Annotated in this window: 51 protein-coding genes, 1 other RNA gene and 1 pseudogene (2 of these 53 only partly in view); 27 read left to right on the plus strand and 26 right to left on the minus strand. The window is 68.8% G+C overall.

Annotation, left to right across the window (positions count from 1 at the left end):
• The 14 genes from PCQ86_RS17115 to dapF form a co-directional block, all read right to left on the minus strand.
• Positions 1-1381, minus strand: the 5' portion of a protein-coding gene (locus PCQ86_RS17115; RefSeq protein ID WP_270174291.1) for a UDP-N-acetylmuramoyl-L-alanyl-D-glutamate--2,6-diaminopimelate ligase. 125 nt of this gene lie to the left of the window's left edge; only the first 1381 of its 1506 coding nucleotides appear in the window; it begins with the start codon at positions 1379-1381; its stop codon lies off the left edge, out of view.
• A complete protein-coding gene (locus PCQ86_RS17120) occupies positions 1378-3126 on the minus strand; it encodes a peptidoglycan D,D-transpeptidase FtsI family protein (protein ID WP_103737184.1) in 1749 nt (582 codons plus the stop codon). Before PCQ86_RS17120 ends, PCQ86_RS17115 begins: the two co-directional genes overlap by 4 nt.
• Positions 3123-3425 carry a cell division protein FtsL gene (ftsL, locus tag PCQ86_RS17125; RefSeq protein ID WP_123676125.1) on the minus strand — a complete coding sequence of 101 codons (303 nt, stop codon included), beginning with the start codon at positions 3423-3425 and terminating at the stop codon, positions 3123-3125. The genes PCQ86_RS17120 and ftsL overlap by 4 nt, the downstream gene beginning before the upstream one ends.
• Positions 3426-3534: 109 nt before the next feature.
• Entirely contained in the window at positions 3535-4461 is a 927-nt protein-coding gene (rsmH, locus tag PCQ86_RS17130; RefSeq protein WP_270174292.1) for a 16S rRNA (cytosine(1402)-N(4))-methyltransferase RsmH, read from the minus strand.
• A gap of 9 nt (positions 4462-4470) precedes the next feature.
• A complete protein-coding gene (gene mraZ, locus PCQ86_RS17135; protein ID WP_011806773.1) occupies positions 4471-4899 on the minus strand; it encodes a division/cell wall cluster transcriptional repressor MraZ in 429 nt (142 codons plus the stop codon).
• A 264-nt stretch (positions 4900-5163) separates the two neighbouring features.
• Complete coding sequence (gene hslU, locus PCQ86_RS17140) at positions 5164-6504, minus strand: ATP-dependent protease ATPase subunit HslU (protein WP_088888335.1); 1341 nt, start codon at positions 6502-6504, stop codon at positions 5164-5166.
• Positions 6505-6599: 95 nt separating this feature from the next.
• The gene (hslV, locus tag PCQ86_RS17145; protein WP_015914271.1) at positions 6600-7145 is read right to left on the minus strand and encodes an ATP-dependent protease subunit HslV; all 546 of its coding nucleotides are present in this window, start codon (positions 7143-7145) and stop codon (positions 6600-6602) included.
• 93 nt (positions 7146-7238) lie between these two features.
• On the minus strand, positions 7239-9050 hold the full coding sequence (locus PCQ86_RS17150; protein WP_270174293.1) for an STAS domain-containing protein: 1812 nt from the start codon (positions 9048-9050) through the stop codon (positions 7239-7241).
• 53 nt (positions 9051-9103) lie between these two features.
• Positions 9104-9949 (minus strand): RNA polymerase-binding protein DksA, encoded by an 846-nt coding sequence (dksA, locus tag PCQ86_RS17155; RefSeq protein WP_333489994.1) that lies wholly within the window; start codon positions 9947-9949, stop codon positions 9104-9106.
• 23 nt (positions 9950-9972) lie between these two features.
• The gene (locus PCQ86_RS17160; protein ID WP_123676121.1) at positions 9973-11091 is read right to left on the minus strand and encodes a CobW family GTP-binding protein; all 1119 of its coding nucleotides are present in this window, start codon (positions 11089-11091) and stop codon (positions 9973-9975) included.
• 107 nt (positions 11092-11198) lie between these two features.
• Positions 11199-12386 (minus strand): class I SAM-dependent rRNA methyltransferase, encoded by a 1188-nt coding sequence (locus PCQ86_RS17165; RefSeq protein WP_270174294.1) that lies wholly within the window; start codon positions 12384-12386, stop codon positions 11199-11201.
• Positions 12387-12476: 90 nt separating this feature from the next.
• The gene (locus PCQ86_RS17170) at positions 12477-13448 is read right to left on the minus strand and encodes a tyrosine-type recombinase/integrase (protein ID WP_270174295.1); all 972 of its coding nucleotides are present in this window, start codon (positions 13446-13448) and stop codon (positions 12477-12479) included.
• A 99-nt stretch (positions 13449-13547) separates the two neighbouring features.
• Positions 13548-14240, minus strand: a complete 693-nt coding sequence (locus PCQ86_RS17175) for a DUF484 family protein (RefSeq protein ID WP_088888329.1) — start codon at positions 14238-14240, stop codon at positions 13548-13550.
• Complete coding sequence (dapF, locus tag PCQ86_RS17180) at positions 14237-15115, minus strand: diaminopimelate epimerase (protein ID WP_088888328.1); 879 nt, start codon at positions 15113-15115, stop codon at positions 14237-14239. The genes PCQ86_RS17175 and dapF overlap by 4 nt, the downstream gene beginning before the upstream one ends.
• Positions 15116-15309: 194 nt before the next feature.
• Between dapF and PCQ86_RS17185 the strand changes: the two genes are divergently transcribed.
• The 5 genes from PCQ86_RS17185 to PCQ86_RS17205 all read left to right on the plus strand — a co-directional run bounded on the left by PCQ86_RS17185 (position 15310) and on the right by PCQ86_RS17205 (position 20301).
• A complete protein-coding gene (locus PCQ86_RS17185; protein WP_015914278.1) occupies positions 15310-15507 on the plus strand; it encodes a hypothetical protein in 198 nt (65 codons plus the stop codon).
• An 83-nt stretch (positions 15508-15590) separates the two neighbouring features.
• Complete coding sequence (locus tag PCQ86_RS17190; RefSeq protein WP_011806784.1) at positions 15591-15791, plus strand: hypothetical protein; 201 nt, start codon at positions 15591-15593, stop codon at positions 15789-15791.
• A gap of 34 nt (positions 15792-15825) precedes the next feature.
• Positions 15826-17532, plus strand: coding sequence for an MBL fold metallo-hydrolase (locus PCQ86_RS17195; RefSeq protein ID WP_220637985.1), 1707 nt, complete (start codon positions 15826-15828; stop codon positions 17530-17532).
• Entirely contained in the window at positions 17525-18325 is an 801-nt protein-coding gene (locus PCQ86_RS17200) for an rRNA pseudouridine synthase (RefSeq protein WP_270174296.1), read from the plus strand. The genes PCQ86_RS17195 and PCQ86_RS17200 overlap by 8 nt, the downstream gene beginning before the upstream one ends.
• A gap of 182 nt (positions 18326-18507) precedes the next feature.
• Positions 18508-20301 (plus strand): lysoplasmalogenase family protein, encoded by a 1794-nt coding sequence (locus tag PCQ86_RS17205; RefSeq protein ID WP_270174297.1) that lies wholly within the window; start codon positions 18508-18510, stop codon positions 20299-20301.
• Positions 20302-20305: 4 nt separating this feature from the next.
• On the opposite strand, the gene ruvB is transcribed toward PCQ86_RS17205, so the two are convergent.
• The gene (gene ruvB, locus PCQ86_RS17210) at positions 20306-21376 is read right to left on the minus strand and encodes a Holliday junction branch migration DNA helicase RuvB (RefSeq protein WP_011806788.1); all 1071 of its coding nucleotides are present in this window, start codon (positions 21374-21376) and stop codon (positions 20306-20308) included.
• Between the two features lie 222 nt (positions 21377-21598).
• Between ruvB and PCQ86_RS17215 the strand changes: the two genes are divergently transcribed.
• Genes PCQ86_RS17215 through PCQ86_RS17230 form a run of 4 tightly spaced genes read left to right on the plus strand, consistent with a single transcriptional unit; the run spans position 21599 to position 27620 of the window.
• Positions 21599-22237 (plus strand): DUF2760 domain-containing protein, encoded by a 639-nt coding sequence (locus tag PCQ86_RS17215; protein WP_270174298.1) that lies wholly within the window; start codon positions 21599-21601, stop codon positions 22235-22237.
• Between the two features lie 8 nt (positions 22238-22245).
• Positions 22246-24156 carry an Hsp70 family protein gene (locus PCQ86_RS17220; RefSeq protein WP_270174299.1) on the plus strand — a complete coding sequence of 637 codons (1911 nt, stop codon included), beginning with the start codon at positions 22246-22248 and terminating at the stop codon, positions 24154-24156.
• A 10-nt stretch (positions 24157-24166) separates the two neighbouring features.
• A complete protein-coding gene (locus tag PCQ86_RS17225) occupies positions 24167-24760 on the plus strand; it encodes an NAD(P)H-dependent oxidoreductase (RefSeq protein ID WP_270174300.1) in 594 nt (197 codons plus the stop codon).
• A gap of 4 nt (positions 24761-24764) precedes the next feature.
• The gene (locus PCQ86_RS17230; RefSeq protein ID WP_270174301.1) at positions 24765-27620 is read left to right on the plus strand and encodes an Hsp70 family protein; all 2856 of its coding nucleotides are present in this window, start codon (positions 24765-24767) and stop codon (positions 27618-27620) included.
• On the opposite strand, the gene PCQ86_RS17235 is transcribed toward PCQ86_RS17230, so the two are convergent.
• Together PCQ86_RS17235 and ruvA are read right to left on the minus strand one after the other, a co-directional pair.
• A complete protein-coding gene (locus PCQ86_RS17235; RefSeq protein ID WP_270174302.1) occupies positions 27617-29083 on the minus strand; it encodes a trypsin-like serine peptidase in 1467 nt (488 codons plus the stop codon). The two genes, PCQ86_RS17230 and PCQ86_RS17235, sit on opposite strands and share 4 nt — an antisense overlap.
• Before the next feature lie 22 nt (positions 29084-29105).
• Positions 29106-29678, minus strand: coding sequence for a Holliday junction branch migration protein RuvA (gene ruvA / locus PCQ86_RS17240; protein WP_270174303.1), 573 nt, complete (start codon positions 29676-29678; stop codon positions 29106-29108).
• A gap of 56 nt (positions 29679-29734) precedes the next feature.
• On the opposite strand from ruvA, the gene PCQ86_RS17245 reads away from it, so the two are divergent.
• The 3 genes from PCQ86_RS17245 to PCQ86_RS17255 all read left to right on the plus strand — a co-directional run bounded on the left by PCQ86_RS17245 (position 29735) and on the right by PCQ86_RS17255 (position 32147).
• Positions 29735-30688 (plus strand): PhoH family protein, encoded by a 954-nt coding sequence (locus PCQ86_RS17245; protein ID WP_041838940.1) that lies wholly within the window; start codon positions 29735-29737, stop codon positions 30686-30688.
• Positions 30689-30753: 65 nt separating this feature from the next.
• Positions 30754-31212: an rRNA maturation RNase YbeY gene (ybeY, locus tag PCQ86_RS17250; RefSeq protein ID WP_270174304.1), complete on the plus strand. Its 459-nt coding sequence runs from the start codon at positions 30754-30756 to the stop codon at positions 31210-31212.
• A gap of 158 nt (positions 31213-31370) precedes the next feature.
• A complete protein-coding gene (locus tag PCQ86_RS17255) occupies positions 31371-32147 on the plus strand; it encodes a sulfite exporter TauE/SafE family protein (protein WP_270174305.1) in 777 nt (258 codons plus the stop codon).
• Between the two features lie 26 nt (positions 32148-32173).
• On the opposite strand, the gene dbpA is transcribed toward PCQ86_RS17255, so the two are convergent.
• The 3 genes from dbpA to PCQ86_RS17270 are packed head-to-tail and all read right to left on the minus strand — an operon-like array spanning position 32174 to position 35010.
• A complete protein-coding gene (gene dbpA, locus PCQ86_RS17260) occupies positions 32174-33583 on the minus strand; it encodes an ATP-dependent RNA helicase DbpA (protein WP_270174306.1) in 1410 nt (469 codons plus the stop codon).
• A gap of 9 nt (positions 33584-33592) precedes the next feature.
• The gene (gene dtd / locus PCQ86_RS17265; RefSeq protein ID WP_012655523.1) at positions 33593-34054 is read right to left on the minus strand and encodes a D-aminoacyl-tRNA deacylase; all 462 of its coding nucleotides are present in this window, start codon (positions 34052-34054) and stop codon (positions 33593-33595) included.
• Positions 34051-35010 (minus strand): cation diffusion facilitator family transporter, encoded by a 960-nt coding sequence (locus PCQ86_RS17270; RefSeq protein ID WP_012655522.1) that lies wholly within the window; start codon positions 35008-35010, stop codon positions 34051-34053. The genes dtd and PCQ86_RS17270 overlap by 4 nt, the downstream gene beginning before the upstream one ends.
• A 125-nt stretch (positions 35011-35135) precedes the next feature.
• On the opposite strand from PCQ86_RS17270, the gene PCQ86_RS17275 reads away from it, so the two are divergent.
• Positions 35136-37226 (plus strand): putative bifunctional diguanylate cyclase/phosphodiesterase, encoded by a 2091-nt coding sequence (locus PCQ86_RS17275; RefSeq protein ID WP_270174307.1) that lies wholly within the window; start codon positions 35136-35138, stop codon positions 37224-37226.
• A gap of 61 nt (positions 37227-37287) precedes the next feature.
• Positions 37288-38769 (plus strand): AMP nucleosidase, encoded by a 1482-nt coding sequence (locus PCQ86_RS17280; RefSeq protein WP_270174308.1) that lies wholly within the window; start codon positions 37288-37290, stop codon positions 38767-38769.
• 72 nt (positions 38770-38841) lie between these two features.
• Here the strand turns inward: PCQ86_RS17280 and PCQ86_RS17285 are convergent, their stop codons facing one another.
• Positions 38842-40092, minus strand: a complete 1251-nt coding sequence (locus tag PCQ86_RS17285) for an MgtC/SapB family protein (RefSeq protein ID WP_255580477.1) — start codon at positions 40090-40092, stop codon at positions 38842-38844.
• 178 nt (positions 40093-40270) lie between these two features.
• On the opposite strand from PCQ86_RS17285, the gene PCQ86_RS17290 reads away from it, so the two are divergent.
• The 4 genes and pseudogenes from PCQ86_RS17290 to PCQ86_RS17305 all read left to right on the plus strand — a co-directional run bounded on the left by PCQ86_RS17290 (position 40271) and on the right by PCQ86_RS17305 (position 43869).
• Positions 40271-41212, plus strand: coding sequence for an ATP-binding cassette domain-containing protein (locus PCQ86_RS17290; RefSeq protein WP_270174309.1), 942 nt, complete (start codon positions 40271-40273; stop codon positions 41210-41212).
• A gap of 1 nt (position 41213) precedes the next feature.
• The gene (locus tag PCQ86_RS17295) at positions 41214-42023 is read left to right on the plus strand and encodes an ABC transporter permease (protein WP_012655518.1); all 810 of its coding nucleotides are present in this window, start codon (positions 41214-41216) and stop codon (positions 42021-42023) included.
• Positions 42024-42034: 11 nt separating this feature from the next.
• A complete protein-coding gene (locus PCQ86_RS17300; protein WP_270174310.1) occupies positions 42035-42526 on the plus strand; it encodes a hypothetical protein in 492 nt (163 codons plus the stop codon).
• A pseudogene (locus PCQ86_RS17305) lies at positions 42523-43869 on the plus strand (GAF domain-containing protein). The gene PCQ86_RS17300 and the pseudogene PCQ86_RS17305 overlap by 4 nt, the downstream one beginning before the upstream one ends.
• A 20-nt stretch (positions 43870-43889) precedes the next feature.
• Here the strand turns inward: PCQ86_RS17305 and PCQ86_RS17310 are convergent.
• The 3 genes from PCQ86_RS17310 to PCQ86_RS17320 form a co-directional block, all read right to left on the minus strand.
• Positions 43890-44321, minus strand: coding sequence for a hypothetical protein (locus tag PCQ86_RS17310; protein ID WP_270174311.1), 432 nt, complete (start codon positions 44319-44321; stop codon positions 43890-43892).
• Complete coding sequence (locus PCQ86_RS17315) at positions 44318-45037, minus strand: hypothetical protein (protein ID WP_270174312.1); 720 nt, start codon at positions 45035-45037, stop codon at positions 44318-44320. The genes PCQ86_RS17310 and PCQ86_RS17315 overlap by 4 nt, the downstream gene beginning before the upstream one ends.
• Positions 45038-45211: 174 nt before the next feature.
• Positions 45212-46807, minus strand: a complete 1596-nt coding sequence (locus PCQ86_RS17320) for a GMC family oxidoreductase (RefSeq protein ID WP_196994949.1) — start codon at positions 46805-46807, stop codon at positions 45212-45214.
• A 112-nt stretch (positions 46808-46919) separates the two neighbouring features.
• Between PCQ86_RS17320 and PCQ86_RS17325 the strand changes: the two genes are divergently transcribed.
• From PCQ86_RS17325 to PCQ86_RS17340, 4 genes are all read left to right on the plus strand, one after another.
• Entirely contained in the window at positions 46920-47768 is an 849-nt protein-coding gene (locus PCQ86_RS17325) for a 3-hydroxybutyryl-CoA dehydrogenase (RefSeq protein ID WP_011806810.1), read from the plus strand.
• Between the two features lie 20 nt (positions 47769-47788).
• Positions 47789-48589, plus strand: a complete 801-nt coding sequence (locus PCQ86_RS17330) for an HpcH/HpaI aldolase family protein (RefSeq protein WP_172208586.1) — start codon at positions 47789-47791, stop codon at positions 48587-48589.
• Positions 48590-48787: 198 nt separating this feature from the next.
• A complete protein-coding gene (locus tag PCQ86_RS17335) occupies positions 48788-50047 on the plus strand; it encodes a YjgN family protein (RefSeq protein WP_047349375.1) in 1260 nt (419 codons plus the stop codon).
• A gap of 58 nt (positions 50048-50105) precedes the next feature.
• The gene (locus tag PCQ86_RS17340) at positions 50106-51230 is read left to right on the plus strand and encodes a M48 family metallopeptidase (protein WP_270174313.1); all 1125 of its coding nucleotides are present in this window, start codon (positions 50106-50108) and stop codon (positions 51228-51230) included.
• Positions 51231-51295: 65 nt separating this feature from the next.
• Here PCQ86_RS17340 and rnpB read toward each other — a convergent pair.
• Positions 51296-51637, minus strand: an RNA gene (gene rnpB, locus PCQ86_RS17345) — RNase P RNA component class A.
• 49 nt (positions 51638-51686) lie between these two features.
• Positions 51687-51857, minus strand: a complete 171-nt coding sequence (locus PCQ86_RS17350; protein ID WP_015914283.1) for a hypothetical protein — start codon at positions 51855-51857, stop codon at positions 51687-51689.
• A gap of 243 nt (positions 51858-52100) precedes the next feature.
• Here PCQ86_RS17350 and cysK point away from each other — a divergent pair, with 243 nt between their 5' ends.
• From cysK to PCQ86_RS17375, 5 genes are all read left to right on the plus strand, one after another.
• The gene (cysK, locus tag PCQ86_RS17355; RefSeq protein WP_270174314.1) at positions 52101-53018 is read left to right on the plus strand and encodes a cysteine synthase A; all 918 of its coding nucleotides are present in this window, start codon (positions 52101-52103) and stop codon (positions 53016-53018) included.
• A gap of 204 nt (positions 53019-53222) precedes the next feature.
• Positions 53223-53993 carry an endonuclease/exonuclease/phosphatase family protein gene (locus PCQ86_RS17360; RefSeq protein ID WP_047349377.1) on the plus strand — a complete coding sequence of 257 codons (771 nt, stop codon included), beginning with the start codon at positions 53223-53225 and terminating at the stop codon, positions 53991-53993.
• Entirely contained in the window at positions 53993-55210 is a 1218-nt protein-coding gene (gene clsB, locus PCQ86_RS17365; protein ID WP_172208592.1) for a cardiolipin synthase ClsB, read from the plus strand. The genes PCQ86_RS17360 and clsB overlap by 1 nt, the downstream gene beginning before the upstream one ends.
• A 13-nt stretch (positions 55211-55223) precedes the next feature.
• Positions 55224-56291 (plus strand): lysylphosphatidylglycerol synthase transmembrane domain-containing protein, encoded by a 1068-nt coding sequence (locus PCQ86_RS17370; protein ID WP_270174315.1) that lies wholly within the window; start codon positions 55224-55226, stop codon positions 56289-56291.
• 86 nt (positions 56292-56377) lie between these two features.
• Positions 56378-56482, plus strand: partial view of an NAD(P)/FAD-dependent oxidoreductase gene (locus PCQ86_RS17375; protein ID WP_270174316.1) — the 5' portion only. 1677 nt of this gene lie beyond the right edge of the window; only the first 105 of its 1782 coding nucleotides appear in the window; it begins with the start codon at positions 56378-56380; its stop codon lies off the right edge, out of view.

Here is a 56482-nt window from a genome sequence, read left to right on the forward strand (position 1 = left end):
TGGCGCCGGCATCGGCCAGCGCTTGCGCGATGGCCGCGGCGCGGTCGACCTCGGCACGCACGCTGGTGCCTGCAATCGTGCCCAGCAGGATCTGATGGATGATGGATTGCGGCTCCTCACCCCGCGGGTTATCGCTGGTGACGATGACCTCGTCGGCCTCGCGCTGTGCCACGGCTCCCATCAGCGGACGCTTGCCGGCGTCGCGGTTGCCACCGCAGCCGAACACGCACCACAGCCGCCCTCCGCGCTGCGCCGCCACGGGCTTGAGCGCGGCCAGCGCCTGGTGCAGCGCATCGGGCGTGTGGGCATAGTCCACAGCCACCAGCGGCTGGCCAGCGGCCGCCAACTGCTCCATGCGCCCGGGCACGGGCCGCAGGCGCGCACAGGCCTGGAGCGCCTGCGCCAGGGGCACCCCCAGCGCACGCATGCCTGCAATCACGCCCAGCAGGTTGGACACGTTGTACAGGCCGATGACCTGGGTTTGCAGCACCTCGGTATGCGCGCCTTCGGCCACCGTGAAGGCCAGGCCGGCACCCGTGTGCACGATGTGCTTGGCCTGCAGGCGGGCGGGGCCCTGCAGAGAGACGCTCCACAGATCCAGGTCGCTGCCCTGCAGCTCGGCGTGCAGAGCGGCGCCCTGCGGGTCGTCCACATTCACCACAGATGCGCGCAGCCCCGGCCAGTCGAACAGTGCGCGCTTGGCCTGCCAGTAGGCGGCCATGCCCGGGTGGTAGTCCAGGTGGTCCTGCGTGAAGTTGGTGAACAGCGCCACGTGAATGCGTGTGCCGTCCAGGCGGTGCTCGGCCAGGCCGATAGACGATGCCTCGATGGCGCAGGCGCGATGGCCCGCTTCCGCAAACTGCGCGAAGGCGCGCTGCAGGCGCACCGGGTCGGGGGTCGTCATGCCCGTGGTCTGCAACGCTGGCGGCACGCCCATACCCAAAGTACCCACCAGCGCGCATCCAGCAAGCGCTGGCAGCTCTTTTTTTGATAGCTGATTGAGCGCATCCGCCAGCCACCAGGCCGTGCTGGTCTTGCCGTTGGTGCCGGTCACGGCCAACACCTGCAGGCGCTGGGTAGGGTGGCCGAACCACTCGGAGGCAATCATGCCGGTCGCGGCCTTGAGGCCGCGCAGCGCCGCGATGTGGTCTCCCGCGAGGGCGAAGGGCTCCACGCCCTCGCACTCCACCAAGCAGGCGGCAGCGCCGCGCGCCACGGCGTCGCCCACGTGGGCGCGCCCGTCCGTGGCCGCGCCGGGCCAGGCGATGAACCCATCGCCTGGCTGGATCAGGCGGCTGTCCGTCTGCAGCGTACCCGTGACGCGCTGGCGCAGCCAGTCCACGGCCTCATGCAGGGTGGTGAGCGTGTGCAGTGCGTTCACAGCGATTCCTCCACACCGTTGGAGACGATGAGCGGCTTGACGGCCATGTCGGGCGCCACGCCCATCATGCGCAGGGTCTGCTGCACCACTTCACTGAACACCGGCGCCGCGACCGCACCGCCGTAGATCACGCCGTTGCTGGGTTCGTCGACCATCACGGCCACGATGATGCGCGGGTGGTCGATGGGCGCAAGCCCGGTGAACCAGGCGCGGTACTTGCCCGAGGCGTAGCTCTTGCCCACCTGCTTGCGCGCCGTGCCGGACTTGCCGCCCACGGAATAGCCCACCGTCTGCGCCTTCTGGCCCGTGCCGCCGGGCCCCGCGGCCATCTGCAGCATCTTGCGCACCTGGTTGGCGGTGCGTTCGGAGAACACGGGCACGCCCACGGGCGCTTCGTGGGTCTTCAGCATGGTGGCGGGAATCACCTTGCCGCCGTTGGAAAACACGGTATAGGAGCGCGCCATCTGGAACAGGCTGGCCGACAGCCCGTAGCCGTAGGACATGGTGGCCTGCTCGATAGGACGCCAGCTTTTGTAGGGGCGCAGCCGCCCGCTCGCCACCCCCGGAAAGGCGATCTGCGGCTTTTGCCCGAAGCCGACGGCAGAGAAGGTTTCCCACATTTCCTGCGCCGGCAGCTGCATCGCGATCTTCGTGGTACCCACGTTGCTGGACTTCTGGATCACGCCCTCCACGGTCAACAGCCCGTAGTTGTGCGTGTCGCTGATCGTCGAGCCGGTGATGGTCAAGCGGCCTGGCGTGGTGTCCACGCTGGTTTCGGGCTTGAAGCGGCCGCTCTCCAGCGCCAGCCCCACCGTGATGGGCTTGATGGTGGAGCCGGGTTCGAACACGTCGGTGAGCGCGCGGTTGCGCAGTTGCTCGCCCGTCAGGTTCTGGCGCTTGTCGGGCACATAGCTGGGGTAGTTGGCCAAGGCCAGCACCTCGCCCGTGCGCGCATCCAGCACCACCACGCTGCCGGCCTTGGCCTTGTGCGCCTGCACGGTGTCGCGCAACTTCTGGTAGGCGAAGAACTGCACCTTGCTGTCGATGGACAGCTGCATGTCCTTGCCATCCACGGGCGGCACTTCGGCGCCTACGCCCTCCACCACGCGGCCCAGGCGATCCTTGATCACGCGGCGCGACCCCGGCTTGCCCGCCAGATCCTTGTCGAAGGCCAGCTCCATGCCTTCCTGGCCGTGGTCTTCCACGTTCGTGAAGCCCACCACGTGCGCGGCGGCTTCGCCCTCGGGATACTGGCGCTTGTATTCCTTGCGCAGGTAGATGCCCTTCAGCCCCAGGGCGGTGACCTGCTGGCCCACGTCCCAGTCGAGCTGGCGCTTGATCCAGACGAAGGTCTTGTCCTCGTCGGCCAGCTTGCCCTGCAGCGTGGACAGCGGCATGTCCATGAGACGCGCCAGGTCCTTGAGCTTGGCGCGCACCTCGGGTTTGGCCATTTCCACATCTTCAGGGATGGCCCAGATGCTGGCCGCCGGAACGCTGGAAGCGAGGATGAGGCCATTGCGGTCGAGGATGCGGCCCCGGTTGGCCGGCAGCTCCAGCGTGCGCGCAAAGCGCACCTCGCCCTGGCGCTGAAAGAAGTCGTTGCCAATCACCTGCACGTAGGCGGCGCGCCCCGCCAGGCCCACGAAACCCAGCGCCACCAGGGCGACGATGAACTTGCTGCGCCAGACAGGTGTCTTGCTGGCCAGCAGAGGGCTGGAGGTGTAGTTGACGCTGCGGCTGCTCACGGCGCGCGCCCCTCGCCGGCTGGCACGGCGACGTTACCGCCGTCGGTCACGTATTCGGTAATGGCCGGCGTGGCGGTACGCATCTGCAGCCGGTCGCGCGCCAGGCGCTCCACGCGCAGCGGCGTGGCCTGCGCGCGCTTGTCCACCTGCAGGCGCTGGTGCTCGGTTTCCAGGCGGCGCGACTCAGCCACCGCGCGATCGAGTTCGGTGAACAGCCTTCGCGACTGGTATTGCGTATGCACGAGGTATAGCGCGCTGGCCATCACCGCCAGCAGCAGCACAAGGCTGATGCGCGTCATCGCCCGCCTCCCGTGTGCCCTGCAACGCTCGAAGGACTGTGCCGCGAAGCGAGCCCGCCCCGCGCATGCGCGTGCAGCGGCGTGGCGACATGGCACATCCGCGCGTCGCTCATGCGGGCACCTCCGTGCGTTCTGCCACCCGCATCACGGCGCTGCGCGCACGCGCGTTGGCGGCCACCTCGTCCGTGCTTGGCTTGATGCGCTCCAGCGCCCTGAGCCGCATCGGCTGGGGCGGCGCGAACGGCGCACGGCGGTCGTAGACCTCCTTGGAGTGCTGTGCGATGAACTGCTTGACGATGCGGTCCTCCAGCGAATGGAAGCTGATGACCACCAGCCGGCCACCGGGCCGCAGCACATGCAGGCTACCCTCTAGCGCCTGCTGCAGCTCCTCAAGCTCGGCGTTGATGAAAATCCGAAGAGCCTGAAATGTGCGCGTTGCAGGGTTCTGGCCCGGCTCGCGGGTCTTGACCGCGCCAGCCACGATGTCGGCCAGTTCGGCGGTGCCTGCAATGGGGCCGCGTTCCGTGCGCCGAGCAACAATCGCCTTTGCAATGGGGCCAGCAAACCGTTCTTCACCGTAGTCACGTATCACCTCCGCAATCTGTGCCGCTTCGGCATCTGCCAGCCACTCGGCCACGCTCTGGCCACGCGTGGTGTCCATGCGCATGTCCAGCGGACCATCGAAACGAAAACTGAACCCGCGCTGCGGGTCGTCGATCTGCGGGGAGCTCACGCCCAGGTCCAGCAGCACACCGGACACGCTGGCGGCGGGCAGTTCCCCGAGATGGCTGAACCCCTGGTGCCGAATGGAAAAGCGCGCATCCGTGATGCGCGCCGCTGCTTGAATGGCTTCGGTGTCCTTGTCGAACGCCACCAGGCGGCCTTGCGGCCCCAACCGCTGCAGGATGAGCCGCGAATGCCCTCCCCTGCCAAAGGTGCCGTCCACGAAGGTGCCCGCAGGCGCATCGCCCTCGCCCAGCAAGGCGTGCACCGCCTCGTCGAGCAGGACCGTGGTGTGTTGCAGGGGCTGGTTCACACGCGGCCCCTAGAAAGAGAAATCCTTGAAGACATCGGGCATCTCGGCCTGCATGGCCGCGGCTTCCTTGGCCTCGTAGGTGGCCTTGTCCCACAGCTCGAAGTGGTTGCCCATGCCCAGCAGGATGGCGTCCTTGGACAGGCCGGCCGCCTCGCGCAATTCGGGCGAGACCAGCACCCGGCCGGTGCCGTCCATCTCTACGTCCATCGCGTTGCCGAGGAAGATGCGCTTCCACCATTGCGCGGACATGGGCAGCTGGGCAATGCGCTCGCGGAACTTCTCCCACTCGGGACGGGGGAAGACCATCAGGCAGCCATCGGGGTGCTTGGTGAGCGTGAGCTGGCCGCCCGCCTGCGCCGTGAGGGCGTCACGATGCCGGGTCGGCACGGACAGCCGCCCCTTTGCATCCAGACTCAGCGATGACGCCCCTTGAAACACCGATGGAACCCCTTGCCCGCTACTGCCGCTTTCCACCCCGAGAGAGGGTGCAAAGGGCACTTTTCACCACTTAATTGCACTTTTTTGCACTGTAGCAGGAAAAGAACACCAGGCAAGAGGCGCCGCAACAAAATTTTGCAATGAAATCAAGGACTTAGCGCCGATTTCCAAGGTGAGAATCGGGCAAATGTCCTTATTGATTAAGCACTTAGCTGCAGGTATGCAAGTGGTTTATGAAGGCTTGACGCCCCACGCAACCAGGCATCACAGGATGTATCGGGACAAGTCTTCGTCCTGGCTCAGCGACTGCAGCCGTGCATTCACGTAGCCGGCATCCACCACCACGGTCTGCCCCGACAGGCGCGTGGCGTCATAACTCACCTCGTCCAGCAGCCGCTCCATCACCGTGGACAGGCGGCGCGCGCCGATGTTTTCGGTGCGCTCGTTCACCTCGAAGGCAATGTGGGCCAGACGGGTGATGCCCTCGGGCGTGAAATCCAGGGTGACGCCTTCCGTCTCCAGCAGCGCCTGGTACTGCTTGACCAGCGACGCGTGGGTCTGCGTGAGGATGGCTTCGAAGTCCTGTACAGACAGCGAGGTGAGTTCCACGCGTATCGGGAAGCGCCCCTGCAGCTCGGGGATCAGGTCGCTCGGCTTGGCGAGGTGGAACGCCCCCGAGGCGATGAACAGGATGTGGTCGGTCTTGACCATGCCGTACTTGGTGGACACCGTGGTGCCTTCCACCAGCGGCAGCAGGTCGCGCTGCACGCCCTGGCGCGAGACGTCGGCGCCGCCGGCCTCCTGGCGCGACGCGACCTTGTCGATCTCGTCGATGAAAACAATACCGTTCTGCTCGGCGTTGGCCAGCGCCCGCGTCTTGACTTCTTCCTCATTGACCAGCTTGGCGGCCTCTTCCTCGACCAGCAGCTTCATGGCCTCGGCGATCTTGAGCTTGCGCGCGCGACGCCGCTCCTGGCCCATCTGGCTGAACATGCCACGCAACTGCTCGGTCATCTCCTCCATGCCGGCCGGGCTCATGATTTCGAACTGCGGCCGCGCATCGGCCAGGTCGATCTCGATCTCCTTGTCGTCCAGCTGGCCCTCGCGCAGTTTCTTGCGGAACACCTGGCGCGCCGTGCTGTCACCCGCGGGCTCGCCGGTGCGCGCGGTATCGACGCTGGCGCCGCGCGCCGGAGGAATGAGCACGTCCAAGATGCGGTCCTCGGCGGCGTCTTCGGCACGCACGCGCACCTTCTTCATGTCGGCTTCGCGCGTCTGTTTCACGGCCACTTCCACCAGATCGCGGACGATGGAATCCACGTCCTTGCCCACGTAGCCCACCTCGGTGAACTTGGTGGCCTCGACCTTGATGAACGGCGCGTCCGCCAGGCGCGCCAGGCGCCGCGCGATCTCGGTCTTGCCCACGCCCGTGGGGCCGATCATGAGGATGTTCTTGGGCGTGATCTCGTGCCGCAGGCTGGCGTCCACCTGCTGGCGGCGCCAGCGGTTGCGCAGTGCAATGGCCACGGCGCGCTTGGCGCCGTTCTGGCCGACGATGTGGCGGTCGAGCTCGGAGACGATTTCCTGGGGAGTCATGGAGGACATGCTGCAGCCTGCCTGTCTTTATGAGTCAAATGAGCCGCTAGCGCTTGATAGACAAGCGCAAACAGCTACAAAAAAGATAGCCAACCACACGACGCCTACAACGTCTCGATGGTGTGGTGCATGTTGGTGTAGATGCACAGCTCGCCAGCGATCTCCAGCGACTTCTTGACGATCTCGGCCGCGGGCAGGTCGGTGTTGCTCAAGAGCGCCTTGGCGGCCGAGTGGGCGTAGGCGCCGCCCGAGCCGATGGCGACGATGCCCTGCTCGGGCTCCAGCACGTCGCCGTTGCCGGTGATGATGAGGGACGCGGAATGGTCCGCCACGGCCAGCATGGCCTCCAGGCGGCGCAGCACGCGGTCGGTACGCCAATCCTTGGTGAGTTCGATGGCCGCGCGCGTCAGTTGGCCCTGGTGCTTTTCCAGCTTGGCCTCGAAACGTTCGAACAGCGTGAACGCATCGGCCGTGGCGCCGGCAAAGCCTGCCAGAACCCGCCCCTGGTAGAGCTTGCGCACCTTGCGCGCCGTGCCCTTGACAACGATGTTGCCCAGGGTGACCTGGCCGTCGCCGCCAAGGGCGACCTGGATGCCGTCCGCCGTCTGGCGCCGGACGCTGAGGATGGTGGTGCCGTGGTACTGTTCCATAGCTCGTGCATATGGGGGCGCTGCGCCGCCTTGCAAGCACGGCAGAGCACCTTCTCGGCAACGGCCCCGGAGTGGCAAATAGCCGGTGCGGCCTCAGTTCTTGCGGGGCACCACCCAGGCGTGCTCGTTCACGCCGATCACGTTGAAGAACACGGCGACCAACCGGTGCAGGTTGGTGAACTGCACCACATGCCCTTGCGCCTGCTGGGTGGCCGCCCAGTTCAGCACCGAGCCCACGGCAGCGAAATCGATGCGGATCAGCCGGTCGCAGGCCACGTTCAGCGGCACGCCGGGGCGCACGAGAGGCTCCAGCGGCTCCAGGACGGAGGCCGCATCCCCCTCGATGTGGCCTTCGAGCGTGGCGGCAGGCCCCTCGTCCACGCCGCCCGGCTGCGACAGCGCGAACCCCGACGCGTACAGCGCGCTGTCGGCCGCGTCTGGCGTGGCCGGTGGCTGCGCACCGTCGTCGCCGCTGTAGCCGCAGCGCGGAGGCACCCACGATGGCGGCGAGACCTCGTAGGTGACGCAGTAGTCCAGCGCGACGAGTTCGAATTCATCGGGCAGCCCCATGAGCCGCAGTGCCGCCATGCGCAGCCGCCACCACTGTGGATCGGCGCCGCGGTCCCCCGACTGGGTGTGGGCCTGCAGGACCCCCTGCAGCGCGGCGGTGCCAACGAAGTGGATCTGCACATCCCGCTCCGCGCAGGCCTCGAACAGCTCGGCCAGCGCGGTGACCGCCGGCAGATCGATCGCGGTCAGCCGCGTCCAGTTCAGGGTCCAGGGCGGCGCGGAACGCGCCAGCGAGGCCTGCAGCGCCGCAATCGACCGCTGCGTGAGGGTGGATTGCGCACTCCAGCTCAGTTCCCTCTGCGGGATGGCGGGTGCACCCACGTCAGGCGTCATGGCCTTCAAACCCAGCTGTTCGGGCAACGAGAACCACAGCGGCGCCGAGCGACCGAAACGAGCGGCATAGTCAATGGCCAGCGCGTCGAAAGGCTCCTGCTGGCCCGTGGCCCGGTACAGGTCAAACAGGGTCATCCAGATGTCATGCTGCTGCTGGGGGTCACTGTGCTGGTGTTGGACCAGCACTTCCTTCAGGCCCGACTCCGCGCCGGCATAGTCGCCATTGGCAAAGCGGATCGCGGCCTCTTCCAGGTCGGGTTCGTGCACGAACTTCTCCGGTTGGGACGGCGCGGGTTGCGGCGCGTCCTCCGCGAGCGGCGGGGGTACGACCACCGGGCTCGCGTCGTGGAACATCGGCTCGACGGCGGGCGCCTTGTCGAGCGTCGGCGGCAGGCTCAGCGGCGCCGTCGGCGCAAAGGCGCGCGCAGGGTCGCCGGCCAGCCCGCTGGAGGCCAGCGCCGCCGCCATGGCCGCGGCCGCAGGCGACGGTTGTCCTGCGGTGGGTGCGGCGGCAAAAGCCGCGGCAGCCACCGGTGCGGGTCGCGGCGCGGGGGCTGCGGACGCTGCGGGCAGCGCCGCACCGTCAGGCGCGGGCGCCGCAGGGGTTGGGGCCGGGGTTTCGCCCGACCCTTTGCCCTTCCACCATTGCTGCGACATCTGCGCCTCGATCTCGTCGATCTTCTTGAGCGTGACGGCCCGCTCATCGGGCGAGGTCATGCTGGTCTGGAAGAACGACGTGCGCGCAGTGATGTCTTCAGGGCGCTGGCCGTGCAGGGCCTCGCGCTGGCGCAGCTTGCGCAGCTGATCGAACTCGCGGCGGCGCACGAAATCGTTGCGCCGCTTGCGCTCGATCATCTCCTTGAGCATCTGCTTGCTGTACTGGCTCTCGCGGTCCGCCTCGACCGCATCGAGATCGGACCAGTTGACGGTGGGATTGCGCACGAACCGCACCATCTTGGACAGCAGGCCGCCGGATGTGGTGGTGCAGTCTTCCTTGCTCATGGATGCAAATGGGCGTGCGCAGTGCGGACGTCTCGCGGCAATCGACCGCTGGATCAGTCGCCAAACATTTTCTGCTTGAGTTCGCGGCGCTGCTGCGCCTCCAGCGACAGCGTGGCCGTGGGGCGCGCCAGCAGGCGGCCTACGCCGATGGGCTCGCCCGTCTCGTCGCAATAACCGTAGTCGCCGGCGTCGATGCGCGCGATGGACTGCTCGATCTTCTTGAGCAGCTTGCGCTCGCGGTCGCGCGTGCGCAGTTCCAGCGCGTGCTCTTCCTCGATCGTCGCGCGGTCGGCTGGATCAGGGACCACCACGGTGTCCTCGCGCAGGTGCTCGGTGGTTTCGCCCGCGTTGTGGTGCATGTTCTGCTTGAGCTGAGTCAGCTTGTGGCGGAAGAACGCCAGCTGCTTCTCATTCATGTACTCGCTCTCGGGCATGGCCAGCACTTCGGCATCCGTCAGGTCTTCGGCAGACTTGGTCTTCCAGTTGTTGGCCAGCTTGGGATCTTTCTTGGCGGCCGCCACAGGGGTTTGCAGGGTCGTAGGCATAGTTTTGGTAAAGCTGGCTTCGGGGGCGCCGGGCGCCGCCGCGGTGGCCTTGGATGGTACGGTCAATTGCCCGGAACCGGAAGGAGAAGGCCGGAGGCGCCGCGCGGTTACCTGCGCGGGTTCGTCGCCCGCGCGCTTGGCCTGGGCCGCAGCCTGGGCTTTGCTGGACTGGGCTTTCACTTCCTGTCTCCTCGCAGTTCGGGCTTTTTCCGCCTGCGTGCGGGGCCCAGGGCCCCTCGTGCAGCACGGTGCGAATGGCACGCGCCCCAGGGGGCGTTTTTGCCGGGGCGCGATTGTATAGACCTGCGCTGGCCGAGCGCAAAACGTTGTGGATACCACACAGGCGTAGTGCACTTTACCGCCAGCCACCACGGGTCTCACACCAGGCACTGCTCCAGCCCCTGCTGCAGGATGTCCTGCGGCAGGTCGATGCCGATGAACACCATCTTGCTCTGGCGCGCCTCGCCTTCGGCCCACTGGGGGCCCAGGTCGCTGCCCATGAGCTGGTGCACGCCCTGGAAGATCACCTTGCGATCGGTGCCTTTCATATTCAGCACGCCCTTGTAGCGCAGCATGCGCGGGCCGTAGATATTGACGATGGCGCCCAGGAAGTCCTCCAGCTTGGCCGGATCGAAGGCTCGGTCGGCGCGGTAGACAAAGCTCTTGACGTCGTCGTCATGGTGGTGGTGATGCGGGTGCTTGCAGTGCTCGTCATGCTTGTGCTCATGGCCATGGTCGTGGCCGCCGTGCTCGCCGTGCGCATGGTCATGCCCATGGTCGTGCTCGTGTTCGCAGTGCCCGTGGTCATGGTCGCAATGGCTGTGGTCGTGCGCGTCTTCCTCCTTCAGGAAGTCCGGGTCGATGTCCAGCTTGGCGTTGAGATTGAAGCCACGCAGGTCCAGCACCTCGGCCAGCGGCACATCGCCAAAATGCACCGCGCGGATGGGCGCGCGCGGGTTCATGTGCTTGAGGCGGTGGATCAGGTCGTTCTTTTCCTCCTCGCTCACCAGGTCGGTCTTGGACAGGAAGATCTGGTCGGCAAAGCCCACCTGCCGGCGTGCTTCCTGGCGGTCGTCCAGCTGCTGCTGGGCGTGCTTGGCGTCCACCAAAGTAATGATGGAATCGATGAGATAGGTCTCGGCGATCTCATCGTCCATGAAAAAAGTCTGCGCCACGGGGCCGGGGTCGGCAAGCCCCGTGGTCTCGATCACCACGCGGTCGAACGCCACCAGCCCCTTGCGGCGCTTGGCAGCCAACAGCTGCAGGGTTTCGCGCAGATCCTCGCGGATGGTGCAGCAGATGCAGCCGTTGCTCATCTGCAGAATCTGCTCTTTGGACTCTGTCTTGAGGATGTCGGTGTCGATGTTTTCCTCGCCGAACTCGTTTTCGATCACGGCGATCTTCTGGCCGTGCATTTCGGACAGCACGCGCTTGAGCAGCGTGGTCTTGCCGGAGCCGAGGAAGCCGGTGAGGATGGTGACGGGAATCAGGGCCATGGGTCGCTTTCCGTGGAGTGCAAACGCAAAACGGCGGCCTGGACGACCGCCGCATGGGAATCGAATTTCAGTGTACAGAGCCTGTCAAGACCTTCGCGCCCGCAGCGTCATGCCGGCTTGCGCATGATGGCCAGACCCTTGAGGTACTCGCCCTCGGGGAACTCCAGCGTCATCGGGTGGTCGGGCGCGCCGGCCAGGCGCCCCAGCACGTAGCCGTCCACGCCCGCATCCGCCCCCGCCGAGGCCACGATCTTGTGAAACAGGTCGGCGCTGATGCCGCCCGAGCAGGAAAAGGTATACAGCACGCCGCCAGGCTCCAGCAGTTGCAGCGCAAGGCGGTTGATGTCCTTGTACGCGCGCGCCGCACGCTCGGCATGCGCCGCGGTGGGGGCGAACTTCGGCGGGTCGAGCACGATGGCGTCAAAGCGCCGCCCTTCGACCAGGAAGCGGCGCAGGGATCCATTCACGTCGGCATCCAGAAATTCGGCCCGCGCCGCGTCGAACCCGTTCAATTGCACGTGCGCCCGCGCACGCTCCAGCGCGGGACCGGAAGAATCGATGGACGTGACCTGCCCCGCGCCGCCGGCCAGCGCCGCCACCGTGAAGCCGCCGGTATAGCAATAGCAGTTGAGTACGCGCTGCAGGCCCAGGCGCTGCACCGTGCGAAAGAAATGGTGCCGGCTGTCGCGCTGGTCGAGGTAGAAGCCCGTCTTGTGCCCTTCGGCAATATCGAGCGTGAGCCGCCAGCCATGCTCGCGGATCGTCAGCTCCTGCGGCCCCTGCCCGCGCAGCCAGCCGGTGGCCGGCGCCAGGCCTTCCAACTGGCGCACGCTGGCGTCGGAGCGCTCGTACAGGCGCGGCAGGCCTGTCGCCTGAAGCAGCGCATCGGCGATGACGGCCTTCCAGCGCTCCGTGCCCGCGCTGGTGAACTGGGCCACCAGCGTGTCCTCGTAGCGGTCGACGATCAGTCCCGGCAGCCCATCGGATTCGCCATGGACCAGCCGCACGCCATTGCTTTCAATAGAAAAACGGCCTCTAGCGCTTATGGATCGGGCGCAAGCAGCTATAAAAAAAGAATCATCGATGCGCTGCTTCTCGTCAAAGCTCCACACCCGGGCACGGATGCGCGACTGGGGGCTGAACGCCGCCCAGGCAAGAAACTGGCCCTCCGCCGACTCCACCCGCACCGTCTCGCCGCTGTCGCCGCCGCCCTTGGCGATGGCACCTTCAAAAATCCAGGGATGGCGGCGCTGCAGCGAACGCTCCTTGCCGGGTTTCAGTCGAATGGTTTTCATCCCCGGATTGTGCGCGCGCGGGTGAGCGCTTTTGTCGCACCGGCCGGACGCAGAGCGTGCGGGACCAGGCTACCGCCCGCCGCCCGCCACCTAGGGCTTGCGCCGCGCGCGCGGGTGCGCCGCGTCGTACACCCGCGCCAGGTGTTGGAAGTCCAGCCGCGTGTAGACCTGGGTGGTGGTGATGTTGGCGTGGCCCAGCAGCTCCTGCACGGCACGCAGGTCGCCGCTGGACTGCAGCAGGTGGCTGGCGAACGAGTGGCGCAGCATGTGCGGGTGCACGGGCGTGGTCAGGCCCGCCACCTGGCTGCGCTGGCGCAGGCGCGACCAGACGGACTGCGCCGTGAGCCGCGCGCCGCGCCGGCCGATGAACAGCGCCGGCTCCAGCCGCGCCGCGCCCGCGGCGCCCAACGGCAGCGCGCGCTGCGCCAGCCAGGCCTGCAGCGCCGCGGCCGCGGCGCGGCCCACGGGCACGCTGCGTCGCTTGGAGCCCTTGCCGAAGACATGCGCCTCGCCCGCCTGCAGGTCCACCCAGCCGCGCCCCTGCTGGTGCGCGGCGGGGCTGGGCGCCACGTCCAGGCCCACCAGTTCGCCCACGCGCAGGCCGCAGCCGTAGAGCAGCTCGACGATGGCCGCGTCGCGCGCCTCCAGCCAGGGGTCGGCGCCCGTCTCTTGGTGCTCGGCCAGGCGCACCGCTTCGTCCACGGGCAGGGCCTTGGGCAGGGGCTTGGGCGCCTTGGGCGCGCGCACGTCCTGCACGGGGTTGTGCGGCACCAGCCCCTGGCGCGCGGCCCAGGTGTAGAACCCCCGCCAGCCCGAGAGGATGAGCGCGATGCCGCGCCCGCTGCGCCCGCTGGCATGCATCTGCGCCACGAAGCGGCGGATGTGCGCGCTGGTCAGGCGCAGCAGCGGCAGATCCACGCCCGCGGCCATGGCGGCCAGGCGCTGCAGGTCCAGCGTGTAGAGCGTGAGGGTGCGCGCGGCCAGGCGCTTTTCCACGCGCACATGCTCCAGGTACTGCAACGCCTCAGGCGGCAGGTGCAGGGCAACTGGCGTGTCGTTCATTTGCTACTGAATAAGGAGCTTCTTGCGCTTGATGCGTGGTGTTTTCAGGCAAAAAGCCTACGCAAACCCTTATCCATTCAGCGCAAGCCGCTCACTTTTTCATCGCATGCGCGACAGTGCCGAGCTGGCCAGCTCGGCCATGCGCGAGAGGAATTCGGTGCCCATGGTGGCCTCGAAGCGGTGCGGGTCGTGCGAGCCCAGCACGATCAGGCCGAAGGCCGGCTGGTCGGCGCTGTCGATCGCGCCTTCGCGCAGCGGCAGCAGCGCCAGCGACTGCACCTCGCCCGCCTGGGGCAGCCAGGCCGTGGCCTCGAAACCCAGGTTGGGCCCGCAGAACGGCATGGTCAGCGACGAGGCGAACAGGCGCAGGTCCTCGCTCACCGGCTGGGTGGCGACGAGGCCCGCGTGCTCGGGCGCGACGTTCCACACCCGCAGCGCGACCTGTGGCACGTCGAACAGCGTGCGCAGGCCGTTCTCCACGGCGCGCGGCAGGCGGGCCGCATCGCGCACGGCGGCCACCTCGCGCGTCCACTGGTGGATCTTCTGGGTGATGGCGGCGTTCTCGGTGCCGTGGCGCACCATCTCCATCACGCGGTGTTCCAGGCCCTTGATCTTCTCGCGCAGCATCTCGGCCTGGCGCTCGTGCAGGCTCACGGCGCGCTGGCCGTGGGGGCTGGCGATGGTGACACTCGCCAGCAACTCGGCATGGCGCTCGAAGAAGCCCGGCGTGTTCGCCAGGAAGTGCGCGATGTCGTCTTCGGTGATGGGGGATACGGGAGAGGAAGAGGTCATAAAGCGTCCGGAATGTCGATCTCGCCTTCGAAGACGGTGGTAGCGGGGCCGGTCATGAACACGGGGTCTTGCAAGCCGCCGGCCCAGTCGATGGTGAGCAGGCCGCCCCGCGTGTGCACCTGCACGCGCGCATCCAGCAGCCCCAGGCGGATGCCGGCCACCACGGCGGCGCAGGCGCCCGTGCCGCAGGCCAGCGTCTCGCCCGCGCCGCGCTCGTACACGCGCAGGCGCACTTCACCACGGTTCACGATCTGCAGGTAGCCCGCGTTCACGCGCTGGGGAAAGCGCGGGTGGCTTTCGATCAAGGGCCCGGTCTGCGCCACGGGGGCAGTATCCACATCGTCGACCAACTGGACGGCGTGCGGGTTGCCCATGGACACCACTGCTACTAATAGCGTAGCTGCTGACGCCTGTCCATCAAGCGCCAGGGGCCATTTTTGGCCTGAACCTTGCGACACGGGCGCGAGGCCCGTGGTGTCGAACGGCACGCGCGCCGGCTCCAGCTCGGGGCGGCCCATGTCCACCGTCACACGGCCGTCGGCGGTCAGGTGCGGGGCGATCACGCCGGCCATGGTCTGCACGCGGATCGTGTCCTGCGCGGTGAGGCCCTTGTCGCGCACATAGCGCGCGAAACAGCGCGCGCCGTTGCCGCACTGCTCCACCTGGCCGCCGTCGGCGTTGTGGATCACGTATTCGAAGTCGATGCCCGCGCCGGGCGAGGGGCGCACGGTGAGGATCTGGTCGGCGCCCACGCCGAAGTGGCGGTCGGCCAGAAAGCGGTACTGCGCGGGCGTGAGCCCCAGGCGTCCCTGCGTCTCGTCGAGCACCACGAAGTCGTTGCCCGCGCCCTGCATCTTGGTGAAGCGGATGTGCATGGCGCGATTATCCGCCGCATGCGCGCGTCGCCTGGGTGCAACCACGGGGAAACCCCGCACGGCTGACATCCGAGTTTTTTGCTCGGCTATTGATTTCGATCAGCCCGCCCCTGGGCTGCATGGGGAGCATCCGGGGTTCCCGCCGCGCCGCCCTGCCGGCCGCGGCGGGCCACGATAACGACAACGGAGGTGCGATGACCCTGACGATGGATGTACTCGACCGGCTGCATGCCGCCGACCCGAATGCCGCGACGGAACTGGTGCAAGACAGCGCCGACGCCGTGGCGCTCATCGAACTGCTGGAGATGCTGTGGAACTGCGGCATTCCGCGCGCGCCGCAGTTGCTGGAGCCCGTGCTCCAGCGGCTGCTGCAGCTGCGTCCCACGGATTGAACACGTCCGCCGCGGATGCGGTTCGGCCGGCATGGGCAGGTTGTCCCTTTGATCGCCCCCAGAAAAGAGAGAGCGAGGCCACCATGACTCTGACCGTTGACGTACTTGACCGGCTGCACGCCGAAGACGTTGCCACCGCCACCCATCTCGTGCAGCGCAGCGCCGACGGCGCCGCGCTGATCGAGCTGCTGGAGATGCTCTGGAGCGTGGGCATCCCGCGCGCCAAGCCGCTGATCGGCCCGGTGCTGGAGCGCCTGTCCCAGCTGCGCCCGCTGCAGGGCTGATGGCGGGCAGCGTGCGCCTGCCGATAATGCGCCGATGCCACGCCTGAGCCAACAACTACACCCCCACCGCGAGCCGGTCACCCCCCTTCACGCGGCCACCGTGCTGCTGCTGCGCGATGCGCCCCAACCCGGCGGCGGCAGCACGCTGCAGGTGCTGATGACGCGCCGCTCGGACAAGGCCAGCTTCGTGCCCGGCGCCTACGTGTTCCCCGGCGGCGGCATCGAGACGCAGGACGCCGACCCCGCCACCCACGCCCTGGCCGACCACCGCCCGGCGCAGACCGCCGCGCGCCTGACCGACGCGCTGGCCGCCATCCGCGAAAGCTTCGAGGAGTTGGGCGTGCTGCTGGCGCGCCACGGCGACGGCCGCTGGGCCGGGGCCGACGACATCGCCGCCATCGCACGCCAAGCACCGGCCGGCACCACGTTCGCCGCGCAATGCGCCGCGCGCGGCCTGCGCCTGGCGGCCGACCGCGTGTACTGGCTGGCCCACTGGACGGCCGACCGCAATTTACCGAAGCGCTTCGCCGTGCCCTTTCTCGTCGCGCGCATGCCCGAGGGGCAGGAGCCCGTGGCCGACGAGTCCGAGCAGTTCGAGCCCGTGTGGGTGAGCCCGGCCGACGCGCTGGCGCGCCACGAGGCGGGGCAGTTCTTCATGATCTTCCCCACCATCCGCACGCTGCAGCGCCTGGCGCAGTTTGCGGACGTGGACGCCGTGCTCGCCGCCGTCGCGCACGAGCAGCCTCTGTGGGTCAGCAGCCCGCGCTCGGGCCTGCTGGGCGGCAAGGAGGCGCGCTTCATGGAGGATGAGGCGCCCTTCGGCGAGCTGGCGCTGGTCACGCCCACGGGCCGCGGCGAGCATGCGCTGGACTGGCAGAGCGAGACGCCCGTGCCGCTGCTGAAGAACGTGCAGCGCCTCACCGCCCCCAACCCCGGCGTGATGACCGGCCCCGGCACCAACAGCTACCTGGTGGGCGACCCGGCCACGGGCTACATCGCCATCGACCCCGGTCCGGCCGACACCGAGCACCTGGACAAGCTCTGGCGCGCCGCGGGGGGGGACATCCGCATGATCGTGTGCACCCATTCGCACCCCGACCACTCTCCCGGCGCCGCGCCGCTGCAGGCGATGTGCGTGCGCGCCGGGCGCGCCGCACCGCCCATCCTGGGACTGCCCTCGGCGCCCACGGCGCGTGCAGCCAGCCAATTCACGCCCGATCGCTCGCTACAAGATAATGAGCTGCTCACGCTTGCTGGACAAGGGCCGGACGGCGAAATCACCCATACCCTGCAGGTCATCCACGCGCCCGGCCACGCGGCCAACCATCTGTGCCTGCTGCTGCGCGAGGACGGGTTGCTGTTCTCGGGCGACCACATCCTGAACGGCAGCACCACGGTCATCGACCCGCCCGACGGCAACATGGCGGACTACCTGGATTCGCTGGACCGGCTGGACGCGCTGTGCGCCGAGCACGGCGCCGAATTCATCCTGCCCGCGCACGGCTACGTGCTGGGAGGCCCGGAAGATGGGGCGCGCACCGCCATCGCACGCCTGAAGGCCCACCGCCTGGCGCGCGAAGCCAAGGTGCTGGCCGCCATGCAGGCCCAGCCCGAAGGCAGCATGGACGACTGGGTGCGCCTGGCCTACGACGACGTGCCGCCGCGCATGTGGCCCATCGCGCAGCGCTCGCTGCTCGCGCATGTGGAGCGCATCCGCATGCTGGAGCCCGGCAATGACTGAGTCCAGCCATCCAACGGACGCGGTGCGCCTGTCCAAGCGCGTGGCGCAGCAGTTCCAGTGCTCGCGCACCACGGCAGAGCAGTACATCGAGGGCGGATGGGTGTCGGTGGACGGCCAGGTGGTCGAGCTGCCCGGTGCGCGCGTGGCGTCCGCGCAAAGCGTGGTGCTGGCGCCAGACGCCAATCTGATGGAACTCACCCCCGTCACCCTGCTGCTGCACAAGCCGCCGGGCTACGAGGCGGGGCTGGGCCTGGTCACTGGCGCGACGCACGGCGCACCGGGCGCGCACGGCAGCCGCAGCCAGGGCGCGCCGCAAGCCGTCACGCTGCTCAACGCGCAGTCGCACCTGCCCGAAGACGCCGCCGGCACGCGCGTGCTGCTGCGCCATTTCAAACAGCTCGAATGCTTCACGCCGCTGCCCACCGAGGCCAGCGGCCTGGTGGTCTACACGCAGGACCGGCGCGTGGCCCGCAAGCTGCAGGAAGACATCGAAACGCTGGAACAGGAGTGCATCGTGGAGGTGGCAGGCCAGATCGCGGACGGCGGACTGCAAAAGCTCTGCCACGGCCTGAGCTTCAACGGCCGGCCACTGCCGCCCATCAAGGTCAGCTGGCAAAGCGAGACACGCCTGCGCTTCGCGCTCAAAGGCATCCGCCCCGGCCAGATCCCGGCCATGTGCGAAGCCGTGGGCCTGTCCGTGCGGGCCATCAAGCGCATCCGCATCGGCCGCGTGCCGCTCGCCAAGGTGCCCGAGGGGCAGTGGCGCTACCTGCAGCCGTGGGAGCGTTTCTGAGCGGACGCGGGCCCCGGCGGCCGGGGCGGACAGCGATGACGGCGACGCGGGTCGCCTTGCGGCGGCGTGGAAGGGCGCGGCCCCCTTCAGCGCAACCAGGCCCACCTACCCGATTTTCAGGCGCAGGCGCTTAAGGGTTGCCCTCCTCGCGGCGGACTTGGCTGCAGCCCACAATCGTTCCCATGTCCGGCAGCCAGATCATCGTCCTCGTCACCCCGGTGTTCCTCGCCCTCATGGCGCTGGAATGGGCCATCGGCCGTTGGCGCGGGCGGCCCGCGTTGCGGCTGGCTGATGCGGTGAGCAGCGTCAACCTGGGCATGCTCAGCCAGACCAGCGCGGTGTTCACCGTGCTGCTGCGCGTGGGGCTGTACACGCTGGCCTATGAGCACCTGGCGCTGTGGCGCAGCGAGGCGTTCTGGACCACCTGGTACGGCTGGCTCATCGCGCTGGTGTTCTACGACTTCTGCTACTACTGGCTGCACCGCATGGGGCACGAAGTGGCCGTGCTGTGGGCCGCGCATGCGGTGCACCACCAGAGCCAGGACTACAACCTGTCCACCGCGCTGCGCCAGACCAGTTCCGGCGCGGTCCTGGGCTGGGTGTTCTACCTGCCGATGGCGCTGGCGGGCGTGCCGCCGCTCGTGTTCGTGGTGGTGGGGCTGGTCGACCTGCTGTACCAGTTCTGGGTGCATACCGAGCAGGTGGGGCGGCTGGGCTGGTTCGACCGCTGGTTCTGCAGCCCCAGCAACCACCGCGTGCACCACGCCGTGAACGACAGCTACCTCGACAAGAACTACGGCGGCATCCTGATCGTGTGGGACCGGCTGTTCGGTACCTTCAAGGACGAGGACCCGCGGGAGAAATGCGTGTACGGCACGCGCGGCCTGCTCAACAGCTGGGACCCGCTCTGGGCCAACGCCCAGGTGTATGCAGGCCTGCTGCACGACAGCTGGCACGCCCGCCGCTGGGCGGACAAGCTGCGCGTGTGGCTGAAAGCCCCGGGCTGGCGCCCCGCCGACGTGGCGCATCGCTTTCCCAAGCCGGCCTTCAACTTCCACGACATGCCCCTGTTCGACCCACCCCTGTCCGCGCCGCTGCGCTGGTTTGCCGGCGTGCAGTTCGTGCTGCTGCTGGCGGGCGTGGCGGCATTCCTGTGGCAGGCCGACGGCGCACCGCTGGCGACCAACGCCGTGTGGTTCGCCACGCTGCTGGCCTGCCAGTGGGCGCTGGGCGCGGCCATGCAGGGGCGCATTGGCATGGGGTTGGCGCTGATGATCGAAGCCGGGGCGCTGGCCACGGCGACCAGCGCGCTGGGGTTCACGGCGTGGCACCTGCTGTTCAAGCCGCTGACCATGGCGATTGCTATTGTTTATGTAGCTAATCACGCTTATCCAATGAGCGCTACAGGCCGTTTTGGCTTGAACCGATCATGCTGGCTGCTGCTGGGCGCGCTGCTGGGTTCGCTGGCGGGCGACGTGTTCCTGATGCTGTCAGAGCACCTGTTCATTCCCGGCCTGGTGAGCTTCCTGCTGGCGCACCTGTGCTACATCGCGCTGTTCAAGCAGGGCGTGGGGTGGTTCGGCCACCGCGGGGCACTCGGGGGTACGCTGGCGCTGGGCATCGGCATGTACGCCTTCCTGCGGCAGGGCGGATTGCCGGCCGCGCTGCGGGTGCCGGTGGCCGTGTATGTGGTGGTGATCGCGCTGATGGCGGCGCAGGCCTGGGGGCGCCACGCGGCGCTGCGCGAGCGCTCGTCGCTTGCGGTGGCGCTGGGCGCGTGCTGCTTCATGCTCAGCGATTCGCTGCTGGCCACCAACCGTTTCGTGCAGCCGCTGCCCTTGTCGCAGTTGTGGGTGCTGGCCACCTACTATGCGGCCCAGGTGCTCATCGTGAGTGGGATGGTCACAGCGCTGACCCGCGGCGCGGCGCACCAAGCCGACGCGCGGACGCAGCCGCTCACCCCCCACGCGGCTTGAGCGATCAGGCGGACTCGAACAGCCCGCCCGCGGCGCGCGGCGGCGCCACGCCCAGGTGGCGGTAGGCGGCCAGCGTGGCCACGCGCCCGCGCGGTGTGCGCTGCAGATAGCCCTGCTGAATCAGGTAGGGCTCGATGACGTCCTCGATGGTGCCGCTCTCCTCGCCGATGCTGGCAGCAATGTTGTCCAGTCCCACGGGGCCGCCGTCGAAGCGATGCACCACGGCCTCCAGCAGCTTGCGGTCCATTACGTCGAAGCCCTGCGGATCCACGTCCAGCATGGTCAGCGCGCGGTTGGCAATGTCCAGGGTGATGTGGCCCGAACCCTTCACCTCGGCATAGTCGCGCACGCGGCGCAGCAGGCGGTTGGCGATGCGCGGCGTGCCGCGCGAGCGGCGCGCGATTTCCATGCCGCCCTCGGCGTCGATGGGCGCGCCCAGCAAGCCGGCCGAGCGCATGACGATGCGCGCCAATTCATCGGGCGTGTAGAACTCCAGCCGCGCGACGATGCCGAAGCGGTCGCGCAGCGGGTTGGTGAGCATGCCCGCGCGCGTGGTGGCGCCCACCAGCGTGAAGGGCTGCAGGTCCAGCTTGATGCTGCGCGCGGCCGGCCCCTCGCCGATCATGATGTCGATCTGGTAGTCCTCCAGCGCGGGGTAGAGGATTTCCTCGACCACGGGCGAAAGGCGGTGGATCTCGTCGATGAAGAGAACGTCGTTGCGTTCCAGGTTGGTGAGCAGCGCTGCCAGATCCTTGGGCTTTTCCAGCACGGGGCCGCTGGTCTGGCGCAGGTTCACGCCGAGTTCGGTGGCGATGATGTGGCTGAGCGTGGTTTTTCCCAAGCCCGGCGGGCCGAACAGCAGCACATGGTCCAGCGCCTCGCCGCGCTTCTTGGCCGCGCCGATGAAGATCTCGAGCTGTTCGCGCGCCTTGGCCTGGCCCACGTACTCCTGCAGCAGCTTGGGGCGCAGCGCACGCTCCAGCGCTTCCTCCTGCGAGGAGGCCGGCGCGGCCGACACCACGCGCTCGCGCGCCGGAGGGGGAGAGGGGGCAAAGTCGTCGGTATGGATCGTCATGCGAAGCGGACCAGGAAGGGCGCGTGCATTGTCCCCCATTCCCCCGCGCTGCCGGGCCGCCCCGCCACCCCGCGCGGGCCAGGGATAGCCGCCTTTCGGTAACATCGCCGCCTTCGCGCGCCGCGCGCGGGCGACCGCCCCCCTCCCGGACCACTCGAACGCCGCACCCGCCCCTGTGCGCCGCGCCGCCTCGGCCCGGCGCCCCCCTTGCAGCGACAGCCCATGAACACTCCAGCACCCCCCTCCTTCCTGAGCCGCATGGCCATCGCCATCGGCAGCTTTTTCGCCATCCTGGGCAACGGCCGCCTGGCCGCCGACATCCAGCGCCTGCGCGCGGGTGAAGCGCTGGCCGCCGACGTAGCGCCGCCGGCTCCCAAGGCAGTGCGGGTGGAAGTGCCCGTGGAAACAATCGTGGAGAAGATCGTCGAGGTCCGCGTGGAGGTGCCCGTCGAGAAAGTGGTGGAAAAGCGCGTCGAAGTCGCCACCGACACCGCCGCGCTGCAGCTGCTGGGCCTGCTGCAGCGCGAGGCGCGCCTGGTGGACTTTCTGCAGGAAGACGTGGCGCCCTACTCCGACACCGAGATCGGCGCCGCCGCGCGCGTGGTCCACGAGGGCTGCCGCAAGGTGCTGCGCGAGCATTTCACCATCGAGGCCGTGCGCCCCGAGGGCGAGGGCAGCCACGTCACCCTGCCGGTCGGCTTTGACGCCACGGCCGTGCGCCTCACGGGCAATGTGCTGGGCCAGGCGCCGTTCACGGGCCAGCTGACCCACCGCGGCTGGAAGGCGACCGCCGTGCGCCTGCCGCAGCTCACCGACCCGCGGGCCGCCGCCGTGCTGGCCCAGGCCGAGGTGGAGCTGTGAACGCGGATATGCCCAACGCTCCTGAAACCATAGCTGCCAGCGCTTACCCTGCAAGCGCTACAGGCAAAAATAACGCCCAGTACAGCATCGGCATCGATCTGGGCACCACGCACTGCGCGCTGTCGTACGTGGACCGGCACGCCAGCGACGGCGACACCGTCGTGCAGCAGGTGCTGGATATTCCGCAGCTCACCGGACCGGCCAGCGTGGAGGCGCGGCCGCTGCTGCCCTCCTTCCTATACCTGCCGCATGAGAGCGAGTTGAGCGCCGCCGACACGGCGCTGCCCGGTGGCGGCGCAGGCCAGGACTGCGTGGTGGGCGAGCTGGCGCGCACGCGCGGCGCGGCCACGCCGATCCGTCTGGTGTCCAGCGCCAAGAGCTGGCTGTGCCACCCGGGCGTGGACCGGCGTGCGCCCATCCTGCCGCCCGATGCGCCGCCGGAGGTGCCGCGCGTGTCGCCCCTGGCCGCATCGGCGCGCTACCTGTCGCACCTGCGCTGGGCCTGGAACCAGGCCCACCCCGAGGCGCCGCTGGAGCAGCAGGACATCACCGTCACCATTCCCGCATCGTTCGACCCGGCCGCGCGCGAGTTGACGGCCGAGGCCTGCCGCGCCGCCGGCCTGGAGCGCCTGACGCTGCTGGAAGAGCCCCAGGCCGCGCTGTACAGCTGGATCCAGGCCAGCGGCGGCGGATGGCGCAAGCAGGTCGCGAGCGGCGACGTCATCCTGGTGGTGGACGTGGGCGGCGGCACCACGGACCTGTCGTTGATCGCGGTGCTGGAGAAGGACGGCGCCCTGGAACTGCAGCGCGTGGCGGTGGGAGAGCACATCCTGCTGGGCGGCGACAACATGGACCTGGCCCTGGCCTATGGCGTGGCGCGCAAGCTGGCCCAGGAGGGCAAGCCGCTGGACGCCTGGCAGACCCGCGCCCTGGCCCATGGCTGCCGCGCAGCCAAGGAGCTGCTGCTGGCCGACGAGGCGCTGCCATCCGTGCCCGTGGTCGTCCCCAGCCGCGGTAGCAAGCTGATCGGCGGCAGCATCCGCACCGAGGTGACGCGCGCCGAAGTGCAGGCGCTGCTGGTCGATGGGTTCTTCCCGCAGGTGGCCGTGGGCGACAAGCCGCTGACCCGCGCGCGCGGCGCGCTCACGCAACTGGGCCTGCCCTACGCGCAGGACGCGGCCGTCACGCGCCACCTGGCGGCCTTCCTGTCGCGCCAGCTGGATGCCACGGCACAGATCCCTGGCCTGGCCGGCAGGCAAGCGGGGGGCGCCAGCTTCCTGCACCCCACGGCCCTTCTGTTCAACGGCGGCGTGCTGAAGGCCCCCCAGATCGCTGAGCGCATCGTCGGCGTCATCAACGGCTGGCTGGCTGCCGAGGGCGCCGCCCCGGCCCGGCTGCTGGAAGGCGCCCATCTGGACCTGGCCGTGGCACGCGGCGCGGCGTACTTCGGCCATGTCACTGCGGCGGGGCGCGGCGTGCGCATCCGCGGCGGCACGGCGCAAAGCTACTACGTGGGCGTGGAGAGCAACATGCCCGCCATTCCCGGCATGGAGCCGCCCCTGAGCGCACTGTGCCTGGCGCCGTTCGGCATGGAGGAAGGCACCGAGGTCGCGCTTCATGCCCAGGAATTCGGCCTGGTGGTGGGCGAGCCGGTGCGGCTGCGCTTCTTCGGCTCCAGCGTGCGCCGCGGCGACACCGTGGGCACGCTGCTGGACTTCTGGGGACCCGAAGAGCTGGTGGAACTGCAGGAGATCGAGGCCCACCTGCCCCCCGAGGGCCGCACGCCCGGCGAGGTCGTACCCGTCACCCTGCACGCCCGCGTGACCGACATCGGCACGCTGGAGCTGAGCGCCGTGCCCGTGGGAGGCCATGAGCGCTGGAAGGTGGAGTTCGACGTGCGCGCCCAGACACAGGCCTGACGCCGGCGCCATGCACTGCCTGGTCGTCATCGCGCATCCGCTGGAAGACAGCCTGTGCCATTCGCTGGCGCAGGAAGCCATCCGCACCCTCACCGCCGCAGGGCACACGGTGCAGGTGGAGGACCTGTGCCGCACGGGCTTCGCGCCCGCGCTCACGGCGGCGGAGCGCCGCAGCTACTACGGCACGGCCTTCGACGGCGGCGCTGTGCAAGCGCAGATCGACCGGCTGCTGCAGGCCGAGGCGCTGGTGCTGGTCTTTCCGACCTGGTGGTTCGGCTTTCCGGCGGTGCTCAAGGGCTGGTTCGACCGCGTATGGGCGCCCGGCGTGGCTTACGACCATGCGAGCGACCTGGGGCCCATCCGCCCCCGCCTGCACCGGCTGCGCACGACGCTGGCCATCACCACATTGGGGTCGCCCTGGTGGGTGGACCGGCTGGTGCTGCGCCGGCCTGTGCGGCGCGTGCTCAAGACCGCGCTGCTGGGCACCTGCGCGCCACGCAGTGCCTTCGACATGCTCTCGCTCTACGGCGCCGAGCGCCTGTCCGCCGCCCAGGTGCTGCGGTTCAACGCGCGCATCGCACGCGCGCTGTCTTCGTGGGCTTAGCCGGGTGAAGCGCTACACCGTCGGCATCGACCTGGGCACCAGCCACACCGCCTGCGCCTATGCGCCGCTGGAAGGCCGCGCGGCGGACATCGCACTGCTGCCCATCCCGCAGCGCCTCTCGGCGGGCGACGTGCAGGCGCAGCCGCTGCTGCCCTCGGCGCGCTACCAGGCGGCACCCGGCGAGTTGGGCGAGGCGTGGCGACAGCCCTGGCCGCCCCTGGAGGCCACGGACGACACCCCCGCCACCCTCGGCCGCTGGGCACGCGACCTGGGTGCAGCCGTGCCAGGGCGGCTGGTGGAAAGCGCCAAAAGCTGGTTGTCCCACCCAGGCGTGGACCGCACGGCGCCCATCCTGCCCTGGGGCGCGCCGCAGGACGTGGCCCGGGTCTCGCCGGTGCAGGCCAGCGCGTCGTACCTGGCACATGTGCGCGCGGCATGGGACGCCGCCCACCCCGATGCGCCGCTGCATGCGCAAGACCTGGTGCTCACCGTGCCGGCTTCGTTCGACGAGGGCGCGCGCGCGCTCACGCTGGAAGCCGCACGCCTGGCCGGCTTGCCAGCGCTGCAGCTCTTGGAAGAGCCCAAGGCCGCATTCCACGACTGGCTGGCGCTGCAAGGCGAACAACTGGCCGCGCAATTGGCGGGCTGCCGCCTGGTGCTGGTGGTGGACGTGGGCGGCGGCACCACGGACCTCACGCTGATCCGCGTGGACACGCAGGCCGATGGCACGCCCCGGCTGACGCGCATCGCCGTGGGAGAGCACCTGATGCTGGGCGGCGACAACATGGACCTGGCGCTGGCGCACCTGCTGGAGCCGCAGTTCGCCGGCGACGGTGGCCACCTGCCCGCCGCGCGGTTACCCGCCGCGCGTTTGCCCGCCGCGCGCTTTGCCCAACTGGTGCAGCGCTGCCGGCAGGCCAAGGAGTTGCTGCTGGCCGACGGCGCCCCCGACAGCGCCGCAGTCACGCTGCTGGGCACGGGCAGCCGCATGCTGGCGCAGACACACACGGCCACGCTCACGCGCGCGCAGGTGCTGCAATGCGTGGTGGACGGCTTTCTGCCGCAGGTGCCGATCGGCGATCGCCCGGCGCGCCGCCAGGGTGCGCTGCGCGGGCTGGGCCTGCCCTACCCCGCCGACGCGGCCATCACGCGCCATCTGGCGCAGTTCCTGGCGCAGCACGCCGGGGGCGACTTGCCCGACACCCTGCTGCTCAACGGCGGGGTATTCCATGCACCGGCGCTGGTGCAGCGGCTCGCGGAGGTGCTTGCGCACTGGCGCGGCGCACTGCCCCGCGTGCTGCACAACCCGCACCCCGACTGGGCCGTGGCGCGCGGCGCTGCGGCGTACGGGTTGGCGCAGCATTCATCATCAAATACGCACACAGCCCAGTCAGGACAAGCGCCAGCAGCTCCTAAAACCATAGTCCCACGCATCGGCGGCGGCTCGGCGCGCAGCTACTGGCTGGTGCTGCCGGGCAAGGCGGGCACTGCGCCGCAGGGCATCTGCCTGCTGCCCCGCGGCACCGAAGAAGGCGTGCGCCTGGTCCTGACGAGCCGGCGCTTCGCGCTGCGGCTGGGCCAGGCCGTGCGCTTCGCGCTGGTGGCGCGCAGCCAGGGCCAGGCGCAGGCCGGGCAGATCGCACCGCTGGAGGGCGACGGCTGGGCGGAATTGCCGCCGCTGGCCACGGTGCTGCCCGCACCCGAAGGCCGCGCCACCGCCCAGGTGGAGGTGCAGCTGCAGGCCTGCATGACCGAGGTGGGCACGCTGGAGGTGCGCTGCGTGGCAACGCAGGAGGCGGACCAATCCTGGCTGCTGCCCTTCGCCGTGCGCGGCGCGGCGGGCACCGATGGCGCTTCCAAATCGATAGCTGCCAGCGCAGAATCGGAAAGCGTCAGCGGCCAAAAAGGCTCGGAGGGTAAAGCCTCACGCCTGCCCCAGGCGCTGGCGCTGATCGACCGCATCTTCGGCACCCAGGCACAGGACGTGGCGCCCAGGGAGGTGCGCCAGCTGCGCCAGTCGCTGGAAAAAATCCTGGGCCCGCGCGCCGGCTGGGACGTGGCCTTGCTGCGCGCGCTGTTCGATGCATTGCTGGCGCGTGCGCGCCGCCGCCGGCGCACGCCCGAGCACGAACGCACGTGGCTCAACCTGGCAGGCTGGTGCTTGCGCCCGGGGGTGGGCGCCGAGCTGGACGCGTGGCGCATCGCGCAGGTCTGGCAGCTCTACCCCCAGGGCCTGGGCCACGGCCAGGACGCCGCCAACTGGACCGAATGGTGGGTGTTCTGGCGCCGTGTGGCCGCGGGTCTGGACGAGGCGCAGCAGATGCAGGTGCTGGAAGCGGTGGCCGGCTGCATGCAAAAGACCGTGCAACGCAGCCAGGGCAAGGCCGCGTGGGGCAGCTACGACGACATGCTGCGCCTGTTCGCCGCCATGGAGGCCGTGCCCTGGCAGTACCGCCAGGAAATGGGCCAGTGGATGCTGCAGCGCCTGCTGCGGCCCGATGAGTCCGCACAGACCTGGTGGGCCATCGGCCGCCTGGCCGCGCGCCAGCCGCTGGCAGCCAACGCCCACCGCGTGATGCCGCCCGAGGCCGCGGCCGAGTTTCTGCATGCCACGCTGCGCGAGGACTGGCGCCACAACGAGCATGCCCTGTTCGCCGCCGTGCAGATCGCCCGCATGACCGGCGACCGCGCCCGCGACCTGCCCGACGCTCTGCGCACCGAAGTGCTGGAAAAGATGCGCGCCACCCACGCGCCCGCACGCTGGATCGCGCTGGTGGAACAGCCCACGGCCATGGAGGCCGAGGACCAGCAGCGCAGCCTGGGCGACAGCCTGCCGCCCGGGCTGGTGCTGGTGGGTTAGTTGGCCGCCGTCGGATTCAGCCAGCGCCGCAGCGCCGTGCGGTAGCTGGTGTCGAAACGACCGTAATGGTCCACGCCGTCGCGCGCAGCGCAGCTGGCGGTTCCGCCCAGAAGCTGGCCCACCACATAGCGGCGCTCGCCAAACGTCACGAACGCGGCCGAGCCGCTGCTGCCGCCCTCCGTCGTGCCCTCCTGCCAGCCCAGCGTAAGGAAGGTGCCGTCGTCCGCATTACTGGAACGGCAACTGTTGTCCACGCACGTGCTGTAGCGCTGCATGGAGCCCAGGCTGACCTTCTGCAGATCGCCCTGGGGATGGTGCACACCCGCCAGCGCCGTGCCAACGTCCACCCCGCCAAAGTACGAGCCTGCATAGACGATGCCGGCAGGCGCCTGGCTGTTGAGCTGCATGAAGGCCGTGTCCGTGGTGGCGGACGCGTACAGCAGCGCCGCACCGCCTGTGACGCGCACGGCGGCGGGGTTCTCGGTGGCGGTGCCGCAGCTGCCGGAACGGTAGAACCAGTCCGTGGTGAGCGTGGACGCCACGGGCTGCGTGGAAATGCAATGGTTGGCGCTCAGGAAGTAGGGCGTACCGCTGGACGCGGCATCGTTGAGCAGCGTGCCGGTGCACAGGTAGCTCTTGCCATCGTCGCGCACAAAGATCATGCGCGCCACCGAGCGGCTCTGGTCGTTGAACTCCGGCCGGCAGGTCGCGTCCACGTTGCAGCTGCCCGACTCGCCCACCTTCTGGGCAAGGGCCTGCTCGGCCTGTGCGGGCGCCAGCGTGAAATGCGACAGCCGCGGCACGGACAGTCGGACGGCCGCTGGCGAGGCCGCAGCGGGAATCTCCACTTCCAGTGTGGTTTGCGGGCCGCTGAAGTCCGGGCTCCAATAGGTGCGCGCGGTGGTGTCATCCGCACCGCCACGCGCATTGCGCGCGGCGATGTCCTGCAGCTCGGACGCGCGCACCTCCATGGCCCCCGCGCCCTGCTCGCCGTAGAAGCGCAGCACCGCGCCCTCGGGCAGCGACTGCACGAGCACGCCCAGACGCACGCCATGCGCTCCGTCGGCCGTGAAGCGCAGCGCAGCGGCCTGCGTGCCCCGCGCCGTCGGTTGCCAGCGCAGCAGGGCCGCAGTGGCCGCGACGGTGGCGGTGTCCGCCACGCTGCGCGCCTCGCCGATCTGCAAGGGCGTTCCGGGAGTGGCGGAGACCACGCCCTTCACGGCCGTGAGCGCGCCGAGGGCGATGGTGCGGGTTGCCTGTGCACTGGCGACCGGGCTCACCGCCTGCTGCGAGGTGGCCACCTTGGCCGTGCCGCTGGGGTCGTAGGGCTCGATGCGGTCGCCCGCCACCGGAGGCGCAGGAGAGGGAGTGTCGTTGCCGCCGCCACCTCCACCGCAAGCGGACAAGGCCAGCACCAGGGGTATCGCGGCCCATTGCGCCGCAGTTGTTGTCAGTAATTGCATTGCTCTCTCCTCTACGTAAGAACTATTTGGATAGCGATTTCAGCGCCAGCTTGATCCCCTCGCTTACTCCCACATCCGCCGGCAGCGCCTTGAGCGCAGCGGCGGCCTCCTTGTCGTTATAGCCCAGGGCCAGCAGCGCCTGCAGGATGTCGGCCTGGTTGTCGTTGGCGGCATGCGCGCGCACGCCGACGTCCGCGCCCAGCTTGCCTTTCAGCTCCAGCAGCAGCCGCTCGGCGGTTTTCTTGCCGATACCCGGCACTTTGACCAGGCGCCCTGCTTCCTGCAGCGAAACGGCCTGCGCCAGGTCCGCCACGCCCATGCCTGAGAGGATGGACAGCGCTGTGCGCGGCCCCACGCCGCTGATCTTGATGAGTTCGCGAAACGCCTGGCGCTCCTGCGCCGTACCAAAGCCGTACAGCAGCTGCGCATCCTCGCGCACGATGAACTGCGTGAGCAGGCTCACCCGCTCACCCACGGCGGGCAGGTTGTAGAAGGTGCTCATGCTGACCTGCACCTCGTAGCCCACGCCGTGGCAGTCCATCAGCACCTCGGGGGGGTTCTTTTCCAGCAGCGTGCCGGTCAATTTGCCTATCATGGATGTCCTTTGCCGCGCCGGACACCCGCCGCGGAACTTCGACCGGAATTATCAGCGTGATCCTGCGCCACACCTTCACCCCCCATAACAACACGCGCCTGACCCATCTGTGCGGCCCCGCCGATGTGCACCTGCGCACCATCGAGGCGGCGCTGCAGGTCTCCATCGCCCACCGGCACGAGCAGTTCAAGGTGGACGGCCCCAAGGCCAAGGCCACGCAGGCCATGGAGTTGCTGCAGGCGCTGTACGAGATGGCGGATCGCCCCATCAAGGAAGAACACCTGCAGCTCATGCTGGCCGGCGACGCCAGCATGCAGGGCGATGACGAAGCCAGCGCCATCCAGCTCACCACGCGCCGCGCCGACCTGCGCGCGCGCACGCCCACGCAGGCCACCTACCTGGAAAACATCGCCACGCACGACATCACCTTCGGCATCGGCCCGGCGGGCACCGGCAAGACGTACCTGGCCGTGGCCTGCGCGGTGGATGCGCTGGAGCGCAGCAGCGTGCAGCGCATCGTGCTCACCCGCCCGGCCGTGGAAGCTGGCGAGCGCCTGGGCTTCCTGCCGGGCGACCTGACGCAGAAGGTGGACCCGTACCTGCGCCCACTGTATGACGCGCTGTACGACCTGATGGGCTTTGACCGCGTGCAGAAGGCCTTCGAGCGCAATGCGCTCGAGATCGCGCCGCTGGCCTTCATGCGCGGGCGCACGCTGAACAATGCCTTCGTCATCCTCGACGAGGCGCAGAACACCACGCCCGAGCAGATGAAGATGTTCCTCACGCGCATCGGCTTCGGCGCGCGCGCGGTGGTCACAGGCGACGTGAGCCAGATCGACTTGCCCAAGGGCGCGATGAGCGGCCTGATCGACGCCGAGCGGGTTTTGAAGCGCGTCAAGGGCATCGCCGTCACGCGCTTCACCAGCGCCGACGTGGTGCGCCACCCGCTGGTGGCGCGCATCGTGGATGCCTACGACGCGCAGCGCAGCCGCCGCGGCGCAGGCGAGTAGTCGCCGGCCAAAAGCTCACAAATTCGTAGCTACTCGCGCTTGATAGATAAGCGCTGGAGGCCAAAATGGCTTTGAACCAATTGTCCTTGTCCCTCCAATTTGCACGCGACGCGGATGCCACCGCGCACCGCGCCACCCTGCCCCGCCACGCGGTTGCGCGCTGGATCCGCCACGCCCTGGCCGTGGATGCCGAGATCACGGTGCGCATCGTGGGCGCCGAGGAAGGCCAGCGCTTGAACCGCGAGTTCCGCCACAAGGACTACGCCACCAACGTGCTCACCTTCGACTACCAGCAAGAGCCCGTGGCCGTGGCCGATCTGGTGCTCTGCGCCCCCGTGGTCGAGCGCGAGGCCCGCGAGCAGAACAAGACGCTAGAGGAGCACTACGCCCACCTGCTGGTGCACGGCACGCTGCACGCCCAGGGCTGGGACCACGAAACCAGCGAACAGGACGCGCAGGAAATGGAGGCGTACGAGACCGCCATCCTGCAGGAGTTGGGCTTCGCGGACCCCTACGCGGCATAACTGGCGGGCGCTCACCACCGCGGGCGCCGGGGTGCGGAAAGCTGTTTTGCGCCCAGGTCACAAACGCGCCCGCCGGTGCGGCCTAAGATGCCGCGCGACCTGCGTCCTGCAGGTCCGCCTCTCACGCGGCGACCATCTCTTAAGGGAAGAACCCACGCATGGACATCCTGGGCTGGACGACCTCCATCGGCCACTTGGCACTTCTGCTCACCGCCGCATTCATCGCCGGTGCGCTCAACGCGGTAGCCGGCGGCGGCAGCTTCCTCACCCTGCCCGCGCTGGTGTTCACCGGCGTGCCGCCCGTGGTCGCCAACGCCACCGGCACTGTGGCCTTGCTGCCCGGCTACATGGCCGGTGCCTGGGGCTTTCGGGAAGACATGCAACCGCCGCCGGGCCTGTCGATGCGCGCCGTGGTCGTGCTGTCGCTCATCGGCGGCTCGGCCGGTGCGGCGCTGCTGCTGTTCACGCCCGACGCCACCTTCCGCAAGGTCGTGCCCTGGCTGCTGCTGGCGGCCACGGCACTCTTCGCCTTTGGCCCGCAGCTGCGGCAATGGGCCGGCAAAGCCGGCCATGGCACGCCCTCTGCCCTGAAAGCCGGCGCGGGCATGCTGGCGGTGGCGGCCTACGGGGGCTATTTCAACGGGGGCCTGGGCATCCTGCTGCTGGCGCTGTTCGGGCTGCTGGGGCAGACACAGCTCAACGCCATGAACGGCATGAAGAACCTCGTGTCGGCCCTGCTCACGGCGATTGCCGTGGCCATCTATGCCGCGGGCGGCATCGTGCTGTGGCCGCAGGCCCTGGTGATGATGGTGGCCGCCACGTTGGGCGGCTATGGCGGCGCGCGCGTGGCACGCCAACTGCCCGCGCCGGTGCTGCGCTGGGGCATTGTGGCCACGGGGCTGGCGATGGCGGGGCTGTTCTTCCTGAAGGGCTGAACCCCGCCCCCAAGGCTCCAGGCGCGCTACAGCAAGCGCGCCTTCACCATCTTGCCTTTGACACGGCCCGCATTCAGCTTGGCGCAGGCCTGGGCCGCGATGGCGCGGTCCACGGCCACATAGGTGGAAAAATCGTTGACGCTGATCTTGCCGATCTGCTCGCGCGCATAGCCGAAGTCGGCGCACATGGCGCCCATCACGTCGCCGGCGCGGATCTTCTCCCTGCGCCCGCCGATGATTTGGATGGTGCACATGGGTGGCTGCAGTTCGCCCCCTGCCGTAGGGGTGAGTTCATCCACCGGAAAGAACTCGCAGGCACGGCCTTGCAGCAATTCGATCTTGCCCACGCTGCCCATCTCATCCATGCTGACCAGGTTCAGCGCCAGCCCCTCGGCATCGCCACGGCCCGTGCGGCCGATGCGGTGGATGTGCACCTCGGGATCGGGCGTCACGTCGACGTTGATCACGGCCGAGAGGTCGGCAATATCGATGCCGCGCGCCGCCACGTCGGTGGCCACGAGCACGCTGCAGCTCTTGTTGGCAAACTGCACCAGCACCTCGTCACGCTCGCGCTGCTCCAACTCGCCAAACAGGGCGAGGGCACTGAATCCCTGGCTCTGCAGCGCAGTCACCACGTTACGGCACTGCTGCTTGGTATTGCAGAAGGCAATGCTCGACGCAGGGCGAAAGTGCGCGAGCATGCGCGCCACCACGTCGACCTTCTCGCGTGCATCCACCTCATACCAGCGCTGCGCGATCTTGCCTGCACCGTGCTGGGCGGCCACCTTCACCATCTGGGGCGCGCGCATGAAACGCTGTGCCAGTCCCGCAATGCCGTCGGGATAGGTGGCGGAGAACAGCAGGGTCTGGCGCTCGGCCGGACATTGGCGCACCACGGTCTCAATATCGGCCAGGAAGCCCATGTCCAGCATGCGGTCGGCCTCGTCAAGCACCAAGGTCTTGAGGTTGGCGATGTCGAGCTTGCCGCGCTCCATCAGGTCCATCACGCGGCCCGGCGTGCCCACCACGATGTGGGCACCGTTCTCCAGCGAAGCAATCTGGCCGCGCGAAGGCACGCCCCCGTACACAGTGACGACCTTGATGTTGTCTTGCGCACGCGCCAAGCGGCGGATCTCGGTGGCCACCTGATCGGCCAGCTCGCGCGTGGGGCACAGTACCAGGCCCTGGACGGCGAACCAGCGCGGGTTCAGCCGATCAACCATGGCCAAGCCAAAGGCCGCTGTCTTGCCGCTGCCGGTGCTGGCCTGGGCGATCAGATCACGGCCCTGCAGGCTGAAAGGCAGGCTGGCGGCCTGGATGGGCGTCATCTGCGCATAGCCCAGCTGCTGCAGGTTGGCCAGCATTTCAGGGGGCAGAGGCAGCGATGAGAAGGCGGTGGCGGACGGGGCAGGCGACGCGCCTGAAGAGATGGTCATGGTCGCCAATTATCCCGGCGCTATCCGCAGCGGAAGGGTCACCGGTCCGTCGTTGACCAGGTGCACCTGCATGTCGGCGGCAAAGCGGCCCGTGGCCACCATGGGGTGCACGGCGCGCGCCTGGGCGACGAAGTAGTCGTACAGCCGCTCCCCCTGCGCCGGCGGTGCCGCCTGCGTGAAGCTGGGCCGGTTGCCGCCGCGCGTGTCGGCGGCCAGGGTGAACTGGCTGACGATGAGCAGGCCGCCGCAGGTGCCCTGCCCGTCCAGGTCCTGCACGCTGCGGTTCATCTTGCCGGCCTCGTCGCTGAAGATGCGCAGCTTGAGCATTTTGGCCAGCAGCTTGTCGGCCTGCGCCTCGCTGTCGCCCTGCTCGGCGCACACCAGCGCCAGCAGCCCCGGGCCGATGCGGCCCACGATCTCGCCGGCCACTTCCACGCGCGCCTCGCGCACGCGCTGCAGCAGGCCGATCATGTGCCGGCTCCTCCCGGCGCGGCCGCCTCGGCGGTCTCGAACACCGTAGCCTGCCCTTCGGGCAGTAGTTCGATGGTGGCGCGCAGGCCGGGCACGGCCTGCATCAGGGCCTGCTCGACGGCGGTGCGCTGCTCGGCGGCATGCCCCAGCGTCCAGTGCGCGGGCACATGCATGTGCAGATCCACGTAGTTGCGCGCGCCGGCGCGGCGCGAGGTGAGGCTGTCGAAATACACCACCCCTGCGCTGGCGTGGTTGTGCTCGCCCAACACCGTGAACACGCGCGCCAGCAGGCCAGGCTCCATGGCTTCGTCCATGAGACCCTGCGAGGCGCGCCAGATCAGCGCGCCCCCTTCGCGCAGGATGTTCAACGCCACCGCGATCGCCACCAGCGGGTCCAGCCACAGCCAACCGGTGGCGCCAGCGGCCAGTAGCCCGCCCACCACGCCGATGGAGGTCCACACATCGGTCATCAGGTGCCGCGCATCGCCTTCCAGCGCCAGCGACCGGTGCACCTGCGCCGCGCGCAGCATGCCCCATGCGAGCAGGCCGTTGCAGGCCGTGCTCAACAGCGACAGGCCCATGCCCCAGCCCAGTTGCTCCAGCGGTTGCGGGTGCATCAGCCGCAGCACGGCCGCCCAGAGGATGGCGATGCTGGCCCCCACGATGAGAATGCCCTCGAAGCCGGACGAGAAATATTCCGCCTTGTGGTGTCCGTAGGGGTGGTCCTCGTCCGCCGGGCGGCGCGCAATGGTCACCATGGCCAGCGCGAACATCGCGCCCGCCAGATTGACGAACGACTCCAGCGCATCCGACAGCAGGCCCACCGAGCCGCTGACCCACCAGGCCAGCGTCTTGAGCACGATGGTGAGCAGGGCCACGCCCACCGAGGCGCGCAGCAGGTTGTGGGGCGTCATCCACGCGGGAACGCTCAAGGGGCCGGAGGGTGCGGAAGGCATGCAGCGATTATCCCGCCGCCTTGCCGCCCTGCTGGCACACAAGCGCCCGGCGCGCCGCCGGACGCGCCTGCTCGCCAAAGGCCAGGCGTTGGGATATAAGCTCCGGGACCGACCGCCCACTGGATATGCCCTCCCCTCGCCCCCCTGCCTCCCCCTCCCTGCCCGACCTGGGCCCCCGCGCCAGTGATGCGCTGCTGCGGCTCATCGCCGACTCGGTGCCCGTCATGCTGGCCTATTACGAATCAACCAGCCTGCGCTGCGTGTTCGCCAACCAGCGCTACGCCGCCTTCAGCGGGCAAACGGTGCAGAGCATCATCGGCAAGACGGTGCGCGAGGCGATCGGCGAAAAGGCCTGGCAGGAGATCCTGCCCTACGTGCAGCGCGCGCTGGCTGGGGAGAGCGTTCAGTACACCCGCGAATACGCCGGCCCGCAGGGGCGCGCGCATATGCTGGAGATCAGCCTGCAGCCGCACTTCGGGGTGCACGAAGGACGCAACGCGATGGTGGGTGCATTCGTGCTCATCAACGACATCGCCCACCACTGGGAGGCCGAGCGCGCCGTGCGCCAGAGCGAGGAGCGCATGCGCAAGTTCGCCATCGCTACCGAGGAGGGACTTGCCTTTCACCGCGACGGGCGCATTCTGGATGCCAACGAAGCGCTGCAGCGCATGGTTGGCTATTCGCTGGCCGAGCTCGTAGGCCAATCCATCTTCGATTTCGCGCTGCCCGAGTACCGCGCGCTGGCCGTGGAATACACGCGCCGCGGCAGCGAGAAGCCCTACGAGCTCGCCATGCGCCACAAGGACGGCCGCGTGATCCCGATCGAGGTGGTGGGCAAGACCATGCCCCAGCAGGAGGGTGACTACCGCGTGGTGGTGGTGCGCGACATCACGGCGCGCAAGCAGGCGCAGGAGCAGGCGCGCTTCCTGGTGCTGCATGACACGCTGACCCAACTGCCCAACCGGCGCCACCTCATGATGCAGTTGGCACGCATGGCGAGTGCCGCGCAGGAGCGGCAGACCCGCGCCGCCGTGCTGTTCATCGACCTGGACCACTTCAAGACGGTCAACGAGTCGCTGGGAAACCAGGCCGGCGACCAGCTGCTGATAGAGATTGCGCGGCGCCTGCAGGACGGGGTGAAGGCCACCGACTTCGTCGCGCGTGTGGGCGGCGACCAATTCATCGTGCTGCTGCCCGACCTGGCCAACCGCGCCGCAGCGGCCGAAGTGGCCGATGCGCTGCTGGCGCGCGTGCGCGCCGAGTTCGCCATCGGTGGCACGCCGCTGTCGCTATCACCCTCCATCGGCATCAGCGTCTTTCCGGACGACGGCTACAGCCCCGACGAGCTGCTGCGGCGCGCCGACGCGGCCATGCACCACACCAAGGAAAGCGGGCGGGGCATGCGCATGTTCTATGAACCGGGCATGGAAGGCCAACCCACGGAGCTGCTGCAGCAAGAGCACCTGCTGCGCGAGGCTGTGTTCCAAGGGGCCTTCGCACTGCACTACCAGCCCCAGGTGCGGGTGGCCGACGGCCGGCTGGTGGGCTTTGAGGCGCTGGTGCGTTGGCGACACCCGGTGCGCGGCCTCGTGGGGCCGGATGAGTTCATTCCCCTCGCCGAATCGCGCGGGCTCATCACGCCCATTGGCCGCTGGGTGCTGCGCGAGGCCTGCCGCCAGCTCAAGGCATGGCACGACGAAGGGCTGCCCCGGGTGCCGGTGGCGGTGAACCTCTCTGCCATCGAGTTCCGCCAGCGCGACGTGGTGGGCGAGATCGCCCAGGTGCTGCAGTCGGCGGGCCTCGCACCGCAGTACCTGGAGGTGGAGATCACCGAATCCGCCCTCATGCAGCAGGCCGACCACACGCGCACCACCCTGCAGGCCCTGCAGGCCCTGGGCGTTGCCGTAACGGTGGACGACTTCGGCACGGGCTACTCGTCGCTGGCCTACCTCAAACGCTACCCGCTGGACAAGATCAAGGTGGACCGCTCCTTCGTCACCGACACGCCTGCCGACAGCGAAGACGTGGCCATCGTCACCGCCATCATCCAGCTCGCGCACAGCCTGCAGCTGCAGCCCGTGGCCGAAGGCGTGGAGACCGCGGAGCAGCTCGCGCTGCTGCAGCGCCTGGGCTGCGAACTGGCGCAGGGCTTTGGCATCGCACCGCCCATGGATGCGCAGCGCGCCCGCGAGTGGCTGCGCGCCCAGGCCGAGTGAGCAGCCGGCCCGGCCCGGCGCCGTGCCCACGCTGACACAGGCGGCGTGGACAATAGGCACCATGGCTCAGATCCCCGCACTTCCCGATCCCACCTTCCACACGACCGAGACCGAGGCGCTGGCCCAGGTGCAGCGCATCTACCAGCAGCAGATCGACCATCTGCGCAGCGCCATGCAGCGCTTCGTGGCGGGAGAGACGCCCGCCGCGCCAGTGCGCGCGTTCTATCCCTTCGTGCGTGTGCAGACCAGCACCGTGGCGCGCGCGCCCACGCACCTGGCCTATGGCTTCGTGGAGGGGCCCGGGCGCTACGAGACCACGCTCACGCGGCCTGACCTGTTCGCCGACTACTACACGGAGCAGCTGCGCCTGTTGCGCGCCAGCCACAACGTCGAGCTGGAAGTGGGCGTGAGCAATCAGCCCATCCCCATCCACTTCTCGTTCGCCGAGCACGACCACATCGAAGGCACGCTCAGCCCCGAGCGGCGCATGCTGATGCGCGACGTGTTCGACCTGCCCGACCTGGAGGCCATGGACGACGGCATTGCCAACGGCACCTGGTCGCCGCGCGCTGGCGAGCCGCAGCCGCTGTCGCTGTTTACCGCGCCGCGCGTGGACTATTCGCTGCACCGCCTGCGCCACTACACCGGCACGCAGCCCGAGTGGTTCCAGAACTTCGTGCTGTTCACCAATTACCAGTTCTACATCGACGAGTTCGTGCGCCTGGGCCATGCCGAGATGGCCAAGCCCGACAGCAAGTACATCGCCTTCATTGAGCCGGGCAACGTGGTCACGCGCCGCACGGGCCTGCCCGCGCAGGTCGGCGACGACCTGGGCGTGGCCCCGGCCCGCCTGCCGCAGATGCCCGCCTACCACCTCGTGCGCGCGGACCGCAGCGGCATCACCATGGTCAACATCGGCGTGGGCCCGAGCAACGCCAAGACCATCACCGACCACATCGCCGTGCTGCGCCCCCACGCCTGGATGATGCTGGGCCACTGCGCGGGCCTGCGCAACAGCCAGCAGCTGGGCGACTACGTGCTGGCCCACGCCTACGTGCGCGAGGACCATGTGCTGGACGAGGAGCTGCCGCTGTGGGTGCCCATCCCCGCGCTGGCCGAGATCCAGATGGCGCTGCAGCAGGCCGTGGCCGACGTGACGCAGATGCCGCAGGACCAGCTCAAGCGCATCATGCGCACCGGCACCGTGGCCAGCACCGACAACCGCAACTGGGAATTGCTGCCCGACAACATGCCCCAGCGCCGCTTCAGCCAAAGCCGCGCAGTGGCGCTGGACATGGAAAGCGCCACCATCGCCGCCAACGGTTTTCGCTTCCGCGTGCCCTACGGCACCCTGCTGTGCGTGAGCGACAAGCCGCTGCACGGCGAGATCAAGCTGCCCGGCATGGCCAACCATTTCTACCGCGAACGCGTGGACCAGCATCTGCGCATCGGCATGCGCGCCATCGACATCCTGCGCGCGGGTGGTGTGCACCGGCTGCACAGCCGCAAGCTGCGCAGCTTTGCCGAAGTGGCGTTCCAGTAGCCGCAGCCATTGCTACTTCATCGATAGCTGCTCGCGCTTATCCCATAAGCGTTTGAGCCGCTTTTTATCAATTTAGAGTAGCAACAACACCGCGACGAAAGCCAGCGTGTGCAGCACCACGCCGCCACCGGCCGCCACGGCATAACGCCAGCCCCCGCTGACCAGGGCCGTCACGCATTTGCTGACGGCGTGCACGCTCAGCCCCGCCGCCAGCGCGCTCACCAGGCTGGGCCCCACGGGGTCCAGCGGCCGGCCCTGCGACATGATGGCCGCGGCGGCCGCATGGACGTCGGCCAGCGCCGCCACCAGGGCACCGGCCAGCAGGCCCGCGTCGCCCCACCAGCCGCGCAGTGCCTGCACCAGCACCTGCACAGCCGTGAGCAGCGCGGCGATCAGCAGCGCGTCGCGCAGCTTGAATAGCGCCGTGCCGTCCACGTCCGCCGGGGCCGGCGCCTCACCCGCGGGCATGCTTCGCAGCAGCGCCCACCCCCAGACCAGCGCCACCACCCCGCCCGCCAGGGCCGGCGCCCACAACCGCACCAGCCACTGGGGCTGCACGGTGGCCGCCACCACCAGGATCTGCGCCATGGTCGCCACGCACGACAGCACGGCCGCGCCCCCCTGCGCGCGCACGGGCTCGCGCCCCTCGCGCACGGCCACGCCCAGGCTGGCGATGGTGGCGGTGCTGGAGATGAAACCCGAGGCCAGCGCCGACAGGGCGTTCGCGCGGCGCGCGTCCATGAGCCGGCGCGCCAGATGCGCCAGCGCCTGGATTACCAGCAGCACCACCACCAGGCGCACCAGCACCTGGGGGTTCAGCGCCTCCCCCCACAGGGGCTGATTGGGCGCAAGCGGCAATACCAGCAGCGCCAGCGCAGCCAGGATCAGCCCGCCCCGCACCTCGCCCTGGCGCAGCCACTCGCGTGAAAACTCATGCAGCGCCTCACGCGCCGTCAGCAGGCTGGTCACGGCGACGGCCAGCCCCGCCGCCACGGGCAGGCTCTGCGTGCACAGCACGCCGATCAGGTAGGCCAGCAGCAGCGCGATCTCGGTGGTCACGCCGGGGTCTTCGGAGCGGTCGCGCGCATAGGCCACCACGCCCAGCAGCGCAATGAACACCGCGCCCACCGCCACCAGCGCCTCGCTGCCCAGCAGCGCCGCCGTCGCACCCGACACCGCCGCCAGCGTGAACGAGCGCACGCCCGCGAGCGCGCGCAACGGGCCCTGGCCCTTGCGCCGTTCGCGCTCGATACCCATCAGCAGGCCGCTGCCCAGGGCGCCCGCCAGAACGGCCAGCGTGTCCTGAAAGCCGGTTGTGTCCATGGTGTTCATCGTGGTTGGTTGGCTTTGACGATTGGACCATGGAAAGCGGGCATCCAAAGGGCGCCCCACTCTCAGAACACTCTGGTTTTGATAGCTATCAGCGCTTGTCAGTAAAGCACCAGCGCCATTTTTCTCATAAACCTCTGCAATGGCGCGGTCTTCCCCCCACAATCGCGCCATGCAAGTGCTTCTGGAAGCCCGCGACCTGCGCAAGCGCTATGGCACCGCCACCGTGGTGGATGGGCTGTCGTTCGCCATCGCTCCGGGGGAGTGCCTGGGCGTGATCGGCCCCAACGGCGCGGGCAAGACCACCACCCTGCGCATGTGCCTGGGCCTCACCGCGCCCGACGAGGGCAGCGTGCACTTTCACCCTGGCGGCGGCGCTGCGCCGCTCGCCATGCCGCAAGACGCGCTGGCCATCAAGGCCCAACTGGGCGTGGTGATGCAGTTCGACAGCCTGGACCCGGACTTCAGCTGCGCCGAAAACCTGCGCGTGTTCGGGCGCTACTTCGGCCTGAAGGGCGCGGCCATGGCACAGCGCATCGCGCCGCTGCTGGAGTTCGCCGCGCTCACGGCCAAGGCCGACGCGCGGCCGGGCGAACTGTCGGGGGGCATGCGCCGGCGCCTGTCGCTGGCGCGCGCCCTGGTCAACGACCCGCGCCTGCTGCTGCTGGACGAGCCCACCACCGGCCTGGACCCGCAGGCGCGCCACCTGATGTGGGAGCGGCTGCAGCAGCTGCTGCAGGGCGGCAAGGCCATCCTGCTGACGACGCACTTCATGGATGAGGCCGAGCGCCTGTGCTCGCGCCTGCTGGTGCTGGACCATGGCCGCAAGATCGCCGAAGGCACGCCGCGCGCGCTGATCGCCGAGCACCTGGAACCCGACGTGGTCGAGGCCTACGGCCCGGGCGCGCTGGCCCTGGCGCAGGATGCGCAGTTGCGTCCGCTGGCGCGGCGTGTGGAAGTCAGCGGCGAGACCGTGTTCTTCTACACGCAGGACGCACGCCCGCTGCTGCAGGCGCTGTCGGCCCACGGCAGCCTGCGCACCCTGCACCGGCCCGCGAACCTGGAGGACCTGTTCCTCAAGCTCACCGGACGTCAAATCCGCGAGGAAGGCTGACATGCCCACGCCCACCACGCCCAGCCCCTGGCGCGCGCCCGACCTGTCGACGCGCTGGTGGCCCGTGTTCCTGCGCAACCTGCTGGTGTGGCGCAAGCTGGCGGTGCCCAGCCTGCTGGGCAACATCGCCGAGCCGCTGATGTGGCTGGTGGCCTTCGGCTACGGCATGGGGGCGCTCGTGGGACAGGTGCAGGTGGGCGGGCAGAACGTGCCCTACATCCTGTTCCTGGCCAGCGGGTCGATCTGCATGAGCGCCATGAATGCGGCCAGCTTCGAAGCGCTGTACTCGGCCTTCTCGCGCATGCATGTGCAAAAGACCTGGGACGGCATCATGAACGCCCCCATCAGCCTGGACAGCGTGCTGCTGGCCGAGATGCTGTGGGCCGCATTCAAGGCGCTTTTCACCACCACCGCCATCCTGGGGGTGATGCTGGCGCTGGGCATCAGCTACAGCCCCAAGCTGATCGTGGCCTGGCCGGTGCTGCTGTGCGTGGGCATCATGTTTTCCAGCATCGCGCTCATCTTCAATGCGCTGGCCAAGGGCTACGACTTCTTCACCTATTACTTCACGCTGGTGCTCACGCCCATGATGTTCCTGTCGGGTGTTTTCTTCCCGCGCGAACAGCTGCCCACAGCCATACGCCTCGCCTCGGACTGGCTGCCGCTCACCAATGCCGTGGAGCTGGTGCGCCCTCTCTTCATGGACCAGTGGCCGCAGCACCCGCTGCGCCACGGCCTGGTGATCGCCGTGACCACCGTGGCCGCGTACTGGGTGGCCCTGGCGCTCACCCGCAAGCGCTTTCGCGCCTGAGCCTTTCACGCATGCCTACGCTTCTGAGCGCCGAATACATCGCCCTGGTGGACCGGGGCGTCTCCACCATCGTGGCCTCTCGCGACACGCAGTTGCGCCCCAGCGTGATGCGCGCCGTAGGCGCGCGCATCAGCACCAACGGCCAGCGCATCACGGTCTTCCTGCGGCGAAGCCAGTCACGACAGCTTCTGGCCGACATCGCCACCACCGGCCACATTGCCGTGGTCTTCAGTGACCCGCCCTCGCACCGCACGGTGCAGGTCAAGGCCACCGCCGCCGTGCAACGTGCCGTGCTGCCGGCCGACGAACCCGCGCTGCAAAGCTACCTGTCCGCCATGCAGCATGCCGTGGCCCAGGTGGGCTATGGCCCGCAGTACACCGCGGCCATGCTGAATGCACCACGGGACGATCTGGTGGCAGTGGAGTTTTCGCCCGAAGCCGCGTTCGACCAGACCCCCGGCCCACATGCCGGCGAACCGTTGCGCAAGGAGCGTCAGCCGTGAACGTGCCGCCCACCCTGCGCTCCATCCGCGCCTGCCTGGAGGGCGCGATTCCTGCCATCATGGCCACCTGCGCCTCCGACGGCACGCCCAACGTGGCCTACATCTGACAGGTGGTCTACGTCGATGAGCAGCATGTGGCCCTGTCGTTCCAGTTCTTCAACAAGACGCGCGCCAACATCCTCGCCAACCCCTATGCCAGCGTGCTGGTGCTGGACCCCGTGACAGCACGCTGCTTTCGCCTGCACCTGCGCTTCCTGCGCACGGAGGCGGAAGGCGCACTGTTCGAGCGCATGCGCGCGCAGCTGGCGGGCATCGCCTCGCACAACGGCATGGAGGGCGTCTTTGAACTCAAGGGATCGGATGTCTACGCCGTCGAGCGCATCGAACCCGTGCCCGGAGAAGGACTGGCACCCAGCCCCGCGCAACTGCCACGCGCCGATCTGCTGGGCGCCGTGCGCCTGTGCAGCCAGCGCCTGGCGCGCTGCACCACGCTCGACGAGCTGCTACAGACACTGCTGGCGGGCCTGCACGAGCATCTGCACGTGCAGCATGCGATGGTGCTCATGCTGGATGCGCAAGCGGGCCACCTGTACACCGTGGCAAGCCATGGCTACACACATTCGGGCGTGGGCTCGGAGATCAAGCTGGGCCAGGGCGTAATAGGCGTGGCCGCGCGCGAAGCCACGCCGGTACGCATCAGCCACATGACCCATGCCGCGCTGTACAGCCATGCCATGCGCAGCAGCCTGGGACAGAGCGCGCCCGCGCACGAGATTCCCTACCCGGGCCTGCCCGCACCGCACAGCCAGCTGGCCGTGCCCCTGTTGAGCTGCGGCCGCACGCTGGGTGTGCTGTTCGCGGAAAGCCCGCTGGACTTGCAGTTCCGCTACCCTGAGGAAGACGCGCTGGTGGCGCTGGCAGGACAGCTGGCCGCCGCGATCGACCTGCTGCAATCGGCCGACGAAGCCACGGAGGCATCGCAAGAATCCGCGCCCGCGCCGGCACCGCGGGGGGCGCCCGTGCGGGTGCGGCATTTCGCGGTGAACGACAGCGTGTTCGTCAATGACACCTACCTTATCAAGGGCGTGGCGGGCGCGATCCTGTGGAAGCTGCTGCGCGACCATGAGCGCACCGGACGGCAGGACTTCAGCAACCGCGAACTGCGCCTGGACCCCAGCCTGCGCCTGCCAGGCGTGGCCGACAACCTGGAGGCGCGCCTGCTGTTGCTGCAGCGCCGACTGCAGGAAAGCGACACCGGCATCCATATCGACAAGACCGGCCGTGGGCGACTGCGGCTGCGGCTGGACGCACCTGTGCAGTTGGAAGAGATGGCCGGCGGTTGAAGGTCGCGCCGCCGCGGCGCTCACTTGATTGGGCGCCGGCGCAGCAACTCGATGTTGGCGCGCTGCTCTGGGGTGAAGGATGCCAGCGCGCTGGTGCGCGAAGCCTTGTCAGCCAGCGATTCCATGGCGAGGAACATGCCCGCGTGCAGTGCGGCATACACCGCCGAGGCGTACTCGATACTGCTGACCCGGTGGCGGGCCAGCAAGGCACGGATGCGCGGATCCGCATCCAGCTGACGCGCCAGCTCCTGAACGGACTGCGCGTCCGGCTCGTCGTCGTCGCCGGGACGTGCGGCTTCTGGCGACGCAGCCTGCAGTGCCTCCATGCGCTCCAGCAATTGGGGCGTGAGCCGAAAGCGTTCGGGGGGCGGGGGGGCCGCAGCCAGGGCACTCGCGCTGGCCACGCAAAGCCAGAATGCAGCCAGGGTATGGCGCAGCAACCCATGGCTCATCGCGCAAGCTCCAAAGCACGTGCCAGTTTGCCCCACTGGCCATTCGACAGGTGCGGACGCATGACACTCAATGCCGTGTCAAAGATGCCGGGAGGCGCATTGCGCCGCATGTCACCGAGCACCATGGCCCTATCGCTCGGGGTCATGCTGGGCAGCATCCAGCGCAGCGTGACGAGCATCTCGTCCGGCGGTATCGACGCGACCAGCGCACCCTCGATGGCAGCCAGTTCCGCGTCGCTGTAATGCGCCCAGAGCACCGCGTTGTGCGCCGTCTCCTCCAACTGCATGTGCTCGAAGTTGTGTGCCACGAACAGCGCCAGCTGCTGGTACAGCGCGTGGGCCACGCGCGCTCGCCGCTCGCGCGGGCATTGCATGAGCTGCTGCGCCGCATCCGCCAGCGCCGCAATCGCCTGCCCATGACCATCATGTTCCTGCTCAACCGCGGCGGCGCTGCCAGGTGCATGGCGCTCCATGGCGGGATGCACGTAGGTTTTCTCGTGGTACAGGTGCGCGCGGCAAAAGCTCAGCAGCTGCAGCACGCGTGCGCCGGCCTGGGACAGTTCGAGGTCGTCCTCGGCGTCCACACGACCCAGGCCCAAGAGTGTGTCGACCATATAGGCACGCAAGGCCTTGTGGATGAAGGCATAGAGGTCCATGCGCGGTGCGGCGGCGTCGGCCTGCGCGAGCGCGGTGATTTCCTGAGGGTTGAATTGCATCGTCGGTTCCGGTTCTTGTGGTGTTGCGGCTTGGGAGCCTCGCCTTCCCATGCGGCACATCGTGTGTCTCACAGGTGCTGTGCAGTCTAGGAACGGTGCAGCGCGCGTGCTGCTAAAAAACGCTTATGCGAACCCTCAAAATTTCTTAAGCGCGCACTGCCGAACCGGAGCGCGTCATGCAGCCTGGCGCAGCAAGTCCACAGCGCGCTCGGCAATCATCACCGTGGGTGCATTCGTGTTGCCGCTCACAATGCGCGGCATGATGGATGCGTCCACCACACGCAGAGCCTGCAGGCCATGCACACGCAGTTGGGCATCCACCACGTCCAGCGGACCGCAGCCCATGCGGCACGTGCCCACGGGGTGGTAGATGGTGTCGGCCCAGTCGCGGATGAACTGCTCGATCTGTGCATCGCTTTGCGCGCGGGACGAATGGGGCAGCTCACGCGCGCCCAGGCTGGCCAGAGCGGGCTGCGCCAGGATCTCGCGCATGCGCCGCACGCCGCGCACCATGCGCCGCATGTCGTCGGGATCACTGAAGAATGCCGGGTCCACCCGCGGAGCGGCCGCCGGGTCGGCGCTGGCCAGCGTCACCCGGCCGCGGCTTCGGGGCTGCAGCAGGCATACATGGCAGGAATAGCCATGGCCCCATGTGACCCGCCGGCCGTGGTCCAGCAGCTTGCCGACCACGAAGTGCAGCTGCAGGTCGGGCAATGGCTCCTCGGGGCGACTCTTGATGAAGCCGCCAGCCTCGGCGAAGTTGGTGGTCAGCATGCCGCCGCGGTGCGCACGCCACTCCCGCACGCCGCGCAGCACGTTCAGCGCCCCGGGCAGCGACAGGCCGAAAAGATCCGTCAACCGCGGTGCGTCCATCACCTGCACCACGTCGGGATGGTCGTGCAGATGCGCGCCCACGCCCGGCAGATCGTGCACCACGCCAATGCCGTGGCTCTGCAACTGCGCGCCCGGCCCCACACCCGAGAGCATGAGCAATTGCGGTGACAGCAGCGCCCCCGCCGACAGCAGCACTTCACGCGTGGCGCGCACCTGCTGCGTCTGGCCGCCCCGGCGGTATTCCACGCCCGTGGCGCGCCGGCCCTCGAACAGGATGCGCGTGGCCTGCGCGCCGGTCACCACCTGCAGATTGGTCCGGCCCAGGTGGGGCGTGAGGTAGGCCTTGGCCACGCTGAAGCGTTCGCCCGCCCGGTGCGTGACCTGGTAGAGACCTACGCCCTCCAGTTGCGCGCCGTTGAAGTCGTCATTGCGTGGATGGCCAGCCTGCACGCCGGCTTCGACGAAGGCGCGGCTGGCACGCTGCGGCGACTGCAGGTCCGTCACATTCAGCGGCCCGTCCGTGCCGTGCCAGGCGCTTGCACCGCGCTCGTTGCGCTCGGCCCGAAGGAAGTACGGCAGCACGTCGTTCCAGCCCCAGCCTGCATTGCCGGCCGCAGCCCAGTGGTCGTAGTCGCTGGCGTGGCCGCGCGCGTAGATCATGGCGTTGACCGAGCTGGAGCCACCCAGCACCTTGCCGCGCGGCTGGTAGCCCCGACGCCCGCCCAGGCCCGCCTGCGGCGTGGTGTGCAGCCCCCAGTTGAAGGCGCCGCTGCGCGCCATGGCGGCCAGCCCCGCCGGGCAATGGATGAGCACACTGGCATCGCTGCCGCCCGCCTCCAGCAGGCACACGCGCACCGTGGGGTCCTCGCTCAGCCGCCCCGCCAGCACGCAGCCCGCCGAGCCGCCACCGATCACGACATAGTCGAACTCACGCATGCAGTGTCCCCTCGTTGTATGGCGATGCTGCAACGCAGCAGCAGACGCGCGATTGCCGATACCATCACGGCATCGTTTTTTTCTCACTACTACACTTTCAAGGGACATTTATATGACGATTTCGACCGTTGGCATCATCGGCGCGGGCACCATGGGCAACGGCATTGCCCAGGCATGCGCTGTGTCGGGCATCAATGTGGTGATGGTGGACATCTCCGACGCTGCCGTGCAAAAGGGCGTGGCCACCGTGGCGGGTAGCCTGGACCGCCTGATCAAGAAAGAAAAGATCACCGAAGCCGACAAGAGCGCCGCCCTCGCGCGCATCAAAACCTCCACCAGCTACGACGACCTGAAGGCCGCCCAGATCGTGATCGAGGCTGCCACCGAGAACTACGAACTCAAGCTCAAGATCCTCAAGCAGGTGGACGCGCTGGTGGCGCCCGAAGTGATCATTGCGTCCAACACCTCTTCGATCTCCATCACCAAGCTGGCGGCCGCCACGTCGCGCGCCGACCGGTTCATCGGCATGCATTTCTTCAACCCCGTGCCGATGATGGCGCTGGTGGAGATCATTCGCGGCCTGCAGACTTCCGACGCCACGCACGACACGGTGAAGCAGCTCTCCGAGCGCCTGGGCAAGTCGCCTATCACCGTGAAGAACGCCCCCGGCTTCGTGGTCAACCGCATCCTGGTGCCCATGATCAACGAGGCCTTCTTCGTGCTGGCAGAGGGCCTGGCAACGCCCGAGGACATCGACGCCGGCATGAAGCTCGGCTGCAACCAGCCCATCGGCCCGCTGGCGCTGGCCGACATGATCGGCCTGGACGTGTGCCTGGCCGTGATGGATGTGTACCTGACCGAGTTCGGCGACAGCAAGTACCGCCCCTGCCCGCTGCTCAAGGAGATGGTGGCCGCCGGCCGCCTGGGCCGCAAGACCGGCCGCGGCGTGTACCAGTACTGACCTGACCCAGACCACCTGCCATGCCCGTTCGCAACCCCTTCAAGCACGCACTGGCCGCCGGTCAGGCGCAGATCGGTATCTGGTCCACCCTGCCATCACCCCTGGTCACCGAGCTGATCGCGGGATCGGGCTTTGACTGGGTGCTGCTGGACACGGAACACACGCCCAGCGACGTACCGCTCATGGTGCAGCAGCTGCAGGCTGTGGCCGCCGGCTGCCGGAACCACACGCACGGCGTGGTGCGCCCGGCCTGGAACGATCTGGTACTGATCAAGCGCTACCTGGACATCGGCGCGCAAACGCTGCTGCTGCCCTTCGTGCAGAACGCGGACGAGGCGCGCGCCGCCGTGGCCGCCATGCGCTACGCGCCGCGCGGCATCCGCGGCATGGGCGGCTCCATGCGCGCCTCGGACTTCGGCCGCGACGCGGCCTATGTACGCGATGCGGAGAACGAGCTCTGCCTGCTGGTGCAGGTGGAGACGGCCGAGGCGCTGGAGCATATTGAGGCCATCGCCGCGGTGGAGGGCGTGGACGGCATCTTCATTGGCCCGGCCGACCTGTCCGCCAGCATGGGCTTCCCGGGTGAGGCCAACCACCCCACGGTGCGCGCCGCGATCGACGACGCGATCCGCCGCATCCGCGCGGCCGGCAAGGCACCGGGCATCCTCGTGGTGGACGAAGCCCGGGCGCGCGAATGCCTGGCCCTGGGCGCGCAGTTCGTGGCCGTGGGCATGGACATGCTCCTGCTGCGCCAGGCCGCGGACGGGCTGGCCGCGCGCTTCCGGCCAGGCGCACGCGGGCCCGTCGCCACGAGCTACTGACCCCGAGCGCCGCCCGCGCGGTCGGCGCTTCCGCCTACCAAACCGCCCGCCACAGCGTGTCCCGGTCGTCAATCTCGCTACATTAGCTATAGCTGCCAGCGGTGATATGGCGGCGGTTCCAGCTTTCTACGTCTAGAAAAATTCCATCTGGGCGCTGCGCTACACTGCGCGCCAACAACCACCAGAGAGGGAAAAACCATGGACGTCCAGGTATCGTCCGAGCGCGCGCGGGCGCGCTCTGGGCTGCGCTCGTCCTTCGAGTCACAAGACATCGAGCCACACGCCATGCGCTTCACGGGCAGCGGCGGCGAGTACTTCCGCGTGTGGATCGTGAACGTACTGCTGAGCATTCTGACGCTGGGCCTGTACACCCCCTGGGCGCGGCGGCGTACGGCTCAGTACTTCTACGGCCACACGCTGGTGGCAGGCAGCCCCCTGGAATTCACCGCGCAGCAGCGGCGCATGGTGGTGGGCTTCGTCGTGCTGCTGCTGCTCACGGTCGCCTACCAGTTGGCCGTCAACACGGGGCAGGACACGGCCGTGGGCCTTTTCATCCTGGGCGGCGCGGCCCTGTCGCCGCTGATCTGGGGCAGCGCCATGCGCTTTCGCCTGGCCAACACGCGCTGGCGCGGGCTGCGTCTGCAGTTCGTGGCGAGCTGGCGCGAGGTCTACACCGCCAGCTGGCCCGTGTTCGCTCTGGCACTGGTGTGGCTGGGCGTGTTCTGGGGCCTGCAGTCCCTGGCCCCGGCCGCGGTGGTGAACGAAGAAACCGGCCGCAAGCTGCCCGAGGTCACCGCGCCGCTGATAGGTCTAGTGGCGCTGGGCCTGCTGCTCACGGTGCTGTGCATCATCCGGCTGGAGTTCAACTACCGCAGCCTCCTGGTGCTGCGCTCACGCATCGGCAACGAGGCCGGCCGCTGGAAGCCCGTGTACATGGATTTCGTGAAGCTGTGGCTGGCCACGCTGGCGGTGTTTCTCGTCTCGCTGCTGGTGCTCGTCGCGCTGGTCGCGGGCCTCTTCACGGGCTCGCTCGGACTCGTGTCCAAGCTGGGCAAGGGCGGGATGGGGCTGGGCATCTTCGTGCTGATCATGGCGGCCTTCGTGGGCGCGCTGCTGGCGATGATGCTGGCCACCGCACCGGCACGCGCCTATCGCGAGGCCGCGCTGTTTCGCCTGACCTGGAGCAACATCGGTGTGAGCCGCATCGCGCGCTTCAAGTGCAACCTCAGCACGGGCGGCTATGTGCTGCTGCGGCTGCGCAACATGCTGCTCACGGTACTGACGCTGGGGTTCTTCCGCCCATTCGCCATGGTGAGCGAATACCGCATGAAGCTCGAATCCGTCACCGTCCATGTCAAGGGCGGCGTGGACCAGGTGGCGGGGCGCCTGGGCCGGCAGCAGCCGGGCGGCATCGGCGACGCACTGGCTGACGCGGCGGGCCTGGACCTGATCGGATGACCGGCCGCCCCAAAACACCTTCGCCCGGCGCCCCCTCGCGGAGACGCCATTGACGGGCATGGTGCTCGCCCATTGGTTCGACGGGCGCAGCAGCCGACCGCGCGCGGTGCAGGTGCGGCTGCTGCCCGCGCCCGACGGCCCCGCGCTGGAACTGCATGTGCCCGGTGCGCCGCCGCGCCGCTTTGCCCACCGAGACGTGACCTGGCCCGAGTCCTGGAACGCCTGGCGTCCGCAATCAAAACTCGTGGCCGATCTGGGCGACGACGGTAGCCTGGAGATCGACGACCCCGCCGCCTGGCAGGCCGCGCTGGATGCGGCCGGCCACCGGCCGGGGCTGGCGCAGCGCATGCAAACGCGCTGGGGCGTGTTTGCCGTCGTCCTGGTGCTGGCCGTGGCCGGGTTGTTCGCGTTCTACCGCCACGGCACGCCCTGGCTGGCCGCGCAGCTCACGCGCCATGTGCCGCTGGCCTGGGAGGTGGCGCTGGCCCAGAGTGCGCTGGCGCAGATGGACGCGGGCACGCTCAAGCCCACCACGCTCACGCCTGCGCGCCAAGCCGCGCTGCGCGCACGTTTCGATGCACTGCTGGCCGCTTCGCCCGCGGCGCTGCAGCGCTATGGCGGTTACGCGCCGCACTTCACGCTCGCGTTCCGCTCCGGCCTGGGGCCCAATGCCTTCGCCTTGCCCGGCGGCACGGTGGTGATGACCGATGCGCTGGTGGAAACCGCCCGCGCGCAACGCCTGGACGACGACGCGCTGGTGGGCGTGCTGGCACACGAGATCGGCCATGTGGCCCACCGGCATACCACGCGCATGCTCGTCGAGCAGGGGGTGCTGCAGGTGGGTCTGGGGCTGGCGCTGGGTGACGTGTCCGGCCTGGTGGCCACGGGCAGTTCGTTGCTCACGGGCTTGGCCTACAGCCGCAGCCATGAGCGCGAGGCCGACTGCCATGCGCTCGCACTGATGCGCCATGCCGGCCTGCCCACCGCACCGATGGGCGACCTGCTGTTGGCCATGCTGCGGGACGAGGATTCCGCAACCCCCTCCCCGCAGGCCGGCAAGGCCCCGTCCACGCCCGAGGACCCGCCGCAATCCCACGGCCTGTGGACGCTGCTGAGCACCCATCCGGACACGCTGGAGCGCGCCACCGCGCTGCGCGCCGGCCGTGCGCCGTATTGCTCCTGAGTGCTCCTGAAAAAAGAGCTGCCAGCGCTTTACTGGCAAGGGCTGGCAGCTGTTTTTGCATAAAAGTGTGAAGCGCGCCGATAAGCCGGATTCTGTGCACTGCGGTTGCCCGCAGCGTGACCGCCATTAATCTGGGCCGGGTGTCACCACCACGGCTCGATGCTACCTACCCGCCAGCTCCGCGGAACCACGTCAACGCTGGCCTACTTGGTATTGCTGCGCGTAGAGATTGCCCGTTTCACCCCCAGTGGTCTGCCTTCGCAGGCACTCCCCCGGGACTCGTCTCTGTTGCTCTGATCCTCACCTCACGGTGGGCAGCCGTTAGCTGCTACGCTGTCCTGTGCAGTCCGGACGTTCCTCCAGTGCCTGGTTTCCCAGATTGCACCAGCGGCGGTCTGGCGTGCTTCACGGGCGCAATTATCCGCGTTTCTCCGCTGCGGCGCGCGGCCGGCGCGCTCAATGCGCGGGCAATAACTGGAAGATGTTGTAGGCGATGAGCAGCAGCGCGCCCACGATGCCCACCATCATCAGCGCCGGGCCCCAGCGCGACTCGCGCGCCGAGAAACCGATCAGCATCAGCGCACAGCTCGCGGTGAGCATGAGCATGGTGGTATGCAGCAAGGTCATGGCGCAGAAGGGAAAGTGAAGACGAGACCATTGTCGCGCGCACACCCGACCGATGGCGCAGGCAGGCGCGCACGCGCCGGCAAATCTTGATGCACATCAATCGAGCCAACCCACAGGCGGACGATTCACGCCGGCACCATATCCACAGCGGGAATATCCATATCGCGACGCCGCTGAACGACTCCCCCACAATGGACGCCTCTCCCGCTTTGCCGGATTCCCACCCTCTACCCTGGAGACACCATGCGAGTCGACAACATCCTGCACACCATCGGCAACACCCCCCATGTGCGCATCAATCGCCTGTTCGGCGCGGGTGCCAACGTGTGGGTGAAGTCCGAGCGCGCCAACCCCGGCGGTTCCATCAAGGATCGCATCGCCCTGGCGATGGTCGAGGCGGCCGAGCGCAGTGGCGCTCTGCAGCCAGGCGGCACCATCATCGAGCCCACCTCGGGCAACACCGGCATTGGCTTGGCGCTGGTAGCGGCCGTCAAGGGCTACCAGCTGGTGCTGGTGATGCCTGACAGCATGTCCATCGAACGCCGCCGCCTGATGCTGGCCTACGGCGCCCGCTTCGACCTCACGCCCAAGGAAAAGGGCATGAAAGGCGCCATCGCCCGCGCGCAGGAACTGGTGGCCGCGACACCCGGCAGTTGGATGCCCCAACAGTTCGAAAACCCGGCCAACGTCGAGGTGCACATGCGCACCACGGCGCAGGAAATCGCCGCCGACTTCCCCGACGGGCTGGACGCACTCGTCACCGGTGTGGGCACGGGCGGGCACATCACGGGCGTGGCGCGCGTGCTCAAGGCGCAGTTTCCGCAGCTCAAGGTGTTCGCTGTGGAGCCTTCGCAATCGCCCGTGCTGTCGGGCGGCCAGCCCGGCCCGCACCCCATCCAGGGCCTGGGTGCGGGCTTCGTGCCGCAGATCATGGACACCAGCCTGCTGGACGGCGTGATCCAGGTCGAGGCCGAGCCCGCGCGTGAATACGCCCGCCGCGCCACGCGCGAGGAAGGGCTGCTGGTGGGCATTTCCTCCGGCGCCACACTGGCCGCCATTGCCCAGAAGCTGCCCGAGTTGCCCGCGGGCGCGCGGGTGCTGGGCTTCAACTACGACACCGGCGAACGCTATCTGTCGGTAGAGGGTTTCCTGCCCGCCTGACACGCCTGGCGCACCTTTTTGACAAGGCCCCGCAAGGGGCCTTTTTTATGCCTTGCCGCCAACGCAACGACGCGGCATGTTCACGCACCGGCATGGTCCACCGTCCTACAGCCGCGTGCCGGCCGCCAGGGAAACAATGCCCCATCGCCCTCCGCTGCCGCGCTGCGGTGCGCCCCCGGCAGCGGGCCGGCATTGGATTTCCCCATGACTCAGAACCCGCCCTCTTCCTCCCCCGTCGCGTTCAAGGTGCTGACCGTGAACGTGCACAAGGGGTTCACGTCCTTCAACCGCCGCTTCATGTTGCACGAGTTGCGCGAGGCGGTGCGCCAGGTATCGGCCGACCTCGTGTTCCTGCAGGAGGTGCTGGGCACGCACCAGCGCCATGCGGGGCGCGTGACCAATTTCCCACAGGAGCCGCACTACGAGTTCCTGGCCGACTCCATCTGGACGCAGTACGCCTATGGCCGCAATGCGGTCTACACCGATGGGCACCACGGCAACGCGTTGCTGTCCAAGTTCCCGATCGTGCACTACGAGAACCACGACATCTCGGTCAGCGGCCCGGAGCGCCGGGGCATGCTGCACTGCGTGCTGCAGCCGCCCCAGCATTCACGGCCGGTCCATGCCATCTGCGTACACCTGGGCCTGCAGGAGGCGCACCGCCAGCAGCAGTTGCGCCGCGTGTCCGCGCTGGTGCATTCGTTTCCCGCGCAGGACCCGGTGATCGTCGCGGGTGACTTCAACGACTGGCGCGGCCGCGCGCACGACGTGCTGCAGCGCGAAGCCGGCCTGCATGAAGTGTTCGTGCAAGCCTGCGGGCGTGCCGTGCGCACCTTTCCCGCATCACTGCCGCTGCTGCCGCTGGACCGCATCTATGTGCGCGGCACCTCGGTGCACACGCCGATGAGCCTGCCGCGCAGGCCCTGGAACCGCCTGTCGGACCATGCGCCGCTGGCCGCGGAGATCCTCCTGTGATGCGCCCGCGCCCGTCCTCGCGCTGGATACCCGGCAACCACTTTCGCCTGCTGGAAAACGGCGAGGAGTTCTTCCCGCGCGTGTTCGAGGCCATTGCCCAGGCGCAGCGCGAGGTGATGGTGGAGACCTTCATCCTGTTCGACGACCACATCGGCCAGGGGCTGCACGCGGCGCTGCTGCAGGCGGCGCGGCGCGGCGTGTCGGTGCACCTGCTGGTGGACGGCTTTGGCTCGCCCGACCTGCCTGATCATTTTGTCGACAGCCTGGTGCAGGCGGGCGTGCGTTTTCGTGTGTTCGACCCAGGGCGGCGCCTCTTCGGCCAGCGCCTGAACCTGCTGCGGCGCATGCACCGCAAGATTGTGGTGGTGGACGGCACGCTGGGCTTCATCGGCGGCATCAACTACTCGGCGGACCATGTGGCGGACTTCGGCCCGCAGGCCAAGCAAGACTATGCCGTCGAGGTGCATGGCCCCATCGTGGCGCACATGCACCGCTTCACCCGCACGGCGGTCCTGCCCCCGTCTGTCCAGCGCACCCACCGCCACGAGCCGCTGCCGCAGCTGCCCGCAGCGGGCTCGGCCCACGCCATGTTCGTCACGCGCGACAACCACCGGCATACCAACGACATCGAGCGCCACTACCGTATCGCCCTGCGCGCCGCGCGCGAGCGCGTGGTGATCGCCAACGCGTATTTCTTCCCCGGCTACCGGCTGGTGCGCGAACTGCGCCGCGCCGCGCGGCGCGGGGTGGACGTGCGCCTGATCCTGCAGGGCGAACCCGACATGCCCATCGTGAAGACCGCGGCCGGCCTGCTGTACGACCACCTGCTGCGCGCGGGGGTGCGCATCTACGAGTACTGCGAGCGCCCGCTGCACGGCAAGGTGGCGCTGGTGGACCGCGAGTGGTCCACCGTGGGCTCCAGCAACCTCGACCCCCTCAGCCTGTCGCTCAACCTGGAGGCGAACGTCGTCATCCGCGATGCCTCCTTCAATGCGCTGTTGTATCAGCGCCTGTCGCGCCTGATGCAGCGGCACTGCCGCCAGGTGGAGCCCGCTCCGCGCGGCGCCTGGGAGGCCCTGCGCCTGCTGCGCGGCTACTGCGTGTACCACCTCATGCGCTGGTTTCCCGCCTGGGCGGGCTGGCTGCCACGACACGAGCCCGCCATCGCCGTCATGCAGGCCGAGCCGCCCGCTGACCAAACGGCGCGCGCGTCCTGAGGCAAGGCAGCCCATGCACGGCCCTGCCACTTCGCCTGTCCACACCGCGCGCCGCCAGCGCCGCAGCGGGTGGCGCCGGTTACGGGGCTGGCGCTGGCTGGCCGGGCTCGCCATGGCAGCGGTGGCCGCTCTGGTGGTATGGCTGCTGGTGCGCCAGGGCCTGCAGGTGGACTGGCCCGGCGTGTGGCAGGCGCTGCGCGCGCTGCCTGTGCCCACGCTGGCTGCAGCCGCGGCCCTGGCCTGGGCCGGTCACCTGGTGTACGGGTGCTTCGACCTGTTCGGTCGCCACGTGGTACGCCACGGGCTGGGCGTCGCCCGCACCATGGGCGTCACGCTGATCGCCTACCCCTTCACGCTCAACCTGGGCTCGCTGATCGGCGGCGCTTCGGTGCGCTACCGGTTGTATTCGCGCCAGGGCTTGGACGTGGGGCAGATCGCGCAGGTGATCAGCCTGTCCATCGCCACCAACTGGCTGGGCTACTGCGTGCTGGCCTGTGCGCTGTTCTGGGCCTGGACACCGCCGCTGCCCGAGGGTTGGCGTATGGGCAGCGGCCAGCTCCCTTGGTTGGGCACGGTGCTGGCCTGCGTCGCGCTGGGCTACCTGGCGCTGTGCGCGCGGCGCGGCGGGCACCGACCGCTGATGCTGCGCGGGCGACGCCTGCCGCTACCGACCTGGCGCGTGGCGCTGCTGCAGTTGGTGCTGTCGTGCACCCACTGGGCGTTGATGGCCGCGTCCGTGTGGGTGCTGGCGCGCCAGCAGGTGCCCTACGCCGCGGCGCTGGCCACGGTGCTGCTGGGCGCGGTGGCCGGGCTGGTCTCGCGCATCCCCGCCGGCCTGGGTGTGCTGGAGGCCGTGGGCACGGCCGTGCTGGCCGTGCACCTGCCCGTGAGCCAGGCGCTGGCCGTGGTGCTGGCCTTCCGCGCGGTGTACTACTTCGCGCCGCTCGCGCCCGCGGCGCTGGCCCTGCTGGCGACCGAGCTGTGGTGGCGGCGACATCAGCCGACCACCAGTTCTCAAGAAAAACAGCCCCTAGCGCTTTTCAGACAAGCGCAAGCAGCTATTAATACAATAGCAAATTGAGTTCTCCGCACCGGTCATGACCGTGCGGCGCTCCCTTATGATCGCCCTCCTCTTTGGCACCGCCCGATAGTCACGGGCCGCACCCCATGATCCGCCTCTCCGAAATCAAGCTGCCGCTGGCAGCCCTGCCCGCCGGCGCCGACGACGCCGACACCCACCCCGACGCCCTGCTGCGCGCCCAGGCCGCACAG

Source organism: Diaphorobacter sp. ED-3, from assembly GCF_027625375.1.
Taxonomy (GTDB): domain Bacteria; phylum Pseudomonadota; class Gammaproteobacteria; order Burkholderiales; family Burkholderiaceae_C; genus Diaphorobacter; species Diaphorobacter nitroreducens.

Bases quoted from the DNA above. Each gene is read 5' to 3' on its own strand.
- ftsL (WP_123676125.1), bottom strand. From the start codon at position 3,425: ATGACGCGCATCAGCCTTGTGCTGCTGCTGGCGGTGATGGCCAGCGCG.
- hslU (WP_088888335.1), bottom strand. From the start codon at position 6,504: ATGTCCTCCATGACTCCCCAGGAAATCGTCTCCGAGCTCGACCGCCAC.
- hslV (WP_015914271.1), bottom strand. From the start codon at position 7,145: ATGGAACAGTACCACGGCACCACCATCCTCAGCGTCCGGCGCCAGACG.
- PCQ86_RS17150 (WP_270174293.1), bottom strand. From the start codon at position 9,050: ATGAGCAAGGAAGACTGCACCACCACATCCGGCGGCCTGCTGTCCAAG.
- PCQ86_RS17160 (WP_123676121.1), bottom strand. From the start codon at position 11,091: ATGGCCCTGATTCCCGTCACCATCCTCACCGGCTTCCTCGGCTCCGGC.
- PCQ86_RS17165 (WP_270174294.1), bottom strand. From the start codon at position 12,386: ATGAAAACCATTCGACTGAAACCCGGCAAGGAGCGTTCGCTGCAGCGC.
- PCQ86_RS17170 (WP_270174295.1), bottom strand. From the start codon at position 13,448: ATGAACGACACGCCAGTTGCCCTGCACCTGCCGCCTGAGGCGTTGCAG.
- PCQ86_RS17175 (WP_088888329.1), bottom strand. From the start codon at position 14,240: ATGACCTCTTCCTCTCCCGTATCCCCCATCACCGAAGACGACATCGCG.
- dapF (WP_088888328.1), bottom strand. From the start codon at position 15,115: ATGCACATCCGCTTCACCAAGATGCAGGGCGCGGGCAACGACTTCGTG.
- PCQ86_RS17185 (WP_015914278.1), top strand. From the start codon at position 15,310: ATGACCCTGACGATGGATGTACTCGACCGGCTGCATGCCGCCGACCCG.
- PCQ86_RS17190 (WP_011806784.1), top strand. From the start codon at position 15,591: ATGACTCTGACCGTTGACGTACTTGACCGGCTGCACGCCGAAGACGTT.
- PCQ86_RS17195 (WP_220637985.1), top strand. From the start codon at position 15,826: ATGCCACGCCTGAGCCAACAACTACACCCCCACCGCGAGCCGGTCACC.
- PCQ86_RS17200 (WP_270174296.1), top strand. From the start codon at position 17,525: ATGACTGAGTCCAGCCATCCAACGGACGCGGTGCGCCTGTCCAAGCGC.
- PCQ86_RS17205 (WP_270174297.1), top strand. From the start codon at position 18,508: ATGTCCGGCAGCCAGATCATCGTCCTCGTCACCCCGGTGTTCCTCGCC.
- ruvB (WP_011806788.1), bottom strand. From the start codon at position 21,376: ATGACGATCCATACCGACGACTTTGCCCCCTCTCCCCCTCCGGCGCGC.
- PCQ86_RS17215 (WP_270174298.1), top strand. From the start codon at position 21,599: ATGAACACTCCAGCACCCCCCTCCTTCCTGAGCCGCATGGCCATCGCC.
- PCQ86_RS17220 (WP_270174299.1), top strand. From the start codon at position 22,246: ATGCCCAACGCTCCTGAAACCATAGCTGCCAGCGCTTACCCTGCAAGC.
- PCQ86_RS17225 (WP_270174300.1), top strand. From the start codon at position 24,167: ATGCACTGCCTGGTCGTCATCGCGCATCCGCTGGAAGACAGCCTGTGC.
- PCQ86_RS17235 (WP_270174302.1), bottom strand. From the start codon at position 29,083: ATGCAATTACTGACAACAACTGCGGCGCAATGGGCCGCGATACCCCTG.
- ruvA (WP_270174303.1), bottom strand. From the start codon at position 29,678: ATGATAGGCAAATTGACCGGCACGCTGCTGGAAAAGAACCCCCCCGAG.
- ybeY (WP_270174304.1), top strand. From the start codon at position 30,754: ATGGCTTTGAACCAATTGTCCTTGTCCCTCCAATTTGCACGCGACGCG.
- PCQ86_RS17255 (WP_270174305.1), top strand. From the start codon at position 31,371: ATGGACATCCTGGGCTGGACGACCTCCATCGGCCACTTGGCACTTCTG.
- dbpA (WP_270174306.1), bottom strand. From the start codon at position 33,583: ATGACCATCTCTTCAGGCGCGTCGCCTGCCCCGTCCGCCACCGCCTTC.
- dtd (WP_012655523.1), bottom strand. From the start codon at position 34,054: ATGATCGGCCTGCTGCAGCGCGTGCGCGAGGCGCGCGTGGAAGTGGCC.
- PCQ86_RS17270 (WP_012655522.1), bottom strand. From the start codon at position 35,010: ATGCCTTCCGCACCCTCCGGCCCCTTGAGCGTTCCCGCGTGGATGACG.
- PCQ86_RS17275 (WP_270174307.1), top strand. From the start codon at position 35,136: ATGCCCTCCCCTCGCCCCCCTGCCTCCCCCTCCCTGCCCGACCTGGGC.
- PCQ86_RS17280 (WP_270174308.1), top strand. From the start codon at position 37,288: ATGGCTCAGATCCCCGCACTTCCCGATCCCACCTTCCACACGACCGAG.
- PCQ86_RS17285 (WP_255580477.1), bottom strand. From the start codon at position 40,092: ATGGACACAACCGGCTTTCAGGACACGCTGGCCGTTCTGGCGGGCGCC.
- PCQ86_RS17290 (WP_270174309.1), top strand. From the start codon at position 40,271: ATGCAAGTGCTTCTGGAAGCCCGCGACCTGCGCAAGCGCTATGGCACC.
- PCQ86_RS17295 (WP_012655518.1), top strand. From the start codon at position 41,214: ATGCCCACGCCCACCACGCCCAGCCCCTGGCGCGCGCCCGACCTGTCG.
- PCQ86_RS17300 (WP_270174310.1), top strand. From the start codon at position 42,035: ATGCCTACGCTTCTGAGCGCCGAATACATCGCCCTGGTGGACCGGGGC.
- PCQ86_RS17310 (WP_270174311.1), bottom strand. From the start codon at position 44,321: ATGAGCCATGGGTTGCTGCGCCATACCCTGGCTGCATTCTGGCTTTGC.
- PCQ86_RS17315 (WP_270174312.1), bottom strand. From the start codon at position 45,037: ATGCAATTCAACCCTCAGGAAATCACCGCGCTCGCGCAGGCCGACGCC.
- PCQ86_RS17320 (WP_196994949.1), bottom strand. From the start codon at position 46,807: ATGCGTGAGTTCGACTATGTCGTGATCGGTGGCGGCTCGGCGGGCTGC.
- PCQ86_RS17325 (WP_011806810.1), top strand. From the start codon at position 46,920: ATGACGATTTCGACCGTTGGCATCATCGGCGCGGGCACCATGGGCAAC.
- PCQ86_RS17330 (WP_172208586.1), top strand. From the start codon at position 47,789: ATGCCCGTTCGCAACCCCTTCAAGCACGCACTGGCCGCCGGTCAGGCG.
- PCQ86_RS17335 (WP_047349375.1), top strand. From the start codon at position 48,788: ATGGACGTCCAGGTATCGTCCGAGCGCGCGCGGGCGCGCTCTGGGCTG.
- PCQ86_RS17340 (WP_270174313.1), top strand. From the start codon at position 50,106: ATGGTGCTCGCCCATTGGTTCGACGGGCGCAGCAGCCGACCGCGCGCG.
- PCQ86_RS17350 (WP_015914283.1), bottom strand. From the start codon at position 51,857: ATGACCTTGCTGCATACCACCATGCTCATGCTCACCGCGAGCTGTGCG.
- cysK (WP_270174314.1), top strand. From the start codon at position 52,101: ATGCGAGTCGACAACATCCTGCACACCATCGGCAACACCCCCCATGTG.
- PCQ86_RS17360 (WP_047349377.1), top strand. From the start codon at position 53,223: ATGACTCAGAACCCGCCCTCTTCCTCCCCCGTCGCGTTCAAGGTGCTG.
- clsB (WP_172208592.1), top strand. From the start codon at position 53,993: ATGCGCCCGCGCCCGTCCTCGCGCTGGATACCCGGCAACCACTTTCGC.
- PCQ86_RS17370 (WP_270174315.1), top strand. From the start codon at position 55,224: ATGCACGGCCCTGCCACTTCGCCTGTCCACACCGCGCGCCGCCAGCGC.